This window comes from Enterococcus sp. DIV1726a, assembly GCF_051710985.1.
GTDB classification, from domain to species: domain Bacteria; phylum Bacillota; class Bacilli; order Lactobacillales; family Enterococcaceae; genus Enterococcus_B; species Enterococcus_B hirae.
The window spans coordinates 1,503,430-1,561,100 of sequence record NZ_JBIOLS010000001.1 but is presented as its reverse complement, the minus strand read 5'-3'; the positions used below and the strand labels follow the sequence as shown (position 1 = coordinate 1,561,100).

Genomic DNA, 57,671 nt, shown 5'->3' with positions numbered 1-57,671 from the left:
ACTCGTATCAGAAAACCATTTTGATCGACGCTATGATTCTTTAGATCCACGTTTGCTCTCCCATGGTGAAAGCTTAGAGATGACAGTTGAGCGCGTGGTTCCTTTATGGCAAGATGAACTTGCACCACACTTATTAGCTGGTAAAAATGTCTTAGTGGTTGGACATGGGAATAGCTTACGTGCGTTAACGAAATACTTAGAAGATGTACCAGAAAATCAGTTGGATACGATTGATATCCCGAATGCGCAACCGATCCAATACACTTTAAATAAAGAGTTAGAAATCCTCGGAAAAGAATTGTTATAAGAGGGACATGTTTTGTGGGAATATGAATAGATTTAAAGGAAAGAAGTTACGATGATAAAAAATTATGTTTGGGATTTTGATGGAACATTATTTGATACTTATCCAGCCATGGTCGATGGAGCGCTTCAAGCAATGGCTGCGTTAGGTATCTTAGCGGATCAAGAAACGATTTATCCGATCATGAAGAAATTTTCCACCCGTCAACTAATCAAAGAATACCAATTACCAGAAGAACAATTTACACCCTTGTTTCATCGTTATGAAGCAGCGAGTCAGAAAATTTCCAAGCCTTTTGCAGGCACCCAAGAAGTGTTACGATTATTGAAAAGCCAAGGTGCAAAGCATTTTATTTTGACCCATCGACTCTCAACCTCAACATGGGGATTACTTGAGCAGTTTGATCTAGCTGATTTAATTGAAGAAGTCATTGGGATTGATCGGAATTTTCCTCGTAAGCCAGCGCCCGACTCATTAAATGATTTGATCCAAAGACATCAATTGAAAAAGTCGGAAACGATCATGATTGGTGATCGTCGTTTAGATATAGAAGCTGGTAAGAATGCAGGAGTCTTGACTTGTTTGTATGATATTGATCATTTTTTACAAGATATTCCTGCCGATTATGTTGTAGATGAACTATTAAAAATCCTTGATATCAAGGAGAAAGCAATAAAATAGTATCCTCTTTCAAAGTGAGGTATGTTATAATTTGAATAAGGAGTGATCAAATGGAAATCAAAAGACAAAAAGAAGTAGTAGAGGCATTTCACTATGATTTTAAAAGGCCTGATCAAGAAGTTGAAACAGATTTAAAAGTAGGATTTTCTCCTCTGAAAGAGACGATTGAGAACTATCCGAAAGAACACAGTATCGTAGGGGCACGTTTAGAATTTCGCTTAGTCTTTGATACATATGTTTTATCAGGAAGCGTGAGTCAAATTAACCATATCCTTAATCGAAAGATTGAAGGACAAAATGATGTCACACAAGAAGAAGTGGATGAGCTAGTTGCGCCATTATTTGACATCGTCAAACGAATGGCCTATGAAATAACTGAGATTGCATTGGATCAACCAGGCGTGAAACTAAATTTTCAATCTGAAAAAGAAGAAAACGAAGCATAAAACGTGCTTAAAACCAGTAGTGATAGTCAAAGGCTATCACTACTGGTTTTTTTCTATTACTAATTGTAAGCAAAACGAATGTATTTTTTACATAAATAGTCTAGAATGAACGAGTCGCTGAAAAAAATATTTTCAGGAAAATGATTGAAGAATCATTTTCGGGAACCTTTACTTCCTTAGATGGACTTGTCATTAAAAATTAGAGGAGGAGTAAAATGACAACACTCATCACAGTTTTAGTGGTTCTAGTTTTTGCGGTATTATTATATGTTTTCTATCGCATGCAAAAGCGCCATGCAAAATTTTCAACAAGGGTTTATACAGCTCTAGCTATCGGAATCGTATTTGGTGGCTTATTACAATTGATTTTTGGAGTAGATAACCAAGTCATCAGTCAATCAATGGAATGGATCAATATCGTAGGTGAAGGCTATGTCGGCTTCTTACAAATGCTGATTATGCCATTAGTATTCGTCTCGATCGTTGGCGCATTTACAAAAATGAAAGTTTCTGAAAAATTAGGTAAAATCAGTGCAACAGTATTAACCTCACTGCTTGCAACAACAGCAATTGCTGCATTGATTGGAATCGGTACAACCATATTATTTGGTCTTCAAGGAGCAAAGTTTACCGAGGGCGCAGCAGAAACAGCTCGAATCTCGGAATTAGCCACTCGCCAAGAGAGTATCCAAGGATTAACGATTCCGCAACAAATATTATCATTCATCCCTAAAAATGTTTTTGCTGATCTAGCTGGTACACGTGCAACAAGTACGATCGGTGTTGTGATTTTTGCTGCATTTGTCGGGATTGCTTATCTAGGAGTCAAAAGAAAAGCACCGAAAGAAGCAGAATTTTTTGCCAATTTGATTGATAGTTTATATAAAATCGTTATGCGTATCGTTACCTTAGTTTTACGTTTGACTCCATATGGCGTCTTTGCGTTGATGACGAATGTGATGGCTACTAGTGATTTTGTTGCCATTATCAATTTAGGAAAATTCGTACTTGCTTCATATGTTGCTTTACTAGCAGTCTTGATTGTTCATTCATTGATCTTGCTTTCAGTGAAAGTCAATCCGTTTGACTACTTTAAAAAAGCTTTTCCAGTATTGAGCTTTGCTTTTACTTCACGTTCTAGTGCAGGGGCATTGCCATTGAATATCGAAACACAGACCAAAGCGTTAGGTGTGGATGAAGCAACAGCGAATTTTTCAGCCAGCTTTGGTTTATCAATTGGGCAAAACGGCTGTGCAGGTGTGTATCCAGCGATGCTAGCCACGATCGTTGCTCCAGCTGCTGGAATTGATGTTTTTAGTATTGGCTTTATCTTGATGTTAGTTGCAATCGTCACGATCAGCTCATTTGGTGTAGCCGGTGTTGGTGGTGGCGCAACGTTTGCTTCATTGATCGTCTTAGGGGCGATGAATTTGCCAGTTGCCATCGTTGGCTTAGTTATCTCAGTAGAACCATTGATTGATATGGCTCGAACAGCAACGAACGTCAGTGGCAGTATGGTTGCCGGGATTGTCACAAGTGCTAGAATTAAGGACTTGGATCGTGAAGCAATCAAAGATGATTCAAAAGTCATTGATGTCAATGCTTAGTTATAAGCCAAAAACAGATTTCGTCTTTGAGACGGGATCTGTTTTTTTATGAGCGATTGATACAGGGAATCTATTTTATTCCGAAAAGTGAAAACGAGATTCCATCCACTCCAAAAACTATGACAATAAGGGCAAGTATAAGAGTATAAAGATGGAGTGAAGATAGCTTTTCCGATCTCCGTATGCTAAAATAGTTAAGCTTATGACTTCTAAAACGAAGAAATGTAGGAGGATTTACATGTTTACCAATGAAATGAAAATCATGTTATATGTGGATGATGTGAAAAAAAACGTTGATTTTTGGACTGCGGTTGGATTCAAAGAATTAGATCGTCAAGAAATGGATGGCACACTGGTTGTAGAAATCGCCCAATCAGAGAAGGCGACTACTTCACTTGTCTTATACGATCGGGAATTCATTGAACAACATTCCCCAGAAGTTGCTGGAAGTTCCCCATCCTTGATGTTTTATAGCGATGATATTTTTGATTTATATAAGAAAATGCAAGCACAAGGTACGGTATTAGGCGAATTAGTCCAGTTAGGTGAAGAATATGTATTTAATTTTGCCGATCCTGATGGTAATTATTTTGCAGTAACAGGGAAATAAAAAAATGATTTGAAGGTAGTCTTCAGACACTCATTCTACTAGTAGTTAAACAGGTCATGTTTAGCGACTAGTAGAGTGGGTGTTTTTCACTTGGTAGAACCTAGTTTATGTAAATGGTCATTCCATCGTCGAGGTCATCTTATTCCATCTTTTATGTAGTAAAGTTTGCCTAAATTAAAAAAACGATAATTATATTATGTTAACTGAAGAGTTTGAACATTAATACACAAGCATAAATATCGTCAAACGAACCTTACTTTTTTTATACTATTCTGGAGAGAAGAGAAGGAAGGAAAGAAAACATGGATTACCAAGTATTACTTTATTACAACTACACAACCATTGAAGACCCAGAGCAATTTGCGAAGGAACATTTAGCCTTTTGTAAATCGTTGAATTTAAAAGGAAGAATCTTAGTTGCCAAAGAGGGAATCAACGGCACATTGTCTGGAACGATCGAAGAAACTGAAAAATATATGGCGATGATGCATCAAGACGAGCGTTTTGCTGATACATTTTTTAAAATTGATCCAAGTGAAGGCCACGCATTTAAGAAAATGTTTGTTCGTGCACGACCAGAACTTGTTTCTTTGAAATTAGAAGACGATATCGATCCTCACGAATTGACAGGAGATTATCTCTCACCAAAAGAATTCAAAGAGGCAATTTTAGATGAAGATACTGTTGTCATTGATGCCAGAAATGATTACGAGTATGATCTAGGACATTTTCGTGGGGCTGTTCGTCCTGATATTAGAAGCTTTAGGGAACTCCCTAAATGGATCCGTGATCATAAAGAAGAATTTATGGAAAAACGAGTGGTTACTTATTGTACTGGTGGGATTCGTTGCGAAAAATTTTCGGGTTGGTTAGTCCGTGAAGGCTTCAAAGATGTTGGTCAACTACACGGCGGGATCGCGACTTATGGAAAAGACCCTGAAGTTCAAGGAGAATTGTGGGATGGTAAGATGTATGTGTTCGATGAACGTATTGCAGTTGATATCAATCAAGTGGATAAACGAATCGTAGGCAAAGATTGGTTCGACGGTACGCCTTGCGAACGCTACATCAATTGTGGCAATCCTGAATGCAATCGTCAGATGTTGACTTCTGTTGAAAATGAAGAAAAACATTTAGGTTCTTGTTCGATCGAATGCGCAAAACATCCACAAAACCGCTACATCAAAGAGCATCAACTGTCTGAAAAAGAAGTAGAAGAAAAATTAGCTGCTTTTTTTAACTAGCATTTAGTGACAAGCTGAAAAATAAACATAGCAGGAGAAGCTGTTCTCCAATCACCTAGCACTAGTTGAGCGCTGAGTGAATAAGGGAATTCCTTTGCTATCTTTATTTTTGGCTTGTCTTTTTTTCTTTTTATTGAGAAAATCAGTATAGGAAAGGGAAAAAACTTTTCGATAAGTGTAAATCTATGCGAAAGATACGTTATACTACAATGGAAAGGGAGAGTTTCATCATGAAAAAGTGGGTGTATGCGATTGGCGATGTTCATGGAAAATACGATCTCTTTAAAAAATTGGTCAACGAATTTGATCCATTAAATCATCAATTAGTATTGATGGGGGATTTGAATGATAGAGGCCCTAACACGAAAGAATGTTTTTTACTAGGTATGCAACTAGTCAAAGAAAATAACGCGATTTATCTTCGAGGAAACCACGAAGAGTACTTTTTGCAGTTCCTCCAAAGTCCTGAAGACTGGTATGAGCCCTATTTACGGAATGGTGGCAAAGAAACATTTGACAGTCTTTTACATCCTGGGTCAACTGAAGAGTATTCGCCCACAGAGATTGCGTTGATGATTCGCTCACGATATGGCGAACTGATTGATTTTTTATGTGAGCGGCCGCTTTATTACGAATGGCATAATTATCTCTTTGTCCATGCAGGGGTTGACTTAACTAAAAAAGATTGGCATGATACAAACCCTCATGATTTCATCTGGATCCGCGAACCTTTCCATGAAGGTAAAAATAATACAGGAAAAACAATCGTTTTTGGTCATACCATTACCCCTATGCTACACGGAGATATGGAAACGACAGATTTATGGATTCACGATAAGAAAATCGGAATTGACGGTGGAGCAGTCTTCGGTGGATCGATGCATGGTGTGGTTTTTGATGAAACTGGTATCGTTCAAGACATTGAGTATCAAAACACTGAAGGACCGTGGCAAGGAAATTAATGGATCAGGATAACAGTACATGATTCCTTATAAAAGTATTGAGGAAACTCAAATTCCTCAACTATTATAGGGGATTTTTAGTGTGATTGATTTGTTTTGCTAAGAGCTGCTATAAGTACTGTTATCAAATATGATAAAATAAATAAGTATGTGAGAAAATCCACCATTTTTATTTAGAAACAGGGAATAATGAAAATGGCTTTAACTTAAAAAGGGAGTATATTGATGGCAGAGAATTTAAATCAAACAATTGTCCAGTTAGTTCAAAAAGAACTAACGATGTATCATTCAAAACAACTTACCACCGTATTGAATTTATTGAACGAAGGAAATACTGTCCCATTTATTGCACGTTACCGAAAAGAAATGACCGGTAGCTTAGATGAGGTACAAATTCGAGAAATTGAAGAGCGCTATGCTTATTTAGAAAACTTAGAGAAACGAAAACAAGAAGTGATTCGTTTAATCGATGAACAAGGTAAGCTAACGCCAGAATTGAAAAAAGACATTACTTTAGCAGTTAAAATGCAACAAGTAGAAGACTTGTATCGTCCTTATAAACAAAAACGCAGAACGAAAGCGACGATCGCAAAAGAAAAAGGATTAGAGCCTTTTGCCCAGTGGCTTCGCCAATTGCCCAATGAAGATGTCTATGCAGAAGCAAAAAAATACCTCAATGATGAAAAAGAAGTTCATACGGTCGAGGAAGTATTGCAAGGCGCTCACGAAATCATTGCTGAAGAAGTCAGTGATAATGCAACTTACAGAACGTGGGTACGCTCCTATACCTACAATAAAGGTTCTTATGTCAGTGTCGTTAAAAAGAAGGAGCTAGATGAAAAAGCGGTATATGAAATGTATTATGATTATGCCGAACCCATTCATAAAATCGTCTCTCATCGCATTTTAGCGACGAATCGTGGTGAAAAAGAAGGCATTTTGAAAGTCGGACTCCAAGTGGAAGAGGAACCTATTTTGTCTTATCTGGAGCGGCAATTGATCAATAACCCAGCTTCTCCCGCAACTATGTTTGTTAGGAATGCTTATCAAGATAGTTACAAACGATTTATTCAACCTGCGATTGAGCGGGAAGTGCGCAATGAATTAACTGAAAAAGCTGATGAGCAAGCAATTGCGATCTTTGGAGAAAATCTCCGTAATCTCTTGTTACAACCTCCTTTAAAAGGAAAAGTCGTTTTAGGATTCGATCCAGCCTATCGTACAGGATGTAAGTTAGCTGTAGTAGATGCGACAGGTAAAGTTTTGGCAATTGAAGTCATCTATCCGCATAAACCTGCTTCTCAAGCGAAACGTGAAGCTGCAGGACCTGCTTTTGTTCAATTGATCAACCAATACCAAGTAGATATGGTCGCAATAGGAAATGGTACTGCTAGCCGTGAATCAGAACAATTTGTTGCTGAACAATTAAAATCAGCTGATCATAAAGCGTACTATGCGATCGTGAATGAGGCGGGAGCTTCTGTTTATTCTGCAAGTGATATTGCCCGCAAAGAATTTCCTGACCTCCAAGTGGAAGAGCGAAGTGCAGTGTCGATCGCTCGACGTTTGCAAGATCCATTAGCTGAATTAGTGAAGATTGACCCTAAAGCTGTAGGAGTTGGACAATACCAACATGATGTTTCTCAAAAACGTTTAGCGGAACAATTAGATTTTGTAGTAGAAACTGTGGTCAATCAAGTGGGTGTGGATGTTAATACTGCAAGCCCTCAATTATTGCAACACATCTCTGGTTTGAATAAAACAACTGCTCAAAATATTGTGACTTATCGAGAAGAAAATGGTGCGTTTGAGACGCGAGCGCAATTGAAAAAAGTTCCTCGCTTAGGACCAAAGGCTTATGAGCAAGCGATCGGGTTTATCCGTGTACCAGGTGGGAAAAACATTCTTGATAATACAGGCATTCACCCGGAAAGCTATCCAATTGCAAAAGAAATTCTAAAAAGCAACGGGTTATCAGAGAAAGCATTAGGTAAAAAAGAAGCAATCGAAACCCTATCTCAACTTTCTTCCACTCATTTATCCAAAACATTATCTGTAGGAGAAGAAACGTTAGCTGATATTCTTGAAGGGTTAACCCGACCTGGTAGAGATATGCGGGATGAAATGCCAGCCCCACTCTTGCGTTCAGATGTTTTAAGTATGGAAGATTTGAAACCAGGGATGGAGTTGAAAGGGACTGTACGGAATGTAATTGACTTTGGTGCGTTTGTTGATATCGGTGTAAAGCAAGACGGATTAGTTCATCTTTCTAAATTAAGTAAAAAATTTGTTAAACATCCTACTGATGTCGTTTCTGTAGGCGATGTTGTAACAGTTTGGATTGAAGCTGTTGATGTCAATAAAGGAAGAATCAGTTTAACGATGCTTTCCCCTTATGAGGCGAAATAAAGTGACAGAAATCGAATTGCAGCAACTCGTTGAAAAAATCTCGCTAGATAGTTTTTCATTGCCCTTTAAGCATCAAGCAAAATTCAATTCTCGTTTGCGATCTACAGGGGGACGTTATCACTTAAACGACCATCATTTAGATTTTAATTGGAAGATGTTTCAAGAAGTGGATGAAGCGACAAAAGTTGCAATCATTAAACATGAATTATGTCATTATCATTTGCATTTAGCTAATAAAGGTTATCGTCATCGAGATGCTGATTTTAAGGCTTTACTAAAAAAAACGGGTGGTTTAAGATACGCTCCTGCTCTTTCTGCTAAGAAAACGACTAAAATTGAATGGTATCAGTGTGCTAGTTGTACAACCGATATTTACCGCAAACGAAAAATCGATACCAAACGCTATGTTTGCGGGAAATGTCGAGGGCATTTGATTTGGAAGGAAACACTGGATAAAATGCCAAATGAACAGCTTTCCAGTAAGTAAAAAATCTTAAAAAGGAGAAAGAAGCTCATGACGAATCAAGGGGAACAATTGAAAGATTGGAATTGTTTGCTATCTTTTTTGGCTGATGCAAGTGATCAAAGAACAAATGATTCGGCACCAATAGTGATTCTAGCAGGCAATGGCTTACCGATTCTTGCTGATAAGGCAGCTGAACTGTATTTGCAAGGACAAGTGCAGCAAATCTTTCTAGTCGGAGGAATCGGACATGCTACTAAGGTGCTTCGCCAAAATTTTGCAAAGCAAGGGGTTTTATTTGAGGATGGACTCAGTGAAAGTGAGATGTGTTTTCGTTACTTAACAGAAAAATACCACATTCCAACTGAAAGATTCATTTTAGAAACAACCTCGACGAACTCTGGGGAAAATGCACAACATGCCTTGACGATCCTTCAAAAAAAGGGCGCTCTACCTGAACGGATTTTTCTTATGAATGATCCAACATTACAGCGACGTACCAGAGCAACTTTTGAGAAGGTCTGGAAAGGCACAGGAGTAGAATGGTGTAACTATGTCCCATTTGTTCCCCAATTAATTGAACTAGCGGAAGAGTTACATTTTTCTCAGCCAGAGTTGAACGATCAATGGTCGAAAGATTATTTCTATGCGTTAGTTTTAGGAGAAATGGTTCGTTTGAAGGATGATGAGCAGGGCTATGGACCCAATGGGAAAAATTATATGAATCATGTGGACATCCCACAAAAAGTTTGGTCAGCCTATCAACGGATCCGTTCTTCTGTTTCAGGAACTTTCTTGCGTTCATGAGAAAATCATCCCTAGTAGACCAAACGAGAGCGTTAGCCAGTTTTTAAATTTGAACGATTTTTCAAGTAAGTAACCTCTTCAAATATATTTGGTTGAAATTTTTTTAGGTTTATATGATAATGAGGAACGTGTTGTAATAGAAAACAAAATAATGGATGATATTTAAGAGAAGAGGATTCAAATGGAAAATCAAAATAAATTATACCATTTTGTTGGTATTAAAGGATCAGGAATGAGCTCATTGGCACTTGTCCTACACGAGCAAGGGTTACCAGTACAAGGATCAGATATCGAAAAATATTTCTTTACACAAAGGGATTTAGAAAAAGCAAATATCAAAATTTTGCCTTTTGATGCAGAGAATGTTCAACCTGGAATGACGATCATTGCTGGTAATGCTTTCCCAGATACGCATGAGGAGATTCAAAGAGCGAAAGAGTTGGGATTAGAAGTTGTTCGTTATCATGACTTTATTGGCGACTTTATCCAAAACTACACGAGTATTGCAGTGACTGGTTCACATGGTAAAACGAGTACGACAGGATTACTTTCACATATGTTGACTGGCATTCGTCCAACAAGTTATTTAATTGGTGATGGCACAGGACATGGCGATCCCGAAGCAGAATTTTTTGCATTTGAAGCTTGTGAATATCGTCGCCATTTCTTAGCATATTCGCCTGATTATGTTATCATGACAAATATTGATTTTGATCATCCAGATTATTATACAAGTATTGACGATGTGTTTACCGCATTTCAATCAATGGCAAATCAAGTGAAAAAAGCGATCTTTGCCTATGGAGATGATGCTTACTTAAGAAAATTAGAAGCAGATGTTCCGATCTATTATTATGGTGTTTCTGAAGACGATGATATCCAAGCTCGGAATATCGAACGCACAACGACGGGGTCAGCTTTCGATGTTTACCACAAAGATGAATTTGTGGGACATTTCACTGTTCCTGCTTTTGGCAAACATAATATATTAAACGCATTAGGCGTGATCGCAGTTGCTTATTTTGAAAAACTAGACCAAGAAGAAGTAGCGAAAGAATTGTTAACATTCCCCGGTGTAAAACGTCGCTTCAGCGAAAAAATCGTAGCTGATATGACAGTTGTAGATGATTATGCTCATCATCCAGCTGAAATCAAAGCAACAATCGATGGGGCTCGACAAAAGTACCCTGATAAAGAAATCATTGCAGTTTTCCAACCTCATACATTTACCCGCACAATTGCTTTGATGGATGAGTTTGCAGAAGCACTAGATCTTGCAGATAAAGTTTACCTATGTGATATATTTGGCTCTGCTCGAGAAGAACAGGGCGATGTCAAAATTGAAGATCTTGGCAATAAAATCAAAAAAGGTGGTCAAGTGATCAAAGAAGACAATGTTTCTCCTTTACTTGATTTCCACGATGCTGTCATTATCTTTATGGGTGCAGGGGACGTTCAAAAATTTGAACAAGCGTATGAAAAATTATTAAGTAGTACGACAAAGAATGTATTGTAATCTATTTTTTTAAGTAGTCGATTGTAAAGCAGTCTCTATCTGTTAAAGAATGAAACTTAACAGGTAGAGATTTTTTGATTTTTCTGGTTTTCAAAAGAGGAATCAACATCGCTGTCTTCTTTCAGTTTCGTTAATATTTTCTTGTTTTAATCAGTGTAACTTGCCTTTTTGGACTGTTTTGATACAATAAGAAGTGATCAATATATAAACTGGAGGGTTACTAACTTGAACATAAGTAAACCACGTAAATTAGGAAAAACCATCAATGAACTGGAGGAAGGGGACTCGTTGTCTTTAACTGAATCGATTGAAGACAATCAGTTGTTATTGTATTTAGGACTAACAAATGATGCGAATCCACTCTACATCCAACATGATTTTGCGAAACACACGGAATACCAACAACCGATTGTGCCTTCTGTCATGTTGATGGGCATCATCACCAGTGCAATTTCAAAACATTTGCCAGGTCCTGGGTCTCATGTAGTCAATTTTTCTGTCAATTTTATTGAGCCAGTTTTCCATTATCAAACATTGACTTTTCAGTTTGATATTATCAAAGTAGACAAAATGAAAAATGTCGTGACAATCTCTGTCGAAGCAAACAATAGCGAAGAAAATCGGGTATTGGATGCAGTAGTGATGGTTCAGCCACCGGTCGAACCAGAATTAGAGATTACTCTTGAAAGTGAAGGTGAAACATATGAATAATCAAGGTACTATTTCAACAGGACTGAATCGCTTCTATGCTAAGGTCTATGGTTATCTAGGAGGAGGTCTAGCATTAAGTGCGATTATCTCTTATCTCGCATTACAAGTATATCCTCAACAAGTTTTCTCGTTCATCAATAATTTCCCATTAGGCTTTATGGGTCTCTGGATCGTAGAGTTGATTTTAGTAGTTGTATTGGGCGTTAAAGCAGCTAAAAACCCAAGTTTAGCTATTGGTGGTTTTATTGCGTATTCGCTCTTGAATGGACTGACGTTAGCTGTCACATTAGCGATGTATGATATCGGTAGCATTACCAGAGCGTTTATTACAGCAACTGGAATGTTTTTAGGGATGTCCGTTGTAGGCTTGGTTACTAAAAAAGATTTGACAGGTGTCGGCCGTGCCGGAATGGCCGCATTGATTGGTGTCATTATTGCCATGGTCTTAAATGTCTTTATCTTACGAAGTAGCGCTGTAGAGTTGTTTATTTCTCTTCTTTTAGTCGTGATCTTCGCAGGAATTACCGCATATGACAACCAAAAGATCCGGTCAATCTATATAGAATCAAATGGGACAGCACACAGTGGAATCGCCGTTTTCTTGGCATTGCAACTATACCTTGATTTTATCAACTTGTTCTTAGCATTCTTAAGAATTTTCGGACGTAACAATTAAGCGATTGAATGGATCGTTCAGTTGAACAATAATTATGAGAGTGAAAAGCATTGAGTCTTTTCACTCTTTTTTGTCCAGTAAAGTGGTTAATTTGCGTTTTTCTTTTCGCTTTCCTCAGTATTCTTTGTTAGAATAAATAAGAACTTTACAGTAAGGAGTTAGGCAGATGACAAAAAATAAATTATTACTTGTAGATGGAAATAGTGTTGCTTTTCGCGCATTTTTTGCTTTACACAATTCATTAGAACGGTTTAAAAATAGAAATGGGTTGCATACAAATGCGATCTATGCTTTTAACACGATGTTTGAAAATGTGATGCAAAAAGAGCAACCTACTCATGTATTAGTTGCATTCGATGCAGGAAAGACGACATTTAGAACCGAGATGTATGCAGAATACAAAGGTGGCCGTTCAAAAACTCCTGGAGAATTTAAAGAACAGATGCCTTACATTCGTGAATTACTCACAGGACTAGGTGTCCAATACTATGAATTACCTAATTATGAAGCGGATGACATCATTGGGACATTAGCCGAAAAAGTCAATAAAGAAGAATTTGATGTCGTTGTTTTATCTGGTGATCGAGATCTGACTCAATTAGCTAGTAATGAAATCAAAGTAGACATTACGGTGAAAGGTGTGAGTGATATCGAAAGTTACACACCTGAACATGTGGCTGAAAAATATGATGGGTTGACGCCAAATCAAATCATTGATATGAAAGGTTTGGCAGGAGACGCTTCAGACAATATTCCTGGTGTGACGAAAATCGGCGAAAAAACAGCAATCAAATTGTTAAAACAATATGGATCCGTTGAAGGGATCTATGAGCATATTGATGAAATGAAACAAAGCAAAATGAAAGAAAATTTGATCAATGATAAAGAACAAGCTTTCTTATCCAAACAATTAGCGACGATCAATACAGATGCGCCAGTTGAAGTCTCAATTGATTCATTAAAATATGAAGGGAAAAACTTAGAGAAATTGGTGCCATTTTATAAAGAAATGGAATTTAAACAATTTCTGGCAAAGCTGGACCTTGTTGAGGAAGAAGTAGAACTTGAAGATATCCTATTTGAAGTAGTCCATGAATACCATGAGGACATGTTCACGACTGACATGGCTTTATATGTGGAGATGATGGGAGACAATTACCATACAGAAGATATCGTGGGTGTAGCTTGGGGGACGAAACAAAAAATTTATGTTACGAATGATCTAGCGTTATTTGAGAACGAAGCTTTTTGTGCTTGGCTAGCTGATCCAACACGGTTGAAAAAAGTCTATGATGCCAAACGGACTTATGTGGCTTTAAATCGTTATGCCACGAAAACAAAAGGGATCGATTTTGATGTCTTGCTTGGTGCCTACTTGCTTGATACAAATGAGAAAAGTACGGATATTGAAGGAATCGCTGCCCATTATGGCTATCATGAAGTGCAGTCAGATGAAGCAATTTATGGAAAAGGGGCAAAAAAAGGATTACCGGAAGAGGAAGAAGTATTTTTTGCCCACCTTGCCAGAAAAGTATCTGCCATTAATGTTTTAACACCTAAGTTAAGTCAAGAATTAACAGAAAAAAACCAAATGGCCTTGTTCCGTGAGATGGAACTACCCCTTTCAATCATCTTAGCTGAAATGGAAATCACTGGTATCAAAGTTGATGCTTCTCGTTTACAAGAAATGAAAATCGAATTCTCCAATCGATTGAAAGAGATTGAGGAAACAATCTATCAAGAGGCTGGTGAATCCTTCAATTTAAACTCACCAAAACAATTAGGGGTTATTTTATTTGAAAAAATGGGGTTACCGGTGATCAAGAAAACGAAGACAGGCTATTCCACTGCGGTCGATGTTTTAGAACAATTAAGAGAACAAGCCCCAATCGTGGATGACATCTTGACGTATCGCCAAATCGCCAAGATCCAGTCAACTTATGTAGAAGGTTTGTTAAAAGTCATTCAATCCGATGGAAAAGTCCATACCAGATATGTTCAAACATTGACTCAAACAGGGCGTTTAAGTTCAGTAGATCCTAATTTACAGAATATTCCTATCCGCTTAGATGAAGGGCGAAAGATTCGCCAAGCGTTTGTGCCTAGAGAAAAAGACTGGTTGATTTATTCATCTGACTATTCACAAATCGAATTGCGTGTCTTAGCTCATATCTCGAATGATGAACATTTAAAAGCAGCCTTTCTTGAAGGACAAGATATCCATGCAAGTACTGCTATGCGTGTTTTCGGGATTGAAAAAGCAGAAGATGTTACACCAAATATGCGTCGTCAAGCAAAAGCAGTCAATTTTGGGATCGTTTATGGCATCTCTGACTATGGTTTATCACAAAACCTTGGGATTACAAGAAAAGCAGCACAACAGTATATTGATACGTATTTTGAAAAATATCCTGGAGTCAAAGAATATATGGAACGTATCGTTCGTGAAGCGAAGGAACAAGGATTTGTCGAAACTCTTTACCATCGCAGACGTTATTTGCCTGATATCAATTCACGAAATTATAATATACGTTCTTTTGCTGAAAGAACAGCAATCAATACCCCAATCCAAGGAAGTGCCGCTGATATTCTTAAAATCGCGATGATCGAGTTGGATAAACGCTTAAAAGAAGAAAAACTATCAGCAACCATGTTGTTACAAGTACACGATGAATTGGTTTTTGAAGTGCCAGAAACAGAATTAGAACGATTAGACAAATTAGTAAGTGAAGTCATGGAACATGCCGTGTCCTTACACGTACCATTGATTACAGATAGTAGTTGGGGGAAGACGTGGTATGAAGCGAAATAGCTGATTGCCACTATTGAACCGATCTGCTCAATAAATAGATAAAAAAGCAAATAAGTCGAAGGTGAAAACATGCCAGAATTACCAGAAGTAGAAACTGTACGAAAAGGCTTGTCTCGTTTAGTCGTTGGAAAGAAAATCCAAAAAATCCAAGTCTTATGGCCAAGAATCATTGAACAACCAGAAACAGCAATCTTTGAAGCTTCGTTAGTTGGCGAAGAGATTCTGGCTATTGATCGAAGAGGCAAGTTTTTAATTTTTCGTTTGACTCATTATGAATTGATCTCACATTTACGTATGGAAGGAAAATACCAATTTGTTGAAAAAAATGAACCGATCGATAAACACACGCATGTCATTTTTTTCTTTGAAGATGGTAGCCAACTCCGATACCATGATGTACGTAAATTTGGACGAATGACATTAGTTGAAAAAGGAGCGAGTGATGCATACAAAGGCATCATGAAACTCGGTCCCGAACCGTCACCAGATGCATTCTTACTGGACGGCTTTCGTTTAGGTCTACAAAAATCCCATAAAGCAATCAAACCATTATTATTGGATCAAAAGTTAGTAACAGGCCTAGGAAATATCTATGTGGATGAAGCGCTTTGGGAAGCGAAGATCCATCCAGAACAGCCAGCGGATACATTGAAGCCCAAAGAAGCAGAGTTGTTACGAAAAGCAATTATTGACGTGTTGTCTCGGGCAATCGAGGCTGGCGGAACGACGATCAGGAGTTATCTCAATGCGTTAGGTGAGTCAGGTAACTTTCAAGTGGCTTTACATGTATATGGCCAGACTGGTCAGCCATGTGTTCGTTGTCATACACCGATCGTCAAAACAAAAGTAGCGCAAAGGGGGACGCACTATTGTCCAAATTGCCAAAGACTAAAAATCAGCAAGTAGGCTATGTCTTAGGCTTAACTGGTGGAATTGCTACTGGGAAAAGCACTGCAGCAGCTGTTTTTAGCCGTCACCAAATCCCGATGATCGATGGAGATATCATCGCCCGTGAAGTCGTCCAACCTCAGACTCTCGGATTGGCGGCAATCGTTCAAGAATTTGGGGAAGAAATCCTTCAAGAAGATGGCACGCTTGATCGAGTAGCTTTAGCCAAGATTATTTTCGATTCGACAGAACAAAGACAAAAACTTGATCGCTTATTAGACCCATTTATCCGTCAAGCGATTACGGAACAGATTAAGCAACAAAAAGCAAATTATCCTTTAGTTGTCGTTGATATCCCTTTATTATTTGAAGGTCATTATGAACAGGAAATGGATGCTGTAGCAGTCGTTTACCTTCCAGAAGAAATTCAATTGCAACGTTTGATGAAAAGAAATCAATTGACACTGGACGAAGCAAAGAAAAGAATACAAAGCCAGATGCCGATTGAAGAAAAGAAAAAATTAGCAGATATCGTTTTTGACAATTCCGGTAGTAAGGATGAACTGACTTGTCAAATCGAACGTTGGCTCTCGGACTTCAACAATCGATTTCTTTGAGTATATTTAGATAGTTTGCTATGCTGAATATAAAGAAAAGAGGGGGATTGGTATGGGGACTTTTAAAAATCAAAAAGATAAAGTAGTCGGTTCTGCAAAAGAAAAACTAGGAGAGATCTTGAATAAAGATGAACTGGTAGATGAAGGACGGGCACAATCAGAAGCTGCAAAAGAAAATGATGAACGCTACAAAGCCAGAGTCGATGAATTAGAAGACCAACAAGCAGAAAAAGAAGCCAAGGAGCAAAATCTGACACAAGAACGAAAAAAAGATGATCCAACACACAAAAAAACACCTTTACCAGAATCCGATCATATTCCTGAACAACAAAAAATCGATGAACAACGAATGAAACATTATACAGGGATTGAAGAAAAACTTTAATGGGTATAACTTAGACTGTTGAAACAGAGAGTGAGACAAGTTTTGTCTCACTCTCTGTTTTTTTGAAGTATGCACCTGAAAGAAGTTTTTAAGAAGCACTGTTTTACATGCAGTTTTCTCGAAAGTCAAGCCTAATTGTTTTGCTTTGGAACAATTTCGATCAATCGATTGAAAAAAAGGTTCTTCTAACGAGGTTTTTTATACAGGAGAGTCGCCTGTAAGAATTGTTTCATGTTATAATACAACTAGTTACATGTGTGAAACTTTTTTTATGAAAAGCAGGAGTGAATCATAAAAATATTGTTTCATACGTAATTATTTACGTAACTATTATCGAGTGAAAATTTATCCTTTGAATGTTCGTTGAATCAATACTATATAAATTGATTCAATATATTAAATGAATGTATATCAGAAAAATTTCAGATTAAGAGGTGAAAATAATGAGATGTCCTAGATGTCAACATAACAATTCCCGAGTGATTGATAGTCGACAAGCGGATGATGGTCGAGCAATTCGTCGAAGACGAGAGTGCGAAAACTGTTCTTTTCGTTTTACAACATTTGAAAGAATTGAAGCAGCACCTTTATTAGTGATCAAAAAAAATGGGGAACGGGAAGAATTTAATCGTGACAAGATTTTAAGAGGATTAATCCGTTCAGCAGAAAAAAGACCAGTTGCGATGGAACAAATGGAGCAAATCGTAAATCATGTTGAAAATCGGGTGCGAAGTCTTGGTGAAAATGAAGTATCGACGACGTTGATCGGAGAATACGTGATGGAAGATCTGGTCAATTTAGATGAGATTGCTTATATCCGTTTTGCCAGTGTTTATCGTCAATTTAAAGATATGTCGGTGTTTTTAAAAGAATTACAAGACATCGTTGATAAAGCAAAAGAAAATAATAAAGAGAATCATAAAGAGAATCATAAAGAGAATCATAAAGAAAACAACGAATAAATCAGAAATAAAATCAAGTCATAAAAGGAGGCCAAATTCCTTGGATAACGCATGGAAAGAGCTTCAACCTAAAAATATCTACCAAGGAAGAAAAAGCTATCCGCTAAGAGAAGAAGGGAAATCCTCATTACTTTATCTCTACCAGCCATTAATCGGCAGTGAAGCTTTGAGTTTGTATTTTACCTTACTATCAGAAATTCCTTTACAAAAAGGCGTTGGACCGGAAGGATTACATGCTGATCTGTTAAGTAGCTTGAATTGTGGTATTCCTCAGCTTTATGAAGCACGAAAAAAACTAGAAGGGATCGGACTTTTAGAAGTTTTTTTCAAAGAAGACCCTAGCTTAGGGGGATGTTTTATTTATGAGTTACTTGAGCCAATTGAACCGTTAGCATTTTTTAAAGATACATTATTGTCTTTTCTGCTATTAGAAAAAGTCGGTCAACGGCGTTTTGATCAGTTGATCCAACTGTTTCAGCCGGAACATTTTTCGACGAATGATTATCAAAAGATCACGAAGAAATTTTTAGAAGTATATCACTTTAATGAAAAAACATATGCTGCAGATCAAGAGAAACTCGAGGAAAACCAACAGTCATTTACAACCAAATCAACTGATCTGGGGAAGTCCATGGAACAATCCACTCTTGATTGGCGCTTTTTGACAGATTGGTTGGCAAAAAAACATATCATGAATCTAGATGAATCATTGAAGGAACAGTTAACAATGTATCATTTACTTTATGGCGTGGATGAGTTGACATTAGGTGAATGGGTCGTACAAGCGTATGATTTTTCTGAGCAGACAGTATCTGTCAAAGAGCTTCAACGCATCGTATTGGTGAACCAACAGACGAAGCGAACAAATACATTGACTAATCAAAAAGAAGAAGCAACCTCTGCCAATCAGAATGAGACACCTAAGGAAGCAACTGCTCTGACAAATGCGACACTACAGTTAGTGAACGAAGCCAAAAGCATTCCGCCAATGAAATACTTAGAGGCACTGAAACAAGCAAAAGGCGGCTATGTCTCAAAACAAGAAACTTGGCTTTTACAGGATTTAGTTTCACAATCGGGATTGTCGAATAGTTTGATCAATATCCTGATCAATTATGTCTTAGTAATCAAAGATCGTCCTAGCTTAACCGCAAGCTTTGTCAACACGATCGCTAACGAATGGGCACAAAAAAAGATCATGACCCCAGAAGAAGCCATTGAACATATTCGGAAAACCAATAGCAAAGGCAAACAAAATACTAAAAATACGAACCAGAATTATTCAACTAATCGTCGAAACGTTCGTCGTGAGAAACTACCAGATTGGGTCAACCAGCCAAAAGAAGAGAAAAAAATCAGTAGTGAGAAAAAAGCGGAGATCGAACGACGATTCAAAGAATATTTTGCCAAGAAGGAGGGAGATAGCTAATGGAAGATGTAGGAAAAGAATTAAAGCGGATCATCAGCCAGCGAAATTATCAACAAAAATTTGCTGAAATGATCGAAGAAGTCCTCAACGATCCAGATGTGCAAGCCTTTTTGGCGGATCACAAAGATGAATTAACACAAGCAGATATCGAAAAAAGTTATGCAAAACTATATGAATTTGTCCAAGAAAAACGAAAATACCAAAAAAATGATCCTACGATGATCGCTCCTGGCTATGAGCCCAAGCTAACCTTGAATTTTCATTATGTCGATGTGACTTATGTTCCAACAGAAGCCTTATTGGCGAAGAAAAGACAAGAAGAAATTAGGAACCGGATCAAAGCTGTCGATATGCCAAAAGATATCCAAGATGCTTCTTTCAATAATTTTGAGCGTACCGATGGACGGAGCTATGCAAGTTTTGAAGCACTAGACTTTGTGGAAAATTATAGTGCAAGTCCCAAAGAATATCACAAAGGACTTTATTTAGTTGGCAGCTTTGGAATAGGAAAGACCTATCTTTTAGGGGCGACTGCCAGAGAACTAGCCATTAAAGGCTTTACAACTACACTTGTCCATTTTCCGACTTTTGCTGTTGAAATGAAACAAGCGATTGGAAAAGATCAAGTCGCAGAAAAACTAGATGCGGTCAAACGTTCACCCATTTTAATGATGGATGACATTGGCGCCGATGCAATGAGTAGTTGGATCAGAGATGAAGTCTTTGGTGTGATTTTGCAATATCGAATGCAAGAGCAACTGCCAACCTTTTTCTCATCTAATTTTACAATGAATGAATTGGAACAACATCTTGCTGTGACGCAGCGTGGAGATGAAGAACCATTGAAAGCCAAACGAATCATGGAACGAATCCGTTACTTGACGAAAGAAATTGAAATGACTGGACGCAATCGAAGAAATGGCTAGCGAAAAGAGAAAGCATAGAAGTCATAATTTTAGCCTTAGTAGGATTAGAATATGTGATTGAGAAAGCCTTTTGCTGAATTAGTTATTGCCCTATTTCCTGCCTATTGCTTTGATGGGTAGGAAAATAAGCAATGCAAATAATTCTCTTTTCAATGACTCTCGATGTTCACTTAGTTATTCAAGAAACTCATAATTTGAGATGAAAGTGTATCTGAATTCATACTTAACGCCACTTTTATTGATCGTAACAAGCTACAAAAGTGGTGTCATACTGGATAGAGTGATGATTACAGAAGCTTATGCCTGATCAATAGTCATCATGGTAACGAAAAAAGACAACCATAAATTTCTGATGAACAAGTATCAAAAACAAAATTGAACGACTAAAAACAGAATGTATTGATTTATCGTCAACTAAATAAAAAGTCAAAGAACGATCATCAATTGAAGTAATGTAAATAATTAGCCGGAGGATAAAGATATGAAAGTGATTTTTTCTTGTTTGTTGGCGACAGGGTTACTTTTTTCGCTAACAGGTTGTGGTAATGGAGATAAAAATGAGGCATCGATCGATTCGATTAGTGCGGAAACAACGACTAAAGCGAAGGATTCTTCTAACGAAGGACAAAGTATTTTTAAGGGTGAAATTGAAAGTATTGATGATTCAGTCGATGATACCATTCAAATCAAAGTGGTCAATGTAGATGAAATCGAAGACCCCGAGAATATTGGAACCTCTTTTGATAATGATGGTGTAACACTAAATGTTTTGAATGATCAATTAGTCGGAGGTAAGGAATCTTTTCAAAAAGGTGACGAGATCAAGTTTACTTTAAAAGAAAAACCAATTATGACAATGTCAATCCCTCCGCAAATTCCTGGTAATTCGATCGTTGAGGTAAGAGTTATTGAATAGTCAGTGTTAAACGTTTCGTAAAAGCAAATAGCTCATCAGGAGATTTGAAATTTTTCTTTTTCAAATCTCCTTCATTTATAGGGAAAATGTTATAATGAGGGGGAAGGAGTGAAGGTATGAACCACTTAGATTTATCGAAACGCTTAGCATTAGTGGGAGAACATGTCCCAACAGGAGCGTTTTTAGCAGATATTGGCTCTGACCACGCTTACTTGCCAGTTGCATTAATGTTAAAGGATAAAATTGAATTTGCTGTAGCTGGCGAAGTGGTGAAAGGCCCTTATGAGTCAGCAAAAAAACAAGTACAGAAAAATGGTTTAGAAAAGCGGATCGTTGTTCGTTTAGCTAACGGATTAGATGCGATTGAGCCAACAGATCAGATCAATGCGATCACGATTGCTGGTATGGGTGGGGCTTTGATTCGAGATATTTTAGAAGCAGGCGCCAAACAACATCGTTTAACAGGGAAGGAGCGTTTGATTCTCCAACCAAATATTGGCGAGCAAGCAGTGAGAAAATGGTTGCAAGATAATCACTATCAAATCATTGCAGAAGAGATTTTAGAGGAAAACAAAAAAATCTATGAAATCATTGTAGCTGAAAAAACACCGACGAAGCATATCTATAATGAGGAAGAGATTCTGTTTGGTCCATTTTTATTGCAAGGAAAAACAGTGGTCTTCCAAAAGAAATGGCAAAGAGAATTAAAACAAAGACAAGCGATTTTAAAACAATTGGCACAAGCACAGAACCAAGAAGAACGTGTTGAAGCGATAAAAAAAGAAATTCAGATGATCGAGGAGGTTTTAGCTTAATGGTGATCAACGGTAATGAATTTATTCGCAAATTTGAAGAATATTGTCCTCAATGGTTGGCTGAAGAAGGAGATCCTGTGGGGCTACACCTCGGAACATTAAATAAACCGATTCAACGCATAATGATGACATTAGATGTTCGTCCAGAAGTTGTGCAAGAAGCTATCGAAAAAAAGGTTGATTTGTTAATTGCCAAACATCCTCCCATTTTTCGACCAATTAAACGATTAACAACGGATCATCCACAAGAAAAAATGTATGCTGATTTATTAAAACATGATATTGCTGTCTATGCAGCACATACCAATATGGATATTATCGAGGATGGATTGAATGATTGGTTTTGTGAAGCGTTAGGAATCAATGTCGAAAATTATTTGTTAAAGACACATACAAGGCATTACAAAAAACTAGCTGTTTATGTACCGATCGAAGACGCTGACAAATTACGTAAGGCTTTAGCTGAGGCTGGTGCGGGTGAACAAGGTCATTACGATTATACAAGTTTTACCAGTATTGGCGAAGGTCGTTTTCGACCGAATGAACAGGCACATCCCGCAATTGGTAAAAAGGGCCAACTAGAAAAGGTAGAAGAAGCTAAAGTGGAAGTGATTTTTCCTGAAGACCGTGAGGAAAAAGTGTTATCAGCTATGTATCGTGTCCATCCTTATGAAGAAGTAGCATTTGATTTGTTTTCAATTGACGAACCGACTCAAACCTGGGGGATCGGTCGAATCGGAGAATTACCAGAAGCGCTTGATTTAGATACCTTTGTATCTAAAGTAAAAGAAGTCTTCCAATTAGAAGGGCTACGAGTTGTTCGTCCAACTCATACAAAGAGCACTGTTAAAAGAATCGCCATTTGTGGTGGTAGTGGCGAAAAGTTCTATCCTTATGCATTAGCTCAAAAAGCGGATGTTTATATTACTGGAGATATCTATTACCACACAGCTCAAGATATGCAAAGTGCAGGCTTGATTGCGATTGATCCAGGTCATTATATTGAATCTTTATGTAAAGAAAAGTTTGTCGAAAAATTTGAGAAATGGAAACAAGAAGAAAATTGGACCGTTGATTTCTTTGTTTCAGAAACGGATACGAACCCATTTCAATTTAACTAAAGGAGAGCTGTTGTATGTACGAAAATCTTTTACCACGTTTTTTACGCTATGTTAAGACTGAAACCAGATCTGATGAAAGTAGTCAAACGACTCCTTCGACACAAACACAAGTCGCTTTTGCGCAAGTCTTAAAAAAGGAATTAGAAGATTTAGGACTAACCAATGTATTTTACAATGAAGAAAATGGATTTGTTATAGGAACATTGCCAAGTAACATTGAAAAGAAAGTTCGCTCGATCGGTTTCATTGCCCACATGGATACCGCAGATTTCAATGCAGTAAATGTTAATCCACAAATCATTGAGAACTACGATGGGGAATCAACGATTGTTCTAGATAGTGAAGAACATTATACATTAAATACCAAAGACTTCCCTAATTTGAAAAACTACGAAGGACACACATTGATCACAACTGATGGCAGTACGTTGTTAGGTGCGGACGATAAAGCTGGGATCGCTGAAATTATGACCGCAATGGAAATTCTGCTGAAAAACCCAACTATCCCTCATGGTGAGATCAAAGTAGCTTTTGGACCAGATGAAGAGATTGGGGTAGGAGCAGATAAATTTGATGTCCAGCAGTTTGATGTTGATTTTGCCTATACCGTTGATGGTGGACCTTTAGGCGAATTGCAATATGAAACATTCAGCGCAGCTCAGGCTAATATTTCAATTCAAGGAAAAAATGTCCATCCTGGTACAGCCAAAGATACGATGATCAATGCATTACAATTAGCGATAGACTTCCATAATCAACTACCAGCAGATGAAGTCCCAGAAAAAACGACAGGTTATGAAGGGTTCTTCCATTTGATGGGATTAAATGGAAATGTCGAAGAAGCAACTATGAGTTATATTATCCGTGACCACGATCGAGAAAAATTTGAAGCACGGAAAGCGAAAATTACTGAAATCCAAGAAAAACTAAATAGTCGCTTCGATCAGACACGCGTGAAAGTTGATATGTATGATCAGTACTATAATATGCGAGAAATTATTGAAAAAGATATGAGCATTGTTGAATTAGCAAAACAAGCGATGATCGATTTAGAAATCGAGCCTGTGATTGAACCAGTACGAGGTGGAACAGATGGATCAAAAATTTCTTATCTAGGCATTCCAACACCTAATTTGTTCGCAGGTGGCGAAAATATGCACGGCCGATTTGAGTTTGTTTCTCTGCAAGTGATGGAAAAAGCAACAGATGTGATTGTAAAAATTGCAGAATTGAATACAAACGTATAAAATCAAATAGGAACGTGGATGGATCAAGTAAGTGAACGAAGTGGATCTATCCTTTTAGCTGGGGGTGGGCGTATTCCAACAATGGAACGTCTGACCCCTTGGTTTTTGTGTAAAAATGGGAGGAAGAAAGAAATGGAAAAATTGCTAGTTTTTTATAATCAAAGCTCAGGACAAGATGAAGGTGAAAAATTAGCAAGCTGGTTTAAAGAATATGCCTTAAAGAAACGACCAGAACTAATCATCAATCTAACGGAAACAGGTCCTTCGATCAAGCATGAGACATTAGTCAAAAAAGCTGAAGAAACGCACGCAGATACCTTGATCGTAATCGGAGGCGATGGTACGATCCATCATATTGTACAGGCTTTTCAAGATAAACTTGAGCATTATCAAGTAGGACTACTACCAGGAGGAACAGTCAATAATTTAGCCCGTGTTCTCGGTATTCCATTAGAAAAGGAAAAAGCTGCAGACATTATCTTAGAGGGACAAATCCGTCAAATCGATTATGGAAAAGTCAATGATGAAGTCATTATCTCAACTTTAACGATCGGTATACTGGCAGATACAGCTGTTTGGATCAGTCAAAAAGAAAAGCAAAAATATGGTTCTTGGATTTTTATCAAACGGTTCATCAAGTTATTATTAAAAAAGAGAAAGTATCATTTAGATATCAAAACAGAAAAAGAACATTGGCGAGGAAAAACACAATTATTGACAGTCACAATGTCTAACTCAGTAGGTGGTTATACGAATTTTGATGATTCAGCTTCACCCGATGATGGTATGTTTCATGTCACAATCATCCCATCTTTAGATATTTTTCGATTTGTTTTTTATTTGCCTCGTTTAATCAAAGGAAAAATTTACTCTGTCCCAGGTATCAATTATTTGACTGCTAGTCAAATCAATATCCAAGCACGGGAAAAATCAGTTGGCACTCGTACAGATGGTGATACGACAGATAATCTGCCTATCGAATTAGTCGTAGTCAAAAAAGGGTTGTCGGTCTTTGCTCCTAAAGAAGAGCAAAAATGATGTGCTAGAGGTGGAGGAAAACACGTATGGAAGCTTTACTACACAATCCTTTGTGGTTTTATTTAGTGATCGTCAATTTATATTTATTTTGTTTGATGGGGTATGATAAGTATCAAGCAAAAAAAGGCGGTTGGCGCGTTCCAGAAAATAATTTGATTTTTGTTAGTTTATTAGGCGGTGGAATTGGCGGATTGATTTCTCGTAAAGTATTCCATCATAAAACGAGAAAAAAGAAATTTACAGTAGGATTTGTACTGGGTGTATTAGTGGATTTACTGTTGATTTATTTTTTTCATTAAGGAGTAGTTGATGGCGACAAAAGGTGCAAAAACGAAAATAGCGTTAAATCTATTCTTATTGATTGGAATTTTTGCCATTATTTATTATTTGATCAACCAATCTTTTGCAGATATTTTCGCTGAATTGCTGTCTACAAGCTTTATCGTTCTGGTAGCGGCATTCTTGTTAGGAACGATCTATCAGGTGGCAGAAGGGCGTTCAATCAAAGAGATTGCCCAGCCTTTCGAACCAACATTTTCCACTTGGGATGGTTTTTGGACGTCTTGCTATATTGCATTTTATCGAATCGTTTCATTTGGAACAGGCACTTTGATTTCAGAAATTTATTTTTATAATAAAAAAGGAATGAAATACTCACAAGGTGCAGGTGTCACTGCGTTGCATATGATTATGTATAAATTAGCCGTGATTACCTATGCGATCATTGGTTTGATCATCCAGTTCTCTTTATTTTATTCCAAAGGACCAAACATGATTTGGTTCATTATTGCTGGCATTATTTTAACTGGGCTGATCATTGCCTTTTTATTGATGGTCTCAATGAGTCTGAATCTACAAATTTTCTTTGTGAGTATCTCAAACAAACTGTTTCGAAGTGAACGCATCAGAAGTTGGGTAGATACATGTAATACACAAATCTATTCGTTGAGAGAAACTGTCCAGACAATTGTCAAAGATCGAACAGCTCTATTACGCATCTATTTTTGGAATATGGTCAAACTTATTTTTTGGTATATCATGCCCTATCTCTTTTTGGTTGAAAACCATCCCACGATCGACTTTCTCTTGACCTTTTCATTTATCAGTTTTGCGGTAGTTTTATCTGGTGTCATCCCTACCCCAGCTGGAATCGGTTCATTTGAATTTGTCTATCTATTGTTATTCAGACCACTTGTGGGAACCGTAGATGCTTTTTCTTCTTTATTACTGTATCGGTTTAGCTCATTTATCTTACCTTTTATTTATGGGTTATTCTACGTGATTGCTGATCGTCGAAGGGTAATAAAACAAGAGATCCAAGATGTAAAAAACAACAAAAAAGAATCAAATTGATTATTACAGCGATTGTATAGAGTCATTTTATTAGATCTAAAACACAACAGTAAGTCCATCCAAGTTGGCTCTGTTGTGTTTTTTTTGATCACTTATTTTCGATAAAATAAGCGAGGTTATCTTTTGACCAAGACTGACCAAAGAGGTATAATGTTTATTGGAACGAGATGTATCATATTGAATATTGAAATTTTATATTCAGGAGGTAAGTAAAATGAACATTGAAAAAATGACAACCACGCTTCAAGAAGCGATTGCTGAAGCGCAACAAATCGCTGTCACAAGAAAACATCAAGAAATTGATATTGCGCATTTGTGGAAGATTTTTTTACAACCAAACCATTTTGGGCGCAATCTATACACTGATGCGGGAATGGATGTTGATACGTTTGAAAAGGAAGTAGATCGTGTATTAGATGAATATCCCACAGTTTCAGGGGGAAACGTCCAATATGGTCAGAATCTAAGCCAAAATCTATTCCGTTTATTAAATGAAGCAGACCAGTTAAGAGAAAGTTTTGGCGATGAATTTCTTTCAACAGAGATTGTAATTTTAGCCTTGATGAAATTGAAAAATTATCCATTGACGGTTTATTTGACCAAAAATGGTTTATCAGAAAAAGAGTTACGTAAAAATATCGAAGACATGAGAGGAGGAGAAAAGGTGACATCTAAAAATCAAGAAGAACAATACAAAGCATTAGAAAAATACGGCGTAGATCTTGTTCAACAAGTCAGAAGCGGGAAAATGGATCCAATCATTGGACGTGATGAAGAAATTCGGGATGTTATCCGTATCTTATCTCGTAAAACCAAGAATAATCCAGTATTGATTGGTGAACCTGGTGTCGGTAAAACAGCAATTGTAGAAGGGTTAGCACAACGTATCGTACGAAAAGATGTGCCAGAAAACTTAAAAGATAAAACGATCTTTTCATTAGACATGGGGGCATTGATTGCTGGTGCTAAATTCCGTGGTGAATTTGAGGAACGATTAAAAGCTGTGCTGAAAGAAATCAAGAAAAGTGATGGACGAATCATCTTATTTATTGATGAAATCCACAATATCGTTGGTGCAGGGAAAACTGAAGGCAGCATGGATGCTGGAAATTTATTGAAACCAATGCTTGCTCGAGGTGAATTGCATTTGATTGGGGCAACGACATTAGATGAATATCGTCAATATATGGAAAAAGATAAAGCATTAGAACGACGTTTCCAAAAAGTCTTAGTCAAAGAACCGACAGTAGAAGATACAATCAGTATCTTACGAGGATTGAAAGAACGTTTTGAGATTCATCATGGAGTCAACATTCATGATAATGCATTAGTCGCTGCTGCAACTTTATCTGACCGTTATATCACAGACCGCTTTTTACCAGATAAAGCAATTGATTTGATCGATGAAGCAAGTGCAACGATCCGAGTAGAAATGAACTCTATGCCGACTGAGCTAGACCAAGTGACTCGTCGCTTGATGCAATTAGAGATCGAAGAAGCAGCATTGAAAAAAGAATCAGACGATGCAAGTAAAAAACGTTTGAAAAATCTACAAGAAGAGTTAGCTGATCTTCGTGAAGAAGCAAACTCGATGAAAATGCAATGGGAAACTGAAAAACAAGAAGTCAATAGTGTTTCTTCTAAACGTGCGGAAATCGATAAAGCCAAACATGAATTAGAAGACGCAGAAAACAACTATGATTTAGAACGGGCAGCTGTCCTACGTCATGGAACGATTCCTCAATTAGAAAAAGAATTAAAGGAATTGGAAGCAAAAGCTAAAGACAGTGAAATCAAAATGGTTCAAGAATCAGTTACTGAAAACGAAATTGCGCAAGTGGTTGGACGTTTAACTGGTATCCCAGTCACGAAATTAGTGGAAGGGGAACGAGAAAAACTAATCAAGCTCAACGAAACATTGCATAAACGTGTGATTGGACAAGATGAAGCAGTAGATGCAGTCAGTGATGCGGTCATTCGCTCTCGAGCAGGATTGCAAGATCCAAACCGCCCACTAGGTTCTTTCTTATTCTTAGGACCAACCGGAGTTGGGAAAACAGAATTAGCGAAAGCTTTAGCAGAAAACTTATTTGATTCTGAAGAGCACATGGTGCGAATCGATATGAGTGAGTATATGGAGAAACATGCCGTATCTCGTTTGGTGGGGGCTCCTCCAGGCTATGTTGGCTATGAAGAAGGCGGACAATTGACGGAAGCCGTTCGCAGAAATCCTTATACGATCGTTTTACTCGATGAAATCGAAAAAGCCCATCCAGATGTCTTTAATATCTTGTTACAAGTATTAGATGATGGGCGGTTAACTGATTCTAAAGGACGTGTGGTTGACTTCAAAAATACCGTTCTTATCATGACCAGCAACATTGGTTCTCAACTGTTATTAGAAGGAGTGTCAGCAGATGGCACTATTCCTGAAGAAGTAGAAGAACAAGTAAGAACGATCCTTCGAGGTCATTTCAAACCAGAATTCTTAAATCGAATCGATGATACGATTTTATTCACACCATTAAGTCTTGAAAATGTGAAAGGAATCGTTGATAAAATGGTGGCGCAATTGGCAAAACGATTGGATTATCAAGAAATTCATCTAACAATCAGCGACGAAGCCAAAACATGGATCGCTGAAAATGCCTACGAACCAGCATACGGGGCTCGACCATTGAAACGCTTTATTACGAAAGAAGTAGAAACACCATTAGCCAAAGAAATCGTAGCAGGACACATCTTACCAAAATCTAAAGTAACGATTACCTTGCTAGCAGAGAAACTTCATTTCCAAACGGAAGAACTTGAAGACACGGAAGAGTAAAGAAACGGTTAACATTCGCAAGAAAACGGGTGTTGGCGAACAGTAAGTAGAATCAATCAAATGTTTAGTTGAGCCACACACCATCTAAGCTTAAAAAAAAACAATAAAGTTAGGTCAACCACCTAGCTTTATTGTTTTTTTTGTAATTTAGTCATAAGTCTGAAAAAATCATTCATAAAATAAGTTGATCTCAATCGTTATTTCCAAGTTCATCTACTAAGGTAATGTTTTTATTCCCCATATAAATAGGAGTGGGCAGGTAAATATCTTCTTTGGTTCCCATCATTTCAACCCTTGTCACTAAGTACAATTTTCATTGGGAATGGTAAAAAAATCACCGTAAGGGTTGATGATAAGAAATAAGTGGGTGAGACAAAATGAGATGCCACCTAACCATTGACGTTTTCACGCACAATTTTTAGGAAGCATCTCACTTTTGTCACAATTCTTTAATGTGATATTTTTTTTGCTCTATTTCAAAATTTTCAACCGATAATTTTCAAAATAATCACGATTGTTTCTTCCTTGGGTCCAAGCAAAGATTCCCATGACCAATGCACCAATCGTATTTGTGAATAAATCACCCATCGTGTCCATCAAAGCAGCTCGTCCGACAAATAAGGTGCCATCTGAAGCGGCAAACCGTTGGAGATTCATTCCTAAGAATTGATCACAGAGAAATTCCCAAAATTCCCAGAACACGCCACAGAGGCCAGCAAAGGCAAAACCAAACAGTAAAAACAACCATGGACTAGTCTTCGCAATTGGTGCATCTTTCAATAATAAGCCGATCAATCCGTAACCTAGGGCAGTCAATACCATAGGACTAACGGCGTGTAAAATTTTATCCCAGAATGAAATGATACTGATCAAATGCATACCGGTACCTAAGAATACGGAAATAAACAAGAAAAACCAATAAAATAAAACAATGGCATCTGGAACGTATAATTTTGCGATTTTTCTAACGATCTGAGGGAGAAAAATCAATAGAATCCCAGCTAAAGATTCGATGATGAAAGTAACTCCCTGAGTAGTTGAATATTTTTTAGTGATAAATTCATAAAGGTTATAACAAACCACAAACACACCAAAAGCAACAAGTGCAAGTTGGATTTTTTTCATTGTCTTATTCATGGCTCAAACCTCCATCTAAGTAAGTCTTTACTTGATTGAGTAACGCTTCTTCACTAGTTACGAGAGCGCCATTTAGCTTGATTAACCCAATTGTATAAAGATTTAAATAATGGAATTGGTTTTCAGCTACTTCTTGTAAAGCAGCAATTTTTTGCGGGTGGGTACCGCCTTGTTGCCGACTATCTGTATACAATCCAATGACAGGAATCCCTTTAGCATAGGCAACACCAATTTCGGATGCAACACCAGGATCAATGGTCAAACCATCTAATAGTGCAATCATCAAATCACTTTCCAATACCTTTTCTGTATCGGCTAAAGCAATCATCTGACTATCAGCATAGGCTGTTTTATCATTGATTGCTTCATTTTCTTGCGGAAGATAAATGGTTAATTCATTGGAAAGACTCCTGATTTCTTCTACAAGTTTCGCATTATATAATAAGTCACTTTTCGCAAAAAGTGGGGCAGCAAAATAAATATTCATTTTCATCGTCCTTTTCTTAGAAATAGTCACTGAAATAAGCTTCCATATTTGGAAGAATCAATTCAAGTGTTTTAAGTGTTTCATCATCTGTTTTGATTCGTTCGATCCTTGCAAGATAAGAAGGGCGACGATAATTCATCATCAAACAACTTAATGTTTGAATGGACAACTGAACCGATTGTCCGACAGGTTCGTCCACGACATCCAATTGTCCGTCTTCGTTCCAGACCAACCCAAAAACACCATTGTTCCATGAGGCGATAGGGTCCTCGACAACAAAGTGGAAAGGTTTCGCAGTAGAAACGAAGGGGAATTGCTTCAGAAACTCTTTGACATCTACGATTCTCGCCATGTAATAAGGCTCGATCTGTTCTTTTATTTGACTATCTTCAATCAAGAAAGCCAGTGGCTCATTTTTGTAGATGTCACCGTGAACCCAGTAAACCATTGAAAAGTGTGCTGAAATAAAATTCCATAAACCATTCCGAGCTTCTTGATTCAAGTAAAACATCTCTTTAACATGGAAAATTTCTTCAGCGACCCAATAAAATAAAACACCAATTGGTTCATGCTCTTTCGTATAGTAGATCGCAGCTGTCCGTTCCTCTTTATTTTCAAATCGCCAATATTCTTCCCAATGAAATTGGCTACGAAACAAAGCACCGTGATTTTGAGCCGCAAACTTCTGATACACTCGGTAAACATCTGGATGATCCACTGGTAATCGTTCAACCATCCCATCCACAGGAACGTTCTTCGGTAATTGCGTATCACGTATTTTAAATGTCAACTTATCAGACATGATTTCCCATCCCTTGCGTCGATAATAAGGCACGCTATAGGGATAAAGATAAGAGATCCATTGTTTGTTTTTACGCATATTATCTAACGCAACCAAGATCAAATCTTGCATCAATCCATGATTTGCATATTCAGGATACGTTCCGACACCGGTAACGCCACCCATTTTGTATGGTTTACCGTGGATGTTGACTTCACATGGATAGATCGCAATTTGAGAAATCAATTTGTTATGGTGGAACCAGCCAAATACTTCCGATAGTTCCAAAATTGGGCGCTTGGAGCGAATAAATGCCCCTTTGCTTTCAAAACCACTTTCTTCGATGTCTGCTTCTGTTACTTGAAAGACATAAGACAATAACTCATTGAATTGATCAACATCTTTTTCAGTAACAGGTTTTAATTCAAGATTTTCTCTGAAATCTTTTTCATCCATTCTTTCATCTCCAATTATTTACTTGTTATTAGTATAGCAAATTTTCATAAAAAAAACTTCTAAAGCTGACTAGGTAAAAAGTCTTTAAATTCATGCTTTTCATTGATATAATGAGAGATGCTGATTAAACGAAAAGAGGAGACGCTATGGATATAAAAAAAATGAAACAACGACAAGAGCAAATTCGAAATTTTTCGATCATTGCTCATATCGACCATGGAAAATCAACGCTGGCCGATCGTATTCTGGAAAAGACGAACACTGTGACGTCTCGTGAAATGCAGGATCAGCTATTAGACTCAATGGATCTAGAGCGTGAACGTGGAATCACGATTAAATTAAATGCTGTCGAATTGAATTATACAGCCAAAAATGGCGAAACCTATATCTTCCATCTAATCGACACCCCTGGGCACGTCGATTTCACTTATGAAGTATCAAGGAGTTTAGCAGCCTGTGAAGGTGCGGTATTAGTAGTTGATGCGGCACAGGGAATCGAGGCTCAAACATTAGCAAATGTTTACTTAGCTTTGGATAATGATCTGGAAATTTTGCCAGTCATCAATAAAATCGATCTTCCAGCTGCTGATCCAGAACGTGTACGACAAGAAATCGAAGATGTTATCGGAATCGATGCCAGTGAGGCAGTCCTGGCTAGTGCTAAAGCAGGAATTGGGATTGAAGAAATACTTGAACAAATCGTTGAATATGTACCAGCCCCATCAGGCGATCTGGATGCCCCTTTGAAAGCATTGATCTTTGATTCCGTGTACGATAGTTATCGAGGAGTCGTTCTGAATGTTCGAATCACAGACGGCATGGTCAAACCAGGCGATAAAATCAAATTGATGAGTAACGGCAAAACATTTGATGTGACAGAAGTGGGAGTCTTTTCACCAAAAGCTGTTGCTAGAGACTTCTTGATGGTCGGTGATGTAGGGTATATCACGGCAAGCATCAAAACGGTCCAAGACACACGAGTAGGGGACACAGTTACGTTGGCAGATAATCCAGCAGAAGAAGCGCTACCTGGATACCGTAAAATGAATCCAATGGTATACTGTGGATTATATCCAATTGATACTTCCCGTTACAATGATCTGCGTGAAGCACTTGAAAAATTACAACTAAACGACGCAGCACTACAGTTTGAACCTGAAACCTCACAAGCCCTTGGCTTTGGCTTCCGTTGTGGATTCTTAGGTTTATTACACATGGATGTAGTCCAAGAACGTTTGGAACGTGAGTTCAACTTAGAGTTGATCACAACGGCACCTTCTGTAATCTATCATGTGAATAAAACAGATGGGTCTATGACAGTCGTCGATAATCCAGCAGATTTTCCAGAACCAGTAACGATCCAAGATGTTGAAGAACCTTTTGTGAAGGCACAAATCATGGTTCCAAATGATTTCGTTGGTGCAGTGATGGAATTATCCCAAAGAAAACGTGGAGAATTCATCACAATGGATTATTTAGATGATTATCGAGTGAATGTCGTTTATAATATTCCGCTTTCTGAAATCGTTTTTGACTTTTTCGATAAACTAAAATCCAGCACGAAAGGTTATGCTTCCTTGGATTATGAAATGTCTGGTTATCAAAAGAGCAAGTTAGTAAAAATGGATATTTTATTAAATGGAGAAAAAGTCGATGCGTTAAGTTTCATCGTTCACCGAGACTTTGCTTACGAACGAGGAAAAGCAATTGTTGAAAAACTGAAAAAACTAATTCCACGTCAACAATTTGAAGTGCCGATCCAAGCAGCTATCGGACAAAAAATCGTTGCTCGTTCAGATATCAAAGCATTACGTAAAAACGTCTTAGCAAAATGTTATGGTGGAGATGTCTCACGTAAACGTAAACTTCTTGAAAAACAAAAAGAAGGAAAGAAACGAATGAAACAAATCGGTAGCGTCGAAGTCCCACAAGAAGCCTTCATGGCTGTTCTGAAAATGGATGAGGATGAACCGAAGAAATAGCAAAGGGTCTAGCCATTGAGCTAGACCTTTTTTATCTGTTTTTCCCACGGTTTTCCCAGGCTCTTTGTCAAATGATGTTGGTAAAGAAAAATCTTAGAATAATTTGGGGCAGAAAGAAGAAAAACTTCTTTCTGTTCTTTTTATTTGGTTAAAATAGTTTTACCGTGTCGAATCATGATCCGTCGTTTGAAATGATAAAAATTTCGAAACCCATAAGCATTGCGTTTTAATATTTTAATATGGTTGTTTAAACATTCTAGTGGTCCGTTTGAATAACTGTAGCGGAGGGCATTTTGGATCTGTGGCAGAAACTTTTTAAATGTTCGCAAAGTTGTCGCATAAGTTTCAGGTAGCCGGCTGACTTCTCTGGATAAACAGTCCTCAAATAGTGAATGATCTCTTTTCTTTTTAAGATTGATGACATCTATTCAGAGCTACTTGAAAGAGTAGCTCTTTTTAGTTGCTTTTGATTAATCTATTTTATAAAAAATAGATTGTATTTCTATTCTGCCATTTTTGGTTAAATATAATGTTTTTTATTATCAGGTAATATTTTTTATATTAGATATAACAAAAACAAATAAAAAAACTTAATTTAATAGATTATAATTATAATGTGCTACAAGATATTACATGTTGTATTCGCATTATTCAGGTTAAACTATGTAGCACAAAATAAATTTCGTAGTAACTACGATCAACCTCACAAAGATCTCCTGTATTTTACTGCGATTTATTATCTATGAGACTACTCATAAGAGTAGTCTTTACATAAAAAACTAATAAAGAAGGTATCACTATGTATTATGTAGAAGTACAAACACGAGGAGTAAAAAACAAACAATATGTCAAAAGTGTAATCAATAATTATCCACTATTAGGATCATGGAAAGAGGCTGAACCATTTTCAAAAGAATGTGCATTGCAAATAAAATCAGTTTTAGAACAAGAATTAATTTGTGGAAAAGCAATAGTCAATATAGTAGAAAAGTAAAATTTATTAAAGTTTTAAGTAAATGATGTAATATTGTAATTAGTGGCGTTAGTCGTTTATTTTCAATTTTTTCATCCTTTAATTAATCATTCTAAATATTTACTCCAAATTTTGTATTAAAAAGTGTATCAAGCAGTTATCCTTGTGTTACCATTGCATCCGTGTTATAGTAATTAAGTAATCTAATTTGAAACGTAATCTGAGCGATATATTCACACTATAAAAACTCCTTTTACCAAGTAATATTAATTGCAACAAAACACGTATTATATACGTATTAGGAGGAAATATATATGAATAACGGTACAGTAAAATGGTTTAACTTAGATAAAGGTTTTGGATTTATCACTGGTGAAGATGGAAATGACGTATTTGCACACTTCTCAGCTATCCAAGGCGATGGATTCAAAACATTAGATGAAGGTCAAGCTGTTTCTTATGATATTGAAGAAGGACAACGTGGTCCTCAAGCGGTAAATATCGTAAAATAATGTTGAACTTTAACCATCTCAATCGAGGTGGTTTTTTTTATATTATGGCTCATAAGCATCCGGTCGTATAATCGAGTCTTACAAGGTAAAAAATATTCTATTAAAGAAATAATTTCGCCATTTTTTCGCCCCTTTATAAAATATCCATTATTATTATATGAGTATCAGCAAGTATTAAATAATAGGCTCTTGCTTAATATGAAAGTTGGTATAATAGGATTTATAATGATGTATAGATATTAGAAAAACTTTGTGAATAACACAATCTTATAGGAAGCCTTCATGGCTGTTCTGAAAATGGATGAGGATGAACCGAAGAAATAGCAAAGGAGCCTGGGACAAAACTTGTCTCAGGCTCTTTTAGTATCTCTAAAACGAATAAACGGTGAGACAAAAGCAGCATCTTCGGAAATAAGCCGAAATTTACCAAAAATTTGAGAAGCAATTTTCGGAAATTCCTTCTTATTTCTTGATGCTAAACACTTTTGTCTCAACCTCTTTTTTATCTGTTTTTCCCACGGTTTTCCCACATGTGAAAGGGAAGGATCAAAGGCATTATCGTGTAGCATTTTTTCAAAAATATCAAATGAATCAATGTTTTTTCAATAAAATCACAAAAATAGAATAGGGTATATAGGAGGAAAGAATAAGGAGAGCGATCTTTTCGAGATGAGGATGAATCGAAAAAATAGTAGTGATTGTTTGAAAATAGTGTAAAAATTAGATCATGTTTACATAGATTTGCCACCGGTGTTTTTTTGGTGGCAAACCTCAAGCGTTCTTTCTAAGTTCAACCGTTTCATTTTTAAAAAAGAAAAATGTTTAACCTTTGATTTTTACCTTAGATGAACCACTAAAGCATTAATTAGACATAGTAAGGCAGGCAACAATTCTGTGCAAGGTATGATTGTATGTACCTAACCAAAGAAGAGAAAAGTAGGTGAGGTAGCTGAATAAAACGGATGTCCCACTTAAGAAGAAACGTCCAAGTTATTCTCTAGGTGATGAGATGATAGGGAAGCTCGAATGACTTTATGAACAGGATAAAAAAAACTGAATAAGCGTATCTATCCTTCTGATACATTAACGAAAATTATTAATGATGTGATATGAAGTAAGAAAAGCTTTTGAAAATTGAAAACAGCAGTAAGGGGAGGAGACACAACAGGCATTTATTTAGAAAAAAGATAATCAACTAGTGATTATCTTTTAGAAAGTTACCAATTAATTTGAGGACACTGCTAGAAAATAAGATAAGAGCAAATCCCAAAATATTTATGAAAAGGTTGAAATCAAAAAAAATAGCATTAAGTATAACAAGAATCATTCCGGTGTATACCAATATATTAGTGTTAAGTTTGCTGAGAAGTGTCATGTTTTTTCCTCCCTATCACTTTAAAAAAAGTGTATCTCTTATTAAATTTATAGTCAATGCTCAGTGAGTAATGTAATTAAATAATCGATAAAATAGGGGAATAAGAATCAAAATTGAAAGACGGATTTTATAAAAGTGCATACAGAATTGGGGGATTGGTAGCAGATCTTCCAACTAAAAATTCTAAACAACACAGAAAGTAAAAGTTGGTGATAAGAGTCGCTGTATTCCAAGAAAAGATTTCCCTTGGATTTTCTCATTTGTTGGTGAAGTAAAAAAAATAGATGCCTATTCTGCAATGGTAAAAATCATATCTACTCATGTAGAAGATGTTCATTTAGTTAATGTTTACAGAGTAAGAACGATTATTCCTATGGAAATAATCGGGGTGTTAAAGACCTGAAAAAAATCAAAAGTTCGTTTGATATTATAAGAGATTTATTAGGATGTACTTTTATTCTTGCTCTCATTCTTATGTTTGTGAGGATTTAATGAAACTAGTGTCGAATTTTCAAAGAATGGATTATAAAACCAGAAGCTGTTGAAGCCTACTATACAGGCTTCAACAGCTTCTAGCTATTATTTTTCACAAATAAAAATAATTCTTTGAGTAGATCATTTTGGATTTTTTCATTTCTAGCAACTACAATATTTTGTTCGTCATTATCATTTTCTAAATCCATGATTTTGATATGGTACTTATCTTCTAAAGTTCCGTCATTCATTCCGGAATATAAGAAAGCCAATCCTTCTCCCGTTGATACCTTTGATAGTCCTTCGTCAAGAGATTTCACGTAGGCATTTGCTTTTACATTGAATCCATGTTTAACAAACTGATTAACGACATAATCAACAATCATAGGGGAGTGTTTTCTTTCCAGTAAAACAAAGGTTTCTTGACTCAATTCTTCAAAGTATAATTTGTTTTTAGCGCTTAGTGGATGACGAATAGGCAAAGCAAGCTGTAAATGATTCTGAATAAATACGAATGTATCGATATTATTTGTGTGTTTAAAATAAGGTGATAAATTAAACACTAAATCATATTGATCATTTAAGAGCCCCTCTGTCAAATTCATCGGTGTATCTTGCTTTATCAAAAATTTAATGGTTGGATGACTTATTTTGAACTGTTCAAACAGTTCATACATTTTACCCATATTAAAGCTTGAGGGATAACCGATTTTTAATAATTGAGCAGATTTACGTGTTTCTATTTGCTGATCAAACATGTGTGTCAGATAATCTACTCGTCTTAAAACATCGGTTGCTTCACGTAAGAACTGTTCACCGGCACTTGATAATGTAAGGGTATGTGTGTGCCGAATGAACAATGCAATACCTAATTCAGCTTCTAACTCTTGTATTCGCCTGCTTAAAGTAGGTTGAGACACATACAATTTTTGTGCAGCTCTTGTAAAACTACCTTCAGCAGCAACTTCAACAAAGAATCTTAAGGTTGATAACTTCATAATGACTCCATTCTGGTAAAGATACTATGGTAGTCTTAGTATAAAGTTAACACGTCAGTTTCACAAGTTTTTCTAAGAATTGTTTGAAGTTTGCATAACAGGTAATTGTAGATAAGAAGCATACTCACCGCCGATATGGAGAATATGTGCTCCTTTATTATCCGGTATACAGCCAGGTGTTCCAGGCATTACTGATCCGAGCTCATCTTTGGTGCTTATAACGATTCGTAAAGTCTCGCCAGCTTGGTAAGAAAGGCCAATTGGACTTAAACTGATATCCAAATCAACAATTTCTTTTGGAGACAGTTTTTCAACTCGGTCAAAGCTGTAAGCAGGGATTTCATCAGTCGCTTGACTATCAAGATGGCGCATGGATGCACGTAGTCGACCCCAAGCACCTTTATATCTCAACGCAGAAGCACCTTCTTGCGTAAAATCTTGAAGGGCAGCACCATGATTAGGAACTACAAATTCACTTAAAACATTTCCGAATGTATCCAATTTTTGAACCCATACAAAAACATCCATATCATCATAACCATCGACCTCAATGAAGAGTTTCACTTTCGGATAGCCAACAAAGTGGGTTTCTTTATCAAAGGTCATCTGGAAAGAAGTACGACCAGGTAGATTATCTGCTAGATATTTGACAGGAAGGTCTGTAGGTTCAGGTGTTTCTTGTAAAGAACGAAATTGTCCATTCATGTAATAGCGTTTATTTTCGCTAGTTGCCGGTGGGAAAGATTCTGCTGGAATATCTGTTTGGTTTCCACCTTGAAGATCTAGAAGAGAATAGCGCACAGTTGGAGTGTCTGGCCAGCCATTTTCTTTTCCCAGTAAATAATAATCAAAGAATCGGCGCAACTCTTCAGTATTGCTTTCATCATAATAGTATGGCCATTCTTGACGATCATGGATACGAAGCCACTTTTCTTTCGATCCTAAAGAACGCCATGAGCGGAAGGTTCCTATTGTATGCAAAGTATTTGAATAACTTGCAATAACAAAAGCTGGCACGATGATTTTACTTGGATCAGCTACTTTGTCTTGCCAAAGTGCAGCATTTGCTAATGGATAAGCAGTCATTTCTTTTGTTAAATCTTCGCGTTTCGCACCTGTTGCGCTAACATGATTGACTTGTAATCGTTCAATAAAATTTTTATCAGGAATTCCGCCAATAAAAGCCAAATCACGATATCCGTCAGCAAGCCCTTCAGTAGGATTGATACAAGTTAAGTGTGGAGGCTGTTCGGCAGCAATATACCATTGCGAAAAAGCTAGATAGGACGTTCCTGTCAGGGCTGTTTTTCCATTACTCCAAGATTGAGAAGCCAGCCATTCAATCAAATCATAGCCATCTTCTGCTTCTTGAGAGCCAATCATCGTAGTATCGCCTTCACTATGAGCGATACCACGCATATCAGGATTACAAACAGCGTATCCGTGCGTACACCAATAGGCTGGATCAGGTGCTTCAAACTTCGCTAAGCCAGAATTCCAATGATTGCCCATACCTAACATGTTGAATAGGTTTTTATAACGAGGTGCGGTTCCGGCACTTTTTCCATAAGGGCTCCAAGCAATCAGAACAGGTACTTTTTCATCAGTAATCGGTAAATAAATATCGGTATATATTGTCACCCCATCACGTAGTTTGACAGGGACATCCTTCAACATTTTGATATCACAAGATAATGGCTTGAATCCTTCTGCGATCAGTTGTCCTTTCTCTAAAGTTATTTCTTTTGTCTCAAAAGGACTAAGGACACCGTGTTCAATCCCATTATCAATGTATTCGAATGATGGGCTAAAGCACATTTCTTCAGTAATTTTTGCAGTCATTTTTATTACCTCCAATTAAATAGTATGAATCAATTAAACTGTTTTAATTATAGGAGGTAGTATTTCAGAAGTAAAATTGTATTTTTGGATAGTCATCCACCAATTTTTTGTGTTATTCAAAAAATGAATAGATTCCCTAAAAATGTAACTAGCTAGTTAGATTCTGTAAAAAAGTCAATATATGAAAAGTTATTCTTTTCACTATGATTGATCCCACTAGTGAAAGAATAAATAGAGCAATGATCATTTTTCTCAAGCTGGGGTAGTTGATATCGTTATTTTGTAAATGCAAAAAAATCAGATGGATAAGTCCCCTTTTCTTGCAGAGCTATACTAAGAAGACTGCTAGGTTATGTTAGAAGATAAAGCAAGAGTATCATAAATAGATTGATTGATAGAGTCAATCATTAATTGACGGAGTTGATAAAAATCATCTTTGCAACCGTCACTAGTTAAAAAAGATTTATTGATTCGTCCCAGTGACATGGAATTATTACCTGTTAGCAAACCGGAAATGATCAAACTAACGATCGATGGACGATTCGGTAATGCTATAAACAAGACGATTACTGGGATACTTTGATATAGCTGGCAAAGACGGTGTAATCAGCCATCGGTATAAGCAAGTATACTATCAGAAGGCATATGCAACACAATTCAATAATACATTGACCAAATCAAATGTGATCAAAGCATTACAAGGATTTTTTGAAGTCAAACAAGATGGTTTGCTCGGGCAGGATACAGTCAAAGCCTTACAGAGATGTTTAGGAGGGTGTGATCAGTCCTCTTGCAGATATAGTGACGTAGACTAGCAAAAAAATTATAAAAAAGCACTCATCCTTTAGTTGGTTGAGTGCTTTTTTTGTTCATTAAGATATCCAACTAGACCATCAAGATTCTTTTCCACCGCTTCTGCCAATAAAAGCATCGTACCGATTTTGACATTTTTCCAATCATCGGAATTGTTTAAACGGGTTAGACTACTCGCTGTGATACCTGTTTTTTTACTGACTTGATAGTTGCTTTTGAAACCAAAGTCTTTTTTGTATTGATCAAACCAATTCATATTATCACCTACTTAAATTTATAAACTAGATATCTTAATCCACTGATAACTACCGCTATTATTGAAATAAATAAGAGCAAATTCACTATATGGTTCATAAAATTATGCTAGATTGAAACCGAAGAGGGGACCCCCTTGATACTTCTTTAGTTGACTTTCGTATTTTGTTTTCGTCTTGCTGTGTCAGAGCTGAGGAGTAGTTACGATATTGACTAGAGAAGCAATTCATTTTTCCAGCTTTTTTTCACCTCCTTAACTCTATTTATATCACACTATCAATAGTATCGGAATTCAATATTTTCCTTTAATAAAAAGATAAACAAGCCCGAAAAACAAGTTATTTATACAACTAGCTACTTGAAAGTGTAAAAAATAAGGAAAGGGTTTATAGAATCATAACCAGTATTCCTGTAAACAGAAGTAGATCTAAAAGCATGCGTGAACGTTTATTGGCGATTCAAGGTTTTATATTTTAGTAATTGATCGTAGTTTTATAGAAAAAAACACAAAAATGTCTCTTATCTAGGGCTTTTTATTTTGGACAAAATATTATAAATAATGTTACCCGAATGGTAGATTTTTCTGATTGTCATGGGAGAATGGATTTAGCTTTGTGACTTGAAAAATGACTCGTTAATTTCATATGAATTGATCGTAAACCAGTGTATGCTATAATCCAAAACGTTAACGAACAATGTCTTTTGAATGTTAAGAAAGTTAAAAATATTTAAATTGGTGGTGATTGAATGCAAACTTTTTTGACGAAAGCCTCCCAAAAAAAAGTGAAACTAATTCACTTTTTACTTGAAGCGGACAATGGGTATACGATGGATGAGATACAGCAATATATAGGAGGATCTGTTAAATCAATTTCTCTTTATATGAAGGAATTATCAGAGCTGTTTAAACAGTTTAATGGGAAAATTGTTTTACAAAATGAGAATAATCAGCGCTTTTGTATCCAAAAGGAAGAAGACTTTCCTATATATAGTATTTATCTTCCCTATTATAAAGAATCATATAATTACCAATTAATTGATTTTATATTCAAATATCCCGAAAAAAGAATCGAAGACTTTGCAGAAAAACAATATACGAGTACATCTACCGTTTTTAGATATGCTAAATTATTAGTTCCTTACTTTAAAAGATACAAGATCGGTTTTCACTCGTTTAAACTGGAAATAGAAGCCGAAGAGATCAATATCAGAAGTTTTTATTACTATTTTTATTGGGAATCAACACGAGATGGTCACTGGCCCTTTTTGATTGATTGTGACAGGACCATGAAGTATGTTCAATGTTTTGAAAAAACCTATGGATTTAAATTAGATGCTTTACAAACGAAAACGCTGAGTTTTTGGTTAGCGATTATACTTGAAAGAACTAAGAAGCAGATTATTTCACTAGATGAAGAGGTGAAATCAACAATCGAGAGTGATCCAAACTTTGAATTGGTCTCGATGTGGTTGAAAGAAAGCCAGTTGCTATTGCCAGACAATGAACGATATTTTCTATATCGGGTAATCTATGCTTTCGGTATTGTTGAGGGAAAGGAGTGCTATGAGCAACAAGCGGTGTGTGCTCATACAAAAAGTCAAAGTTTAGCCTATCGTTTAGTTGAATTGCTCAGTTGTTCGCTAAAAGAAGTCTTTGATTACGACTTTGATCGAAGGAACCAGAACCATTTGTTTAGCTTGATTGCGTTTTATGAAAGAAGCTGTTTTTTCTGGGGGAATCCCGATGTTTTTTTCAATAAGTCATATATATCTGAAGTAGAAAAGCTTGATCCTCAAATTTGCCGAATGGTTCAGAAGTTTCATGACTCGATGATACAGATAGCTCCCGCAGAGTTATTACCCCATTTAAAGAACACGCACCAGCTGTTTTTAAATTATTACTATTTGCTGGATTATTATGGATTGTTACTCAAAAGTATTCAACCAATAAAAATTTTGCTCACGGATGATCTGCATCGTCCTCATCGATTATGGTTAATGAATAAAATCAAAACATTGTTTAGTAATGTTTATGCTCTTTCTTTTTTTGATTCTGAAACCAAATTTGAAGAGGTTGATTTAGTAATCTCAAATTATTTCTTGGATACGAAAAATACACCGTTACTGTTAATGAAAAACATTCCGACAGAACGTAACTGGCGAAATCTTGAAAAAATCTTATATGAGTTGCATAGAGAAAGAGCTACAAACAAATAACTATTTTTTTTAAAACTTATCAACAATCAAAATTTTCAAGGGTTTATTTGTCAGAGTCTGAGACATAAAACTCACACTTTACTCTAAACGATGTTTAAGCATCAGCTCCTTGAAATAAGCCGAAGAATTCCAAAAATAGGAAAACTGTCTTTGGATTCTCCGGCTTTTTCTCAAATCTGGACATATCACGACCTCTTTTTAATTGAAAAATAGATTGAGTCAATCAGCACTTTTGGATTTGATCGTAAATGGCTTAGCTGAGAATAAGTCGAATTGGCACCTGTTTTCAATCAATTATTGCAGTATCAATAGGAAATCAAATGAGAGACGAAACGTATTTCAAAAAAGTACTTCTAATTTTTTTCCAGATTCCGGAATTTTTTTACTGTTTTTTTCCTAATCAAGAAATGGAAGAATAGTTGTAGTCGCAATTGCAGACTAATTTTTATTAGGAGGAAGAGAATTATGAAGAAACAAGTTGTTAGTATAGCTGGACTTGCCTTATTGGCATTAGGGACATCTAGTTCCGTGGTTTGTGCAGCTGAAAATGAAGGACTAACAAGTCAAGTCACAAATAAAACAAATGTAACTTTGAAGGAAGGTTCGGGTAGTGATGTTCAGCCAGTGGTACCAGATGATACCCATGATGACGATCCAAGCACAGGAGCGAAAGGCTCATTGTCTATTCCTTTCGCATCAAACATTACTTTTGGTGAACAAGAAATCCAACAAGGAGATGCGGATTATTTTGCATTGAATAAAAAGCCATTTGTCCAAGTGAATGATACTCGTGGGGGAGCGAAAGGCTGGACATTAGGTGTATCTATCTCACCATTTACTTCAACAGATAAAGATCACTCGGAGTTGACAGGCGCACAGCTATCTTTAAGCAATGGTCAAGTAGTAACGAAAAACAACTCATCCAAAGCACCTCATTTGGTAGAGTCAAAAGATCATACATTTGTACTAAACGAAGTCAATCAAACCGTTATGTTGGCTCAACCAGGCGAAGGTGCAGGGGCTTTTGCTGCAGTATTCGAAGGAACAGATGGCAAGAACGAAAATGTGAAATTACATGTTCCCCGGGCAGGTGTGGAAGCAAAAAATTATACAGCTGAGATTACTTGGACGTTAAGCGATGCTCCAGTATAAATTTAGGCCGGGATGGGGCTGGATAGTCTCCATCCTTTTTATGACAAGTTTACTGTTTGCTTGCCACCCTGCCTCAGTTTTTGCTGAAAAAACAGAAGTGAACTTTGAAGCTAAGGCTGTCTTGCCAGAGAATCAACGTTCAGAAGTAAGCTATTATGATCTTAAAGTTGAGCCTAACCAGTCCCAAGAGTTGACGATAAAGCTTAAAAATACCAGCTCTGAAAAGATAAAAGTCAAAGTAGCAGCCAATAATGCGACTACCAATAAAAATGGGGTGCTAGATTATTCACAACATGATCAAAAATTATTAGGTGGTCCTTCTTTAGAAGAACTGATTTCAGGTCCTCAAACGGTTGAACTGAATCCGAATGAAGAAAAAGATGTCGTGTTCCAATTAAAGATTCCGTCAACTGGATTTGAGGGGACGGTTCTGGGTGGTTTTTATTGCTATGAAGAAAAGAATAAGGCAGAGGACCAACCAACTGGATTTAGCTTAGCAAATAAATTTGCGTATACAATTGGTATCCAACTCCAATGTTCAGACAAAAAAATTGCTCCTGAACTAAAACTCTTGGAGGCAAAGCCAGGATTAGATAATGGTTATTTAACAGTCTATGCAAAATTGGCAAATCCACAACCAATGATTATGAGTCAATTGGATTTTCATGCTTTCATCACAAAAAAGAAACAGAAAGAAGTACTGCACGATGTTAGTAAGCTGGTTTCTTTAGCACCACGAAGTACCTTCAAATTACCGATTAGTTGGGAAAATGAACCTTTAAAAAAAGGAGAGTATACGTTAACTACCGTTTTGAAAGAAAAGTCGGGGAAAGTTTGGACGTTGAAAAAAGACTTTACGGTAAAAGGAAAAGATGAAAGTCTTAACAACAAAACGGTAAAGCTTAAAAAATCGAAGAACAATAACTACCAATACTTATATGGGGGGATAATTGTTTGCTTACTCATTATTGGCTTGTTACTGTGGCATATTACAAAATTGCGAAGGAATAAAGGAAATTAAAGGAAGTGGCACATTGATGAAAAAACGATGGCTCAATATACTCTTACTGGTTTTCTTAGTGGTTTTCCCACGAATTGGTTTAGCTGATAGCCAGGTCAATAGTCAGGTAGGGATTCGTTTTTACCAACCAACGAGTGCGCACCAAATTGTCCCAATGGAAAAAGTTCTTAATCCAAATGAGAGAAATAGACCAGTTACTGACGGACAAGCGAAGTCTGAAGAAGCTGGAAAAATAAAAATGTATCCCAAAACAAACCAATCTAACCATCATTTATATCTCTTTATTGGTGTAGCTCTATTGACTTTAATCATCCTGTATTGGTGTAAAAAGAGGAAGAAATTTGTTCGTAAGTTTAATAAAATTTGGTTACTTCCTTTTTTGTTAGGGTTGATTGGCATATTTCCAAAAGAAGTTCGAGCAGCTGGAAGTATTACAAATCTTCCGTATTTCAGATATGCAAATACGATAGAAACTCCCGCCAATAACACATTTATGATGCATTATGGTAGTTTTACAACTGTGGAACAAGTTAAAGGTCAGTATTCTGGGAATTGGCTGGTTGTCAATCAGGAGAATCCAGAAAGTAGTGCGTTGATCAAAAATGTTGGTTTTTTCAATGGGAAACCAGTAGATGTTAAAATAATAATGAAAAAAAAGGATGGACAAGCAGGAGGAGAGATCGGTATTGGCAATCCAAAGAGTTTTTTAGATATCGATATCTCTGGCGAAGTCTTTCTTACTTATGAATTTTTCGATCAAGCGGGGAATGCCTTTCCAATTGAAACTTCTTTTAATTATTTTGGGATCAATCGAAACAAGTATATCGGCTATAATCATATCGGTAAGGTGGCAAAATATCTTGTTGCGAATAATCCAACAGATATCAGTTACCATACGTGGAGTGATGATCATTCTTTCTGGACGTATTTTGAAAATAATTTTTCGAAACCATGGGGGCATCCTACACAAGAGTTCCAGATTATCACTAAACCAGTAACTAAAATAGAAACGGTTGTTAAAAACTTAGATAATACGCCATCCTCTCTCATGTATGAAACAGATTTTTTGGCTAGTCCAGAGTTTCCAGCTGCTGAAGCAGTGGATAAGCGTTTTGATAAGGAACAACAAAAGGTTACTTTAAATGCGATGCAAACCATACCGAATGTGGGACATGGGAATAAAATGAAAGATTTATCTGTGGCTTTTTCATTGGATGATGTGACAGCTCACTCACAATATAAGATTAAAGATTTTAATGTAGTGAAGTTTGATGGGACGGACATTAGTGATTTTTTTGTGGGGAATCAAAAAGATGATCACTCCTATCAACTAACGTTAAAAGACCCTAACAATGAAAATCTTTATGATACAGTTTTGAATTATCAACTTAATCTTGAGTGGATTGGGAGTAAGCAAAATTCGGTAGATAAAACGAATTTGAAAGAAGACTATTTAAACATTCCTTTCACTGTTACTACACAGATTAATCACAAACAGAAAGGAACGAGTTCTGCCTATTCTTCTGTATACTACGTGGGGAAGGTCATACTGAATTACTTGGATGAAAATAACCAACAACTTTCTGATCCTAAAATCATTTCAGGAATCATAACAGATTCTTTTGATCTATCACAAGAATATCCAGAATTGAACGGATATTATCCAGTCAAGGAAATAGTGGAAAGGAATCAAGGAATCTTTACTCCAGAAGAACAGCAATTCGTTCATCATTATAAGAAAGGTTCGCCAATTGAATTTACTTTGATGCCTAAAGAAAATCCTTTACTGTTTTCTCGTTTCTCAAAAACAAGAGAGGTGACGATTCATATTTCTTATGAAGAGAAACAGAATTTATCATTTATGGCGAAATGTGGAGATGAAGTCTTAAGGTTAAAGGACTATCCAAGTTCCGAAAACGAGATCCAAGATAAAGTGAATGTTCAGCTTCCTGAAAATTGGTTGAACAAGGAAGTTGCTTTTTATATGGAAAACGAAAAAGGACAAAAATCAAAGGAAGAGAGCCGTCAGGTTTTAATTGATCACGGGGTTAAGCTTAGATTACCGGAACAGTTGACGTTTGGGGAACAACAGATTCCGGGTCAAGATCAATCGGTACAAGCAACGAATCAAAAAGAAATTCAGCTTATCGATGAAAGTGTGTTGGAGAAGAGTCATTGGCACGTTAAGTTAAAAGAAGAACGACCTTTAACTAACCAAGAGAATGACCAGTTGCATAATGCTCTTCATCTGCAGAGGAGTGGAGTGAATCAAACGATTAATGCAGAAGACCAATTGGTTTGGCAAGGAGAGGGTAGTGCAAGCTTCACTGATCATCATAAGATCCAGTTAAATTTACATCCTTTTTACAAAACTGGGGCATATCAAGGAAGCCTAATTTGGACGCTTGAAGATGCGCCTAGATAAGAAGATTTTGACCAAACGATTCTTTTTTTTATAGTCCCTCATAAGAAAAAGGATAAATGCAAAGGACACGAGTCAGAAAATAGTTGATTCGTGTCCTAAGCTTTGGTTATCAAGAGACTTATCAAAGACTTTGTCGTTCGATTACTCCAACTAGAAGAATACAACCGAGGTTTATAAAATGATATGCGTGAACTATGAAATACGATCGAAAAATTAGTTCACTTATGTAATATAAATTTTATGTAATATATAGAATTTAGTATTAGGAAGGATGAGATGAAAAAAACTAAACAAAACTAAATGAACGCAAAATACACAAACTGTTCAAAGCGATAACAGATAGTGACAATTTAAAAGAAGGACAGTAGATACTCGCTATTTCTGAACTTGTTTTTCACCAAAAAACGACGGTTAACCATATCAATAGCTAACCGTCGTTTAACTTTTTTTCTAAAATGGCCTGATATGAATCTATAAACTAGACTGTTGCTTTAAATTTAGCCGCTTTTTCGATAGAAACTAATGGGCTAAACTGAATTTCGATGTCTCCAGTTTGATTCAGACCAAAATGAGCAGTACAATCCATTACTTTATCAGGAGCAACTGATCCCATTGTATTGTCATTTGGATAAGAAGAAGCTTTTTTATCGTCTGAGCCATAAACTTCTACATCCATTCCTACAGGAAGGTCATTTTGACCATTGTTTTTAATTGTGTAAGTAATCTTGACTACTTGAGCAGGTTGTTCATCTGCAAATTGATTTCTTTCGTCAGTAAGTTCCACACTGTTTAATGTGTACTCAGCATCGCCAACTTTTACAGTATCCCCAACTTGGTAAAAACTTTCTTGCGCTTCTTTTGAAGAAGAGCTTGATGTAGCTTCTTTAGTAGAACTTGTTTTTGTCACTTTTTCTCCGCCGTTATCACTTGCTTTATTGTCATCTGAGCCACCCAGTGCAGATCCAATTATTGCTACAAGAATGATTGCTAGTACCCAAAACCAAACTTTTTTATAAAAATCTTGTGTTTCATTTATTAAGACATCTTTACTACCAAATATTCAGTTTTTCACAAATGAAAAGCTTCAAAAAAACACCTAACAGTTCGCATCAAATAAGAATATTCATTTTTTACTTACATATAGTAACATGATGTGTTTGATTTGGAAATATGTAATTATAAAATTTGTTATTTTTTATTATTCGAAAGATCATGTTAGGTATCGAGAAAGTAATAGAGAAGTAGGATTATCAAAAAAATGTAGGAGATGATAAGTATCTATTGATAAGTGATTAATGTCATTTATGTGACAAATTTGAAAGATAAATAAATGGAAAAAAAGCTCAAAAAAGATAAAATAAGTTAAATTTATTGATGAGGTGAGTTTATGAAAAAGGGAATATTCGGGGTTATTGTATTAATTTTATTAGGAGTTGGAGGATTTTTCGGTTACAAATATTATAGCGAAACGTATAAAACAACTACTGCATACACTAAGATTCCAACAGAAGTGCCAGAAAAAACGAAATCAAAGAACAGCGATGGGAAAATCATTGCGGGTGAATATAGTTACCATTATGACGTGACTTTTGTAAAAGCTGATGGCAAAGCAACTAAACGAACATTTAGTGTGAGTGGAGAAGCACCACAACCATTGAAACCAGGTAGTTACGTGCAAGCTGACATCAGTGACAAAAGAACAAGTTCTCCTAGAGTAATTGCAGAAGAAAAGATTCCTAAAGAAATCAAAAATAAAGTAGACAAATTAAATTAGTTTTCAAAAAAATGAAAGAGACGATAAAAAGTCTGTTTCAAAATCAACTATTAAATCTAGCCGGAGCATGTACTGGTTAGATTTTTTTGTTGATCAGTTATTCCATGTGATGGAGCATTGACTCAATTTGATGGAGAAATAGATTAGCAAGGGATTGTCCAAATACGCATTCTAGGATTCACGAATGAAATTTTGACAAAAAATCATTAATATGGTTTATTAAGAATAGAAAGATGAGGTGAATGAAATGGATAATGACCAGAGGTACTCTAAGCTTGCTAAGGATAAAACCTTTGTAACTTGGGGAATGATTCCGGTAGTCGGCTTTTTTGGACTTTTAGTGTCGTTGATGATTTTCATTTAAATATCTTCAAATAGTTAGGTGAGGCTTCTATGTAAACATAAGCTACTGCCCAAAAATGTCGAGAGACGCCAATGGGTAGAACAGGGATTGTCGATAGCAAGGCTTTTCTTAAGGTAGCTAAGTGCAAACTTTACGTTGCATAGTGCCAAAGCTCAAACGTGACGTAAGTCAAACGAAAACGGTAGCAAAAGCATCAATCAGTTCTGAAGACAGGATAAAAAAATGAAACGTTGGTAGACGTTCAACATTTATCCTGTCTTCAGAATAGATGCTGGAGCACCGTTTATTTGTTATTTTGCAGCAGGTGTTCCAAAAATTTTTTTACTAATTTTGTTTAGGTTAGTTTTTTAGGCTGTAAGATTATTTTTATTACATCGATTGAATATCGCTGGACACCTTGCATAGTTTTCTCTGTTAGAATGCCAGTAGTTACAGATTTTAAAAAGTGAAAAATAATATTCTTGTCATTAAAACAAGTGAGCTATTTCTTCTTTTTGATAATAATGAAAACAAGAATGGAATAGAAGATGGTGGAAAAAGCGAGTCCTTTAAGATAGAAATCGAATAATTGAACAGGTTGACTATAGGAATATTCTAAAATTTGGATCATAAAATAGATAGACGGAAAAGAGGAGAGAAGCATTAGTATGTCATATTTGTTCCATTTTGTATAAATAGACAAAAAAAGAATAATACCAATAAAAGGGATCCAAAACAGTAATTTACTCATCGTAATCATATGCCCCATCCTTATACAGCCTTTGCATAATTTAGATAATAGCACGTAGTATATAACCGACAAAGAGTTTTGTATTACCTTGTCCAATTTTTAATTGTATACTCATTAATGGCGGAATAAGTTAAGGAGAGAACTGAATAAAGTGAGGTAAATAGACGACAAAAAAGCACCTACCATTGAATGAATAGGTGCTTTTAAAGTGAACTAGAACTGTAATCGTTCATTTGGGGTTTTCACTCCTATGCGGATTTTTTCAATTATTGCACTGCTTGTTCAATCGTCACTCCAGTGGCTACTCGATTTTCATTTGTTTTATCAAATACCACAAATAGATTCAAATCAGTATTTAGAGTTACACGATATTGTAAGTCTTTGTTATAGAATGTCATAATCATTCTCCTTTCTTAAATTCTTGCGAAAGGCAACGAAACGTTGATAACGAAATTCCATTTATTATTATAGCATAAAGAAAAAAACTTTGCTAATTAAGGATTGTTTAACTTTATATAGAAGATAAGATAAACAGGATAGAAATAGCCTATTCGCTTTAATTAAAAAACTATAAAAAAAGTAGAGGTTTATTCTTGTGTTTCTCATTTATCTATGCTATATTAAGTAAGTAATCTATTTTGAAACGTAATTTGAGCTAACTATTTTAGTTTATGACTCCTTTTGCCTATCAATAATTTATTGCAATAAAATCGTACGTTGATACGTATTAGGAGGAAATATATATATGAATAACGGTACAGTAAAATGGTTTAACGCAGACAAAGGTTTTGGATTTATCACTGCTGAAGATGGAAATGATGTTTTTGCACATTTCTCAGCTATCCAAGGTGACGGTTTCAAAACATTAGACGAAGGTCAAGCAGTGACTTTTGATATTGAAGACGGTCAACGTGGCCCTCAAGCAGTAAACATCGTAAAAGGTTAATACTGTCATAATAAAAACTACTCTTTCATTAGAGTAGTTTTTTTGTTTTTTCTTAGTAAAGAAAAATGCTGCTCTGCCGCTCAAGTGAAGACTATTGAGGAAGGGATACGGACCTCTCCCTATTCAATAGCGAAGAATCGTGATCGACGAATGAATGTGTCAGTCAGACAGTTTAAATGAATGCTAATATAATGAATATGAGAGTGAGAAAAGGTTCATACTCTCATATTCATTACGTTTATTTGGATCAATAAATGAGGAAAATCTGATGAACTTTTAAGAATCCGCAGCTTTTATATGGATTAAATCAATTCCTTTTTGTTTAAGGTTTGTTAAACAGATCATCAGGTAGTCCTCGTCATGCTCAGGATAAATAGGTGAAGTTTGTTTTTGAGGAGAAAGATAAGTATAAGGATCACAGGCTTTCCCACGGTACTCCGGGACAGACCATTCTGGAGAAGGAAGATAATGGCGCTTTTTCATTTCAGTAAGAATAAGATGGTGATACTGATAAAGCTTGTAAGGGGAATGTTGGAAGACATAATCAACTGTTGCATGCTTTCTTCCCCAACCATTACCTCTTAATGCACAACATTCTCTATGTTGACCTAATAATTGTTTTCTAGGAAGCAAAGGGATTAATTCTTCATGCCATAAGCGCATTTACTCACTCTCTTTCATTTAGATTAGATGGTTTAATTTACGCGGTCTGGTTTTTCTGATCGTCCGATCAAATAGTCAACAGATACATTATAAAAATCCGCAATAAAAATTAGATCGATAGCGCTCGGACAACGTTTTCCCTGCTCTAATTGTAGATAAGTTTCCAACGGGAGTGAGGTTTGTTCAGCCACTTCCTTAACGGTTAAATTCTTTTTTTTTCGGAGATAATCCAGCCGACAGCGTAGTGTATCTAATAAAATCGCTTCTTCAATACTCATAAATTCGCTCCTTTTGTCATTCAAATAAATTCATCGATCAATGCTTTCTATTTAAATAAACCAAATAAGCAATTGGTAATAACAAAGCTAGAATCAAACCAATCAGTTCTGCTACGAATAATTGATCTGGTTCAAAATACTGATAATTTAAGATTTTATATGAAAAAAAGATTGCTGGTAACGTAAAAAACGCTAAAATTAGGCGTTCCTTGTTCCAGTTGATTAAGTAACAAATAATAGGGATAAGAATTAAGGTAGGAATAAAAAAAATAAGTCGACTCAATGTTATCATAGTACTAACTCCTATAGATTTCGTATTTAAATAATCATTGATTTTCAGTCGTAGGTTAACAACGAACAACCACTTATACTAAGAGGTGGAAAACACTTCGAAAAGTGATTACGACTTAAATAATCATAAGAATAAAAAAACAACCCAAATACAAGATAGCACGTTCCGAGTAACAGAACAAATAATATGCTACGTGTTTGAAAAAACAAATGATTCAAGCAATTTATATACCAAGTGATAGAGCATTTGTGGTGAAGAGGGAGGGGGAGAGCTGGAAATCGTCTGATCCAAATAGAATATTTGTTATTTAATGGATTGCTTTTGGATTTTTATTAAATAAGCTTGTTTCGGATTTTTATTCATGCTATAGTAGATATAAGTTATTTTTATATCTTAAAATTTTTACTGTACCCTTAGCTCAGTTGGTTAGAGCTGACGGCTCATAACCGTCCGGTCGTAGGTTCGAGTCCTACAGGGTACATATTAAAGCGCTCGTTTCTTTAAACAATGATTAGATAATCATTGTTTTTTTATTTTGAAAAGTTGCATGCTTTTAGAAATGACTAATAACTGACGTTTCAACTATTGTTTATTGGAGATGGAGAACCTCATTTGATATTTTTTATAAACGCTATAGGAAGTTTAGTAGTAAAAATATCCTAACCGTTACTTTCCACAAAGTGAGGGAACGATCAATACAAATTTTAGGAAATAGATAGTACGAACAAAGAAAAGCCTTTAGTAAATAACGAAATAAAACGCCCACAAAGTTAAATGTTGTGGGCGTTTTATTTTCGGTTACTTCAACTCAACATTAAAATCTTTGAGTAGTTTTAGCGCTTGATCGCCATGCTTATTTTCAGAAACAAAAGCTGTATCCACTAAAAAATCAGCTTCTGGAAATACACTTTGTAAAGCAATGGTATTCGATAAGACACAGAGATTCGTTTCTGTACCAACGACTTCAATGTGCTTTTCTTTTTCATCTTGGTCAAAAGCTTCTTGTTTAATCTCAAGTAAGCTTTCTGGTGGCATCGTGAAGTAGTATTTCTTGACGACTTTTTCATTTTCTTTAGGAGCAAGTGTAGGAATGATTTGCAAATCTTCGCCTTCTTCATCCTGCTCTTTTCGCTCGACTGGTATATCTCTGGTAAAAAGAATATATTCGTTTTTTTTACGTGCAGCTTCTAAACGTGAGTGGATTTGTTTGATTAACTTATCTGCGTGCTGAACATAATATTTACTCTCAGAATCTAGAATATGATTTTGCATATCGACGATTACTAACAATTTTGTCTCCCTCCTTAAACCTTAATAATAATTGTTGATAATATACGCTACACCAGCTTCTTCATTTGTTTTGGTTACTTCATCCGCAATATTTTTTACCTGTTTCTGTGCATTTCCCATCGCAATACTTGTTCCACTGACTTTTAGCATCGCAATATCATTTTCCTGATCACCAAAGGCAACGATCTCATGAGGATCGATTTCCAAGGTCTCAGCTAAAAAGATTAATGAGTGAGCCTTTGTTACATTTTTAGGTGTGATTTCCAAAAAATGGGGGTCTGAAAAGACGGAATCAATCCCTTCACTTTTTAAATCTTGTTGCAGTTTTTGCAATTTTGATTCATCTTTATCTGTTAATGCCAATTTTAAATAGCTGACAGATGGATCTTCTAATAACTTGGTGATTTCAGCAAATGTCTGATTTTGTAAATTGAAATGTTGGTAGTAGGGATCATCTTTCACCAAATTTGACTCATCAAAGGTTAATTGATCATCTTGAGTTTCTCGACTAGCAATAATTGATATTTTTGCCTCTTGTGCTAAGAAGAAGGCCCGTTTAAGGGTAGCAAGCTCAATTTTAGAACGTTTCAATACGTGAAGGATCTCGCCTTTCATCATCTTTGCCACGAAAGAACCATTAGATGAAATCAAATAGCCGCCGATCTCAAGTTCTTCAAATACATCTTTAGCAGAGATGCTATTTCTACCAGTCGCAATCGTGACGATCCCACCATGTCGATCAAAGTTTTGAAGTGCCTCGATGTTTTTTTTTGGTATCTTTCCATTCCGATCGAGTAAAGTACCATCTAAATCAATTGCTGCTAATTTCATATTATTCGCTCCCTTTATCTATTGCTTACTCTAAGGTTAAATGAGAATTTCCTAAAATAAAAATAAAATGCTTTGTGTTTTTGAATTTTTTCAAAAAATATTCTTAGTTTTCATTAGACATATATAGGTAGTATTTCAAATCCTATAATTGAATAAATAGGCAGAAAAACGATTAAGTTAACGTTTTCAATTCGATAAAAAAGGTTTATTTTTATGAATTATTCAATGAAAATGAAGCATATCTTTTGCTTTAAAGTTTATTGAGGCATATTCTGGATATAGAAAAGGTTAGAAAAAGATTAGAAAAAGGAGTGATTTTAATGGAGATGAAACAAGGTATCGTTCCGGTAGTAACTGCTTCAGATGAAAATTACGCTCCTTACTTAAGCGTGATGATTGCCACTGTACTGGAAAACTCCACTAAAACAAGACACATTTATTTTTATGTCATTGACGACGGTATTTCTGAATATAGCAAAGAAGGACTTAGACAAACGGTTAAAAAACATTCAGACAATGCAACGATTCAATTTTTAACAGTTGATAAAGATGTCTACGAAGATTTCCTAGTAAGTGACCATATTACTACTACAGCATACTTAAGAATATCTTTACCTAAGATCTTAGCTAAATACGACTATAAAAAAGTTCTTTATTTAGATTCAGATATTTTAGTACTGGATGATATCGTTCATTTATATGATCAACCATTAAATGGTAAAACGATTGGAGCTGTGATCGATCCAGGTCAAACGAAGGCTTTGAAACGGTTAGGGATTGAATCAGATGCTTATTATTTTAATTCAGGCGTGATGGTGATCGACATTGGTCGTTGGAATGAAAAAATGATTACTGAAAAAACAATCAATTATTTAAAAGAAAATGGCGATCGAATTATTTACCATGATCAAGATGCGTTAAATGCAGTTCTTTATGAAGACTGGGAGCAATTAGAACCAAAATGGAATATGCAGACTTCTTTGATCTTTGAACGTCATCCTGCTCCAGATGCTGCGTATGAAAAATTATACAAAGCAGGAAATGAATCGCCGTCGATCGTTCATTTCACAGGGCATGACAAACCATGGAATACGTTAAAAGATCATCCATATACAAATGTTTATTTAAAAAAATTAGCGCATAGCGTTTTAAAGAAAGTGGGAGAGGTAAATGAATAGAAGAAAAGAAATCGCAATCGTATCAAGTTGTAATACCAAATTTGTGCCTCATCTAGCGGCGCTGTTCGTTTCAGTATTAGAAAATAGTGATCCAAAAGTTTTTGTACGATTTTATGTCATTGATGACAACATTGATAATGAAAGCAAACAATTATTACGTTTCTCTGTTAAGAATTCTCGTATGAATACAGAGGTTGAATTCTTGAAGATCAACAAAAAATTCTTTGAAAATGTAGTAACAAGTGATCGTATTCCGGAAACTGCTTACTATCGTATTGCTATTCCTGAGTTATTTAGAGGAAAAAATGTCGAACGTCTTTTATATATGGACTGTGACATGATTACCGTAAAAGATGTTACACCATTATGGGATCTTGAATTTAATGGTGCAATCTTGGCCGCCGTAGAAGATGCTGGTTTCCACCAACGATTAGAAAAAATGGAGATCCCAGCAAAATCAACACGCTACTTTAATTCTGGATTGATGCTCATCAATGTTGAAAAATGGTTAGAACAAGACATTACTAAAAAAGTTCTAACATTCATTGAAGAAAATCCTGAAAAATTACGTTTCCACGATCAAGATGCGTTAAATGCAATCTTACATGATCGTTGGATTCCATTACATCCAAAATGGAATGCTCAAGGATATA

General features: G+C 36.1%; 52 protein-coding genes, 1 tRNA gene, 1 pseudogene and 1 riboswitch (2 of these 55 only partly in view). Of the genes and pseudogenes, 40 read left to right on the top strand and 14 right to left on the bottom strand.

The window, feature by feature from the left end; all coding sequences use genetic code 11:
* From IGJ27_RS07040 to clpB, 28 genes are all read left to right on the top strand, one after another.
* A protein-coding gene (locus tag IGJ27_RS07040) for a 2,3-bisphosphoglycerate-dependent phosphoglycerate mutase (protein ID WP_010719022.1) crosses the window boundary here: on the top strand, positions 1-307 show its 3' end. 362 nt of this gene lie to the left of the window's left edge; the window shows 307 of its 669 coding nt (coding positions 363-669); the start codon falls outside the window, past its left edge; it ends in the stop codon at positions 305-307.
* A 54-nt stretch (positions 308-361) separates the two neighbouring features.
* Entirely contained in the window at positions 362-985 is a 624-nt protein-coding gene (locus tag IGJ27_RS07035; RefSeq protein WP_178306409.1) for an HAD-IA family hydrolase, read from the top strand.
* Positions 986-1,035: 50 nt separating this feature from the next.
* Positions 1,036-1,431: a DUF1149 family protein gene (locus IGJ27_RS07030; RefSeq protein WP_010719024.1), complete on the top strand. Its 396-nt coding sequence runs from the start codon at positions 1,036-1,038 to the stop codon at positions 1,429-1,431.
* Between the two features lie 215 nt (positions 1,432-1,646).
* Positions 1,647-3,038 carry an L-cystine transporter gene (locus IGJ27_RS07025; RefSeq protein WP_010719025.1) on the top strand — a complete coding sequence of 464 codons (1,392 nt, stop codon included), beginning with the start codon at positions 1,647-1,649 and terminating at the stop codon, positions 3,036-3,038.
* Positions 3,039-3,276: 238 nt separating this feature from the next.
* The gene (locus tag IGJ27_RS07020; RefSeq protein WP_010719026.1) at positions 3,277-3,648 is read left to right on the top strand and encodes a VOC family protein; all 372 of its coding nucleotides are present in this window, start codon (positions 3,277-3,279) and stop codon (positions 3,646-3,648) included.
* Positions 3,649-3,950: 302 nt separating this feature from the next.
* The gene (trhO, locus tag IGJ27_RS07015; RefSeq protein ID WP_010719027.1) at positions 3,951-4,892 is read left to right on the top strand and encodes an oxygen-dependent tRNA uridine(34) hydroxylase TrhO; all 942 of its coding nucleotides are present in this window, start codon (positions 3,951-3,953) and stop codon (positions 4,890-4,892) included.
* 230 nt (positions 4,893-5,122) lie between these two features.
* Complete coding sequence (locus IGJ27_RS07010; protein ID WP_010719028.1) at positions 5,123-5,854, top strand: metallophosphoesterase family protein; 732 nt, start codon at positions 5,123-5,125, stop codon at positions 5,852-5,854.
* A gap of 225 nt (positions 5,855-6,079) precedes the next feature.
* Complete coding sequence (locus tag IGJ27_RS07005) at positions 6,080-8,263, top strand: Tex family protein (RefSeq protein WP_010737685.1); 2,184 nt, start codon at positions 6,080-6,082, stop codon at positions 8,261-8,263.
* A gap of 1 nt (position 8,264) precedes the next feature.
* Positions 8,265-8,750 carry a SprT family protein gene (locus tag IGJ27_RS07000; protein WP_034698181.1) on the top strand — a complete coding sequence of 162 codons (486 nt, stop codon included), beginning with the start codon at positions 8,265-8,267 and terminating at the stop codon, positions 8,748-8,750.
* Positions 8,751-8,777: 27 nt separating this feature from the next.
* Positions 8,778-9,533, top strand: coding sequence for a YdcF family protein (locus tag IGJ27_RS06995; RefSeq protein WP_010737683.1), 756 nt, complete (start codon positions 8,778-8,780; stop codon positions 9,531-9,533).
* A 181-nt stretch (positions 9,534-9,714) separates the two neighbouring features.
* Complete coding sequence (murC, locus tag IGJ27_RS06990; protein ID WP_010719032.1) at positions 9,715-11,049, top strand: UDP-N-acetylmuramate--L-alanine ligase; 1,335 nt, start codon at positions 9,715-9,717, stop codon at positions 11,047-11,049.
* A gap of 225 nt (positions 11,050-11,274) precedes the next feature.
* Positions 11,275-11,760 carry a MaoC/PaaZ C-terminal domain-containing protein gene (locus IGJ27_RS06985; protein ID WP_053766813.1) on the top strand — a complete coding sequence of 162 codons (486 nt, stop codon included), beginning with the start codon at positions 11,275-11,277 and terminating at the stop codon, positions 11,758-11,760.
* Positions 11,753-12,436: a Bax inhibitor-1/YccA family protein gene (locus tag IGJ27_RS06980; protein ID WP_010737680.1), complete on the top strand. Its 684-nt coding sequence runs from the start codon at positions 11,753-11,755 to the stop codon at positions 12,434-12,436. The genes IGJ27_RS06985 and IGJ27_RS06980 overlap by 8 nt, the downstream gene beginning before the upstream one ends.
* 166 nt (positions 12,437-12,602) lie before the next feature.
* Positions 12,603-15,248 carry a DNA polymerase I gene (gene polA, locus IGJ27_RS06975; RefSeq protein WP_010719035.1) on the top strand — a complete coding sequence of 882 codons (2,646 nt, stop codon included), beginning with the start codon at positions 12,603-12,605 and terminating at the stop codon, positions 15,246-15,248.
* Between the two features lie 69 nt (positions 15,249-15,317).
* Entirely contained in the window at positions 15,318-16,154 is an 837-nt protein-coding gene (gene mutM / locus IGJ27_RS06970) for a DNA-formamidopyrimidine glycosylase (RefSeq protein WP_081127508.1), read from the top strand.
* Positions 16,118-16,753, top strand: a complete 636-nt coding sequence (gene coaE / locus IGJ27_RS06965) for a dephospho-CoA kinase (protein WP_081127510.1) — start codon at positions 16,118-16,120, stop codon at positions 16,751-16,753. Before mutM ends, coaE begins: the two co-directional genes overlap by 37 nt.
* Before the next feature lie 52 nt (positions 16,754-16,805).
* A complete protein-coding gene (locus tag IGJ27_RS06960; protein ID WP_178305912.1) occupies positions 16,806-17,138 on the top strand; it encodes a CsbD family protein in 333 nt (110 codons plus the stop codon).
* 443 nt (positions 17,139-17,581) lie between these two features.
* Positions 17,582-18,100 carry a transcriptional regulator NrdR gene (gene nrdR / locus IGJ27_RS06955; protein ID WP_178305913.1) on the top strand — a complete coding sequence of 173 codons (519 nt, stop codon included), beginning with the start codon at positions 17,582-17,584 and terminating at the stop codon, positions 18,098-18,100.
* A gap of 40 nt (positions 18,101-18,140) precedes the next feature.
* The gene (locus IGJ27_RS06950; protein ID WP_081127513.1) at positions 18,141-19,529 is read left to right on the top strand and encodes a replication initiation and membrane attachment family protein; all 1,389 of its coding nucleotides are present in this window, start codon (positions 18,141-18,143) and stop codon (positions 19,527-19,529) included.
* Positions 19,529-20,455: a primosomal protein DnaI gene (gene dnaI / locus IGJ27_RS06945; protein ID WP_081127514.1), complete on the top strand. Its 927-nt coding sequence runs from the start codon at positions 19,529-19,531 to the stop codon at positions 20,453-20,455. Before IGJ27_RS06950 ends, dnaI begins: the two co-directional genes overlap by 1 nt.
* A 481-nt stretch (positions 20,456-20,936) precedes the next feature.
* Positions 20,937-21,371, top strand: coding sequence for an LptM family lipoprotein (locus tag IGJ27_RS06940; protein ID WP_081127516.1), 435 nt, complete (start codon positions 20,937-20,939; stop codon positions 21,369-21,371).
* 116 nt (positions 21,372-21,487) lie between these two features.
* Positions 21,488-22,186 carry a tRNA (adenine(22)-N(1))-methyltransferase gene (locus tag IGJ27_RS06935; RefSeq protein ID WP_010719043.1) on the top strand — a complete coding sequence of 233 codons (699 nt, stop codon included), beginning with the start codon at positions 21,488-21,490 and terminating at the stop codon, positions 22,184-22,186.
* The gene (locus tag IGJ27_RS06930) at positions 22,186-23,307 is read left to right on the top strand and encodes a Nif3-like dinuclear metal center hexameric protein (protein WP_178305914.1); all 1,122 of its coding nucleotides are present in this window, start codon (positions 22,186-22,188) and stop codon (positions 23,305-23,307) included. The genes IGJ27_RS06935 and IGJ27_RS06930 overlap by 1 nt, the downstream gene beginning before the upstream one ends.
* 14 nt (positions 23,308-23,321) lie before the next feature.
* A complete protein-coding gene (pepT, locus tag IGJ27_RS06925; RefSeq protein ID WP_010719045.1) occupies positions 23,322-24,554 on the top strand; it encodes a peptidase T in 1,233 nt (410 codons plus the stop codon).
* A gap of 132 nt (positions 24,555-24,686) precedes the next feature.
* Entirely contained in the window at positions 24,687-25,592 is a 906-nt protein-coding gene (locus IGJ27_RS06920; RefSeq protein ID WP_025480176.1) for a diacylglycerol/lipid kinase family protein, read from the top strand.
* A gap of 26 nt (positions 25,593-25,618) precedes the next feature.
* Complete coding sequence (locus tag IGJ27_RS06915; protein ID WP_010719047.1) at positions 25,619-25,891, top strand: DUF1294 domain-containing protein; 273 nt, start codon at positions 25,619-25,621, stop codon at positions 25,889-25,891.
* Between the two features lie 10 nt (positions 25,892-25,901).
* Positions 25,902-26,945: a lysylphosphatidylglycerol synthase transmembrane domain-containing protein gene (locus IGJ27_RS06910; protein ID WP_178305915.1), complete on the top strand. Its 1,044-nt coding sequence runs from the start codon at positions 25,902-25,904 to the stop codon at positions 26,943-26,945.
* Positions 26,946-27,159: 214 nt separating this feature from the next.
* Entirely contained in the window at positions 27,160-29,772 is a 2,613-nt protein-coding gene (gene clpB, locus IGJ27_RS06905) for an ATP-dependent chaperone ClpB (protein ID WP_178305916.1), read from the top strand.
* A 471-nt stretch (positions 29,773-30,243) separates the two neighbouring features.
* Here clpB and IGJ27_RS06900 read toward each other — a convergent pair whose 3' ends face one another.
* The 3 genes from IGJ27_RS06900 to IGJ27_RS06890 are packed head-to-tail and all read right to left on the bottom strand — an operon-like array spanning position 30,244 to position 32,633.
* On the bottom strand, positions 30,244-30,909 hold the full coding sequence (locus tag IGJ27_RS06900) for a hypothetical protein (protein WP_010719050.1): 666 nt from the start codon (positions 30,907-30,909) through the stop codon (positions 30,244-30,246).
* Complete coding sequence (locus tag IGJ27_RS06895) at positions 30,902-31,396, bottom strand: nucleoside 2-deoxyribosyltransferase (RefSeq protein ID WP_178305917.1); 495 nt, start codon at positions 31,394-31,396, stop codon at positions 30,902-30,904. Before IGJ27_RS06895 ends, IGJ27_RS06900 begins: the two co-directional genes overlap by 8 nt.
* Positions 31,397-31,412: 16 nt before the next feature.
* A complete protein-coding gene (locus IGJ27_RS06890; protein WP_010719052.1) occupies positions 31,413-32,633 on the bottom strand; it encodes a GNAT family N-acetyltransferase in 1,221 nt (406 codons plus the stop codon).
* Between the two features lie 146 nt (positions 32,634-32,779).
* On the opposite strand from IGJ27_RS06890, the gene lepA reads away from it, so the two are divergent.
* On the top strand, positions 32,780-34,615 hold the full coding sequence (gene lepA / locus IGJ27_RS06885) for a translation elongation factor 4 (protein WP_010719053.1): 1,836 nt from the start codon (positions 32,780-32,782) through the stop codon (positions 34,613-34,615).
* A 140-nt stretch (positions 34,616-34,755) separates the two neighbouring features.
* Here lepA and IGJ27_RS06880 read toward each other — a convergent pair.
* Positions 34,756-35,040, bottom strand: a pseudogene (locus IGJ27_RS06880) (transposase); the annotation flags it as partial.
* A gap of 374 nt (positions 35,041-35,414) precedes the next feature.
* Here IGJ27_RS06880 and IGJ27_RS06875 point away from each other — a divergent pair.
* The gene (locus IGJ27_RS06875) at positions 35,415-35,609 is read left to right on the top strand and encodes a hypothetical protein (RefSeq protein ID WP_010719054.1); all 195 of its coding nucleotides are present in this window, start codon (positions 35,415-35,417) and stop codon (positions 35,607-35,609) included.
* 293 nt (positions 35,610-35,902) lie between these two features.
* Complete coding sequence (locus IGJ27_RS06870) at positions 35,903-36,100, top strand: cold-shock protein (RefSeq protein WP_178305918.1); 198 nt, start codon at positions 35,903-35,905, stop codon at positions 36,098-36,100.
* A 1,947-nt stretch (positions 36,101-38,047) separates the two neighbouring features.
* Here IGJ27_RS06870 and IGJ27_RS06865 read toward each other — a convergent pair.
* The 3 genes from IGJ27_RS06865 to IGJ27_RS06855 form a co-directional block, all read right to left on the bottom strand.
* Positions 38,048-38,947 carry a LysR family transcriptional regulator gene (locus tag IGJ27_RS06865; RefSeq protein WP_161651727.1) on the bottom strand — a complete coding sequence of 300 codons (900 nt, stop codon included), beginning with the start codon at positions 38,945-38,947 and terminating at the stop codon, positions 38,048-38,050.
* Between the two features lie 72 nt (positions 38,948-39,019).
* The gene (locus tag IGJ27_RS06860; protein ID WP_178305919.1) at positions 39,020-40,789 is read right to left on the bottom strand and encodes a CocE/NonD family hydrolase; all 1,770 of its coding nucleotides are present in this window, start codon (positions 40,787-40,789) and stop codon (positions 39,020-39,022) included.
* Between the two features lie 844 nt (positions 40,790-41,633).
* Positions 41,634-41,858 carry an XRE family transcriptional regulator gene (locus tag IGJ27_RS06855; protein WP_094940216.1) on the bottom strand — a complete coding sequence of 75 codons (225 nt, stop codon included), beginning with the start codon at positions 41,856-41,858 and terminating at the stop codon, positions 41,634-41,636.
* Positions 41,859-42,604: 746 nt separating this feature from the next.
* On the opposite strand from IGJ27_RS06855, the gene IGJ27_RS06850 reads away from it, so the two are divergent.
* The 4 genes from IGJ27_RS06850 (at position 42,605) to IGJ27_RS06835 (ending at position 48,672) form a co-directional block, all read left to right on the top strand.
* Positions 42,605-44,074 (top strand): helix-turn-helix domain-containing protein, encoded by a 1,470-nt coding sequence (locus tag IGJ27_RS06850; RefSeq protein ID WP_178305920.1) that lies wholly within the window; start codon positions 42,605-42,607, stop codon positions 44,072-44,074.
* A 465-nt stretch (positions 44,075-44,539) separates the two neighbouring features.
* Positions 44,540-45,226: a WxL domain-containing protein gene (locus tag IGJ27_RS06845; protein ID WP_010719065.1), complete on the top strand. Its 687-nt coding sequence runs from the start codon at positions 44,540-44,542 to the stop codon at positions 45,224-45,226.
* Positions 45,213-46,247 (top strand): DUF916 and DUF3324 domain-containing protein, encoded by a 1,035-nt coding sequence (locus IGJ27_RS06840; RefSeq protein ID WP_373191455.1) that lies wholly within the window; start codon positions 45,213-45,215, stop codon positions 46,245-46,247. Before IGJ27_RS06845 ends, IGJ27_RS06840 begins: the two co-directional genes overlap by 14 nt.
* A 16-nt stretch (positions 46,248-46,263) precedes the next feature.
* On the top strand, positions 46,264-48,672 hold the full coding sequence (locus IGJ27_RS06835; protein ID WP_256733994.1) for a MucBP domain-containing protein: 2,409 nt from the start codon (positions 46,264-46,266) through the stop codon (positions 48,670-48,672).
* Between the two features lie 478 nt (positions 48,673-49,150).
* On the opposite strand, the gene IGJ27_RS06830 is transcribed toward IGJ27_RS06835, so the two are convergent.
* A complete protein-coding gene (locus tag IGJ27_RS06830) occupies positions 49,151-49,732 on the bottom strand; it encodes a DUF4352 domain-containing protein (RefSeq protein WP_178306410.1) in 582 nt (193 codons plus the stop codon).
* Positions 49,733-50,059: 327 nt separating this feature from the next.
* On the opposite strand from IGJ27_RS06830, the gene IGJ27_RS06825 reads away from it, so the two are divergent.
* Entirely contained in the window at positions 50,060-50,446 is a 387-nt protein-coding gene (locus tag IGJ27_RS06825; RefSeq protein ID WP_178305922.1) for a DUF1093 domain-containing protein, read from the top strand.
* A 367-nt stretch (positions 50,447-50,813) separates the two neighbouring features.
* A riboswitch (M-box (ykoK) riboswitch) is annotated at positions 50,814-50,982 on the top strand.
* A gap of 824 nt (positions 50,983-51,806) precedes the next feature.
* On the opposite strand, the gene IGJ27_RS06820 is transcribed toward IGJ27_RS06825, so the two are convergent.
* Positions 51,807-51,938 carry a hypothetical protein gene (locus IGJ27_RS06820; protein WP_256733960.1) on the bottom strand — a complete coding sequence of 44 codons (132 nt, stop codon included), beginning with the start codon at positions 51,936-51,938 and terminating at the stop codon, positions 51,807-51,809.
* Positions 51,939-52,285: 347 nt separating this feature from the next.
* On the opposite strand from IGJ27_RS06820, the gene IGJ27_RS06815 reads away from it, so the two are divergent.
* Complete coding sequence (locus IGJ27_RS06815) at positions 52,286-52,486, top strand: cold-shock protein (protein ID WP_010719072.1); 201 nt, start codon at positions 52,286-52,288, stop codon at positions 52,484-52,486.
* Positions 52,487-52,762: 276 nt separating this feature from the next.
* Here IGJ27_RS06815 and IGJ27_RS06810 read toward each other — a convergent pair whose 3' ends face one another.
* The 3 genes from IGJ27_RS06810 to IGJ27_RS06800 are packed head-to-tail and all read right to left on the bottom strand — an operon-like array spanning position 52,763 to position 53,719.
* Entirely contained in the window at positions 52,763-53,149 is a 387-nt protein-coding gene (locus IGJ27_RS06810; RefSeq protein WP_081127538.1) for a TIGR02328 family protein, read from the bottom strand.
* A gap of 32 nt (positions 53,150-53,181) precedes the next feature.
* A complete protein-coding gene (locus IGJ27_RS06805) occupies positions 53,182-53,427 on the bottom strand; it encodes a helix-turn-helix domain-containing protein (RefSeq protein ID WP_010719074.1) in 246 nt (81 codons plus the stop codon).
* 37 nt (positions 53,428-53,464) lie between these two features.
* A complete protein-coding gene (locus IGJ27_RS06800) occupies positions 53,465-53,719 on the bottom strand; it encodes a hypothetical protein (RefSeq protein ID WP_010719075.1) in 255 nt (84 codons plus the stop codon).
* A gap of 407 nt (positions 53,720-54,126) precedes the next feature.
* Here IGJ27_RS06800 and IGJ27_RS06795 point away from each other — a divergent pair.
* Positions 54,127-54,200 (top strand) — tRNA-Ile (locus IGJ27_RS06795).
* Between the two features lie 317 nt (positions 54,201-54,517).
* Here IGJ27_RS06795 and IGJ27_RS06790 read toward each other — a convergent pair.
* Both IGJ27_RS06790 and IGJ27_RS06785 read right to left on the bottom strand, forming a co-directional pair.
* Positions 54,518-55,009: an isochorismatase family protein gene (locus tag IGJ27_RS06790; RefSeq protein WP_178305923.1), complete on the bottom strand. Its 492-nt coding sequence runs from the start codon at positions 55,007-55,009 to the stop codon at positions 54,518-54,520.
* A 21-nt stretch (positions 55,010-55,030) separates the two neighbouring features.
* Positions 55,031-55,840: a Cof-type HAD-IIB family hydrolase gene (locus IGJ27_RS06785; protein WP_178305924.1), complete on the bottom strand. Its 810-nt coding sequence runs from the start codon at positions 55,838-55,840 to the stop codon at positions 55,031-55,033.
* A 320-nt stretch (positions 55,841-56,160) separates the two neighbouring features.
* Here IGJ27_RS06785 and IGJ27_RS06780 point away from each other — a divergent pair, with 320 nt between their 5' ends.
* A complete protein-coding gene (locus tag IGJ27_RS06780; RefSeq protein ID WP_178305925.1) occupies positions 56,161-57,018 on the top strand; it encodes a glycosyltransferase family 8 protein in 858 nt (285 codons plus the stop codon).
* Positions 57,011-57,671: the 5' portion of a glycosyltransferase family 8 protein gene (locus IGJ27_RS06775; protein WP_178305926.1), read on the top strand. 242 nt of this gene lie beyond the right edge of the window; the window shows 661 of its 903 coding nt (coding positions 1-661); its start codon is at positions 57,011-57,013; the stop codon falls past the right edge of the window. Before IGJ27_RS06780 ends, IGJ27_RS06775 begins: the two co-directional genes overlap by 8 nt.

What these genes read in the sequence shown, in the direction of transcription:
- IGJ27_RS06840 (WP_373191455.1), top strand. Translation starts at nt 45,213, where the DNA reads ATGCTCCAGTATAAATTTAGGCCGGGATGGGGCTGGATAGTCTCCATC.
- IGJ27_RS06930 (WP_178305914.1), top strand. Translation starts at nt 22,186, where the DNA reads ATGGTGATCAACGGTAATGAATTTATTCGCAAATTTGAAGAATATTGT.
- IGJ27_RS06960 (WP_178305912.1), top strand. Translation starts at nt 16,806, where the DNA reads ATGGGGACTTTTAAAAATCAAAAAGATAAAGTAGTCGGTTCTGCAAAA.
- IGJ27_RS06785 (WP_178305924.1), bottom strand. Translation starts at nt 55,840, where the DNA reads ATGAAATTAGCAGCAATTGATTTAGATGGTACTTTACTCGATCGGAAT.
- IGJ27_RS06855 (WP_094940216.1), bottom strand. Translation starts at nt 41,858, where the DNA reads ATGAATTGGTTTGATCAATACAAAAAAGACTTTGGTTTCAAAAGCAAC.
- IGJ27_RS06890 (WP_010719052.1), bottom strand. Translation starts at nt 32,633, where the DNA reads ATGGATGAAAAAGATTTCAGAGAAAATCTTGAATTAAAACCTGTTACT.
- IGJ27_RS06870 (WP_178305918.1), top strand. Translation starts at nt 35,903, where the DNA reads ATGAATAACGGTACAGTAAAATGGTTTAACTTAGATAAAGGTTTTGGA.
- IGJ27_RS06920 (WP_025480176.1), top strand. Translation starts at nt 24,687, where the DNA reads ATGGAAAAATTGCTAGTTTTTTATAATCAAAGCTCAGGACAAGATGAA.
- IGJ27_RS06865 (WP_161651727.1), bottom strand. Translation starts at nt 38,947, where the DNA reads ATGAAGTTATCAACCTTAAGATTCTTTGTTGAAGTTGCTGCTGAAGGT.
- IGJ27_RS06940 (WP_081127516.1), top strand. Translation starts at nt 20,937, where the DNA reads ATGAAAGTGATTTTTTCTTGTTTGTTGGCGACAGGGTTACTTTTTTCG.
- IGJ27_RS06900 (WP_010719050.1), bottom strand. Translation starts at nt 30,909, where the DNA reads ATGAATAAGACAATGAAAAAAATCCAACTTGCACTTGTTGCTTTTGGT.
- IGJ27_RS06820 (WP_256733960.1), bottom strand. Translation starts at nt 51,938, where the DNA reads ATGACATTCTATAACAAAGACTTACAATATCGTGTAACTCTAAATACT.
- IGJ27_RS06860 (WP_178305919.1), bottom strand. Translation starts at nt 40,789, where the DNA reads ATGACTGCAAAAATTACTGAAGAAATGTGCTTTAGCCCATCATTCGAA.
- murC (WP_010719032.1), top strand. Translation starts at nt 9,715, where the DNA reads ATGGAAAATCAAAATAAATTATACCATTTTGTTGGTATTAAAGGATCA.
- IGJ27_RS06995 (WP_010737683.1), top strand. Translation starts at nt 8,778, where the DNA reads ATGACGAATCAAGGGGAACAATTGAAAGATTGGAATTGTTTGCTATCT.
- IGJ27_RS06915 (WP_010719047.1), top strand. Translation starts at nt 25,619, where the DNA reads ATGGAAGCTTTACTACACAATCCTTTGTGGTTTTATTTAGTGATCGTC.
- mutM (WP_081127508.1), top strand. Translation starts at nt 15,318, where the DNA reads ATGCCAGAATTACCAGAAGTAGAAACTGTACGAAAAGGCTTGTCTCGT.
- polA (WP_010719035.1), top strand. Translation starts at nt 12,603, where the DNA reads ATGACAAAAAATAAATTATTACTTGTAGATGGAAATAGTGTTGCTTTT.
- IGJ27_RS06825 (WP_178305922.1), top strand. Translation starts at nt 50,060, where the DNA reads ATGAAAAAGGGAATATTCGGGGTTATTGTATTAATTTTATTAGGAGTT.
- pepT (WP_010719045.1), top strand. Translation starts at nt 23,322, where the DNA reads ATGTACGAAAATCTTTTACCACGTTTTTTACGCTATGTTAAGACTGAA.
- IGJ27_RS06815 (WP_010719072.1), top strand. Translation starts at nt 52,286, where the DNA reads ATGAATAACGGTACAGTAAAATGGTTTAACGCAGACAAAGGTTTTGGA.
- IGJ27_RS06835 (WP_256733994.1), top strand. Translation starts at nt 46,264, where the DNA reads ATGAAAAAACGATGGCTCAATATACTCTTACTGGTTTTCTTAGTGGTT.
- dnaI (WP_081127514.1), top strand. Translation starts at nt 19,529, where the DNA reads ATGGAAGATGTAGGAAAAGAATTAAAGCGGATCATCAGCCAGCGAAAT.
- IGJ27_RS06845 (WP_010719065.1), top strand. Translation starts at nt 44,540, where the DNA reads ATGAAGAAACAAGTTGTTAGTATAGCTGGACTTGCCTTATTGGCATTA.
- IGJ27_RS06895 (WP_178305917.1), bottom strand. Translation starts at nt 31,396, where the DNA reads ATGAATATTTATTTTGCTGCCCCACTTTTTGCGAAAAGTGACTTATTA.
- IGJ27_RS06800 (WP_010719075.1), bottom strand. Translation starts at nt 53,719, where the DNA reads ATGATAACATTGAGTCGACTTATTTTTTTTATTCCTACCTTAATTCTT.
- IGJ27_RS06805 (WP_010719074.1), bottom strand. Translation starts at nt 53,427, where the DNA reads ATGAGTATTGAAGAAGCGATTTTATTAGATACACTACGCTGTCGGCTG.
- IGJ27_RS07025 (WP_010719025.1), top strand. Translation starts at nt 1,647, where the DNA reads ATGACAACACTCATCACAGTTTTAGTGGTTCTAGTTTTTGCGGTATTA.
- IGJ27_RS07010 (WP_010719028.1), top strand. Translation starts at nt 5,123, where the DNA reads ATGAAAAAGTGGGTGTATGCGATTGGCGATGTTCATGGAAAATACGAT.
- IGJ27_RS06935 (WP_010719043.1), top strand. Translation starts at nt 21,488, where the DNA reads ATGAACCACTTAGATTTATCGAAACGCTTAGCATTAGTGGGAGAACAT.
- nrdR (WP_178305913.1), top strand. Translation starts at nt 17,582, where the DNA reads ATGAGATGTCCTAGATGTCAACATAACAATTCCCGAGTGATTGATAGT.
- trhO (WP_010719027.1), top strand. Translation starts at nt 3,951, where the DNA reads ATGGATTACCAAGTATTACTTTATTACAACTACACAACCATTGAAGAC.
- IGJ27_RS06780 (WP_178305925.1), top strand. Translation starts at nt 56,161, where the DNA reads ATGGAGATGAAACAAGGTATCGTTCCGGTAGTAACTGCTTCAGATGAA.
- IGJ27_RS06810 (WP_081127538.1), bottom strand. Translation starts at nt 53,149, where the DNA reads ATGCGCTTATGGCATGAAGAATTAATCCCTTTGCTTCCTAGAAAACAA.
- IGJ27_RS06875 (WP_010719054.1), top strand. Translation starts at nt 35,415, where the DNA reads ATGTATTATGTAGAAGTACAAACACGAGGAGTAAAAAACAAACAATAT.
- lepA (WP_010719053.1), top strand. Translation starts at nt 32,780, where the DNA reads ATGGATATAAAAAAAATGAAACAACGACAAGAGCAAATTCGAAATTTT.
- IGJ27_RS06910 (WP_178305915.1), top strand. Translation starts at nt 25,902, where the DNA reads ATGGCGACAAAAGGTGCAAAAACGAAAATAGCGTTAAATCTATTCTTA.
- IGJ27_RS07005 (WP_010737685.1), top strand. Translation starts at nt 6,080, where the DNA reads ATGGCAGAGAATTTAAATCAAACAATTGTCCAGTTAGTTCAAAAAGAA.
- IGJ27_RS07020 (WP_010719026.1), top strand. Translation starts at nt 3,277, where the DNA reads ATGTTTACCAATGAAATGAAAATCATGTTATATGTGGATGATGTGAAA.
- IGJ27_RS06850 (WP_178305920.1), top strand. Translation starts at nt 42,605, where the DNA reads ATGCAAACTTTTTTGACGAAAGCCTCCCAAAAAAAAGTGAAACTAATT.
- IGJ27_RS06980 (WP_010737680.1), top strand. Translation starts at nt 11,753, where the DNA reads ATGAATAATCAAGGTACTATTTCAACAGGACTGAATCGCTTCTATGCT.
- clpB (WP_178305916.1), top strand. Translation starts at nt 27,160, where the DNA reads ATGAACATTGAAAAAATGACAACCACGCTTCAAGAAGCGATTGCTGAA.
- IGJ27_RS07030 (WP_010719024.1), top strand. Translation starts at nt 1,036, where the DNA reads ATGGAAATCAAAAGACAAAAAGAAGTAGTAGAGGCATTTCACTATGAT.